We start from the raw sequence: 57,671 nt of genomic DNA on the forward strand, positions 1-57,671 counted from the left end.
GCAACGTGCGGCCCTGGGGCTTCTGGGGCCCGATCAACGCCCTGGTGGTAGCCGAAGACCTCGCGTTCCAGCCCAACCGCAATTTCCGGCTGAACATGTTCAACGTGGTGCTGGGCATTATCGCGCAGCTCTGCCTCACCATCCTGCCCATGTACCTGCTGCTTTCCCAGAAGGTGCCGATGCTCGTGGCGCTGGCCATCCTGGCCGTGGTAGTGGTGATTTTGAAAAAGACCTGGTGGAACCGCCTGTCGGACTACTAAGTGACGGGTTTCGACGGGTTAATTTTCTACCAGACAACGCTAAGAATTCATTACACCGGCGGGGCGGGCACCAGGTATCTTTGATTATGGCGTTTGCCCCGGCAGCACAAGGGTAAGGGGAAATTACTGCTGCCTGCCGCAAACGTTTTTCAGCCCGTTTTGCAGCTCCCCCCGCGCGGGGAGCTGCAAAATAGTATCAGCCGGTTGCTACTCTGCCCGCTTTTCTGAACTCCCATCCCATGCCTGCTTTTTCTACATTTTTTTCTACTGTCCGCCCAGCCCGGCAGTGGCTGGCGGCGCTGTTGCTGCTGGCCGCCGGGAGTGCCGCGGCCCAAACGCCGCTCAAGTCGCTCAACTACCTGTACAGCATATCCGGCAAGAAAACCATCGGCGGCATCCATAACAAGGAGCCGCTGAATGAGCCCACGTTCTACACCGACAAGTTGCAGTTTGCCACCGGCAAATATGCCGGCCTCTGGGGTGGGGACTTCCTGTTCCAGGAGTACAACAACCGGTGGCAGATGATTCTGGAAGCGGAAAAGCAGTGGCAGCAGGGGGCTTTGGTTACCTTGACCTGGCACGCCTGCAACCCCGCCCAGAACGTGTCGCCCTGCCAGTTTTCGGGCGGCGTGACCAGCACCATGTCCGATGCCGACTGGACGGCCCTGGTCACCGAAGGCACCGTGCTGAACACCCGCTGGAAAACCTGGCTTGATGAGCTGGTGCCCTACTTTCAGTACCTGAAAAGCAGAGGCGTGGAAGTGGCTTTCCGCCCCCTGCACGAAACCAACCAAAGCGCCTTCTGGTGGGGCGGCCGGCCCGGGGCCAACGGCTCCCGCAAGCTCTACCAGATAACCCACGACTACCTGCGCAACACGAAGGGCCTGTCGAACATCGTGTGGGTGTGGAACATCCAGGACTTCCCGACCCTGCCCGCCGACGTAACCGACTACAGCCCCGGCGCCGACTACTTCGACGTGGCTTCGCTGGACTTCTACAACGGGGACGGGCTGACCGCGGCCAAGTACGAGGCCATGCTGGCCGTGGCGGCCGGCAAGCCCATTGCCATCGGCGAGCTGGGCCAGCTGCCCACGGCCGCCCAGCTGCTGGCCCAGCCTAAGTGGACCTATTTCATGGGCTGGTCGGAGCTGGTGTTCTCCCAGAATTCCCCCGCCCAGCTCCAGGCCCTGTACTCCGCCGCTAACGTGCTGACGCGGGAAGAAATGCCCGGCTGGAATGCTGCTACCCCCAACGCGGGCAATCTGGCCTACCAGCGCCCGGTCACGGTGTCCTCCACCGAGGCCCCGAATGAGGCCCGCTTTGCCGTGGATGGCGACCCGACCACCCGCTGGAGCTCCTTCTACGCCGACCCGCAGGAGCTGGTCGTGGACCTCGGGGCCACTTACCTGCTCAGTTACCTCACCATCCTGTGGGAAACGGCCCTGGGCAAGGACTTCGAGCTGCTGGCTTCCACCGACCAAACCACCTGGACCTCGCTGCGCAAAGTAGCCGGCAATACCAGCCTGTTCAACGAGTACACGGACCTGAACGCCTCGGCCCGCTACCTGAAGCTGCGCGGCACGGCGCGGGGCACGGCCTACGGCTTCTCCATCCGGGAGCTGGCCGTGTACGGCAGCGTGGCCACCGCCGCGGCCGAAGCCACCGACCCCGCCCTGCGCGTGCAGGCCTACCCCAACCCGGCCACCGACCAGCTCACGGTAGCGCTGGGCGCCGCCTGGCCGGCCGCTACCCAGCTCACCCTGCTCACCAGCACGGGCCAGACAGTGGCCACCTTCGCCGGCTCCGGCAGCACCCGCCGGTTGCCGCTGGCCAGCCTGCGCGCCGGCCTGTATTTGCTGCGCGTGCAGAGCGCCCAGCGGGTGCATACTCTCAAGATTACCAAGCAATAAGACTCGCTTCACCCAGTCGTTTTCTGATGGAAAACTTATTTCAACAACGCCTCCACGCGCTGGAAAACCACCAGTCGTCGCTGCTTTCCCGCCCCAACAAGCCACAGCCCCTGGGCAACGGCATCTTTACCCGCTACCAGCACCCGGTGCTCACGGCCGCCCACGTACCGCTGAGCTGGCGCTACGACTTCAACCCCCGCACCAACCCCTACCTGATGGAGCGGCTGGGCGTTAATGCCGCCTTCAACGCCGGCGCCATCAAGCACGAAGGCAAATACTTGCTGGTGGCCCGGGTGGAAGGGCTGGACCGCAAATCCTTTTTTGCGGTGGCCGAAAGCCCCAACGGCCTTGACAACTTCGTGTTCCGGGAGCGGCCCATCACCATGCCCAAAACCGCGGAGCCCGACACCAACGTGTACGACATGCGCGTGGTGCAGCACGAGGACGGCTGGATCTACGGCCTGTTCTGCACCGAGCGCAAAGACCCCGCCGCCCGTCCCGGCGACGAATCGGCGGCCGTGGCCCAGTGCGGCATTGCCCGCACCCGCGACCTGGTTTCCTGGGAGCGGCTGCCGGACCTGCGCACGCCCTCGCCTCAGCAGCGCAATGTGGTGCTGCACCCCGAGTTTGTGCAAGGCAAGTACGCCCTCTACACCCGGCCCCAGGACAGCTTTATTGAGGCGGGCGCCGGCGGCGGCATCGGCTTCGGGCTGACCGATTCAATGGAAAACGCGGTGGTCGACCAGGAGTGGATTGTGGACGGCAAGCAGTACCACACAGTGTACGAGGCGAAAAACGGCCAGGGCCCCGCACCCATCAAGACAGCCCAGGGCTGGCTGCACCTGGCTCACGGCGTGCGCAACACGGCGGCCGGCCTGCGTTACGTGCTGTACGTGTTTTTGACCGACCTGCAGGAGCCGGCCAAGGTGCTGCACAAGCCGGGCGGCTACTTCATTGCCCCGGAAGGCGAGGAACGGGTAGGCGACGTGTCCAACGTGGTGTTCAGCAACGGCTGGATTCTGGACGAGGACGGCACCGTGTTCATTTACTACGCCTCCTCCGACACCCGCACCCACGTAGCCACCACCACCGTGGAGCAGCTCGTGGACTACGCCCTGCACACGCCCGCCGATGAGTTTAGCTCCGCCGCCTCGGTCCGCCAGATCAACAACCTCATCGACCAGAACCAGGCGTACCTGAACCGCGCTCCGCGTACAGCCACCCCGCATTATAACGGCGTAACGGTATGAGCCCGCACACCCTCCAGGTACGCTTGCAGCAGCTGGCTGCCTACCAGCAGGAAGCCGAAGCTGAGCTGGCGCGCCTCACGGATTTCTGGCTGACCAAGGCGGTAAACCCCGCCGGGAACTTCATTGGCCGCATGCACAGCAATGGTGAAGTAGATGCCACAGCTGGTCGGGGGGTATTCTGCAGGCCCGCATCCTGTGGTCGTTTTCGGCCGTGTACCGGCATACCGGGCAGGAACAGCACCGCGCCGCGGCCGCCCGGGCCCTAGATTACCTGTTGGCCCATTTCCTCGACCACGAGTACGGCGGCATCTACTGGTTGCTCGATGCCCAGGGCCAGCCCCTGGACACGCGCAAGCAGATCTACGCCCTGGCCTTTGCCATCTACGGGCTCAGCGAATACCACCGCGCCACGCAGTGCCCGCTGGCCCTGCAGGTAAGCCAGGAGCTGTTTCGCTGGATTGAGCAGCACAGCTTCGACCCCGGGCACGGCGGCTACTTCGAGGCCTTTGGCCGCCGGGGCGAGCCGCTGGCCGATATGCGCCTAAGTGAGAAGGACCTGCAAGCGCCCAAAACCATGAATACCCACCTACATGTGCTGGAAGCCTACGCCAACCTGTACCGCGTTTGGCCGGACGCCGGGCTGGGCGCGCAGCTGCGCGGCCTGCTTTCCACGTTTCTGCGCCACATCGTAGACATGGAAACCGGGCACCTGCGCCTGTTTTTCACCGCCGACTGGCACCCCGTAGCCGAGCTGGAATCCTACGGGCACGACATTGAGGCCGCCTGGCTGCTGCGCGAGGCCGCCGAGGTGCTGGGCGATGAGGACCTATTGACGCCGATAAACGCGGCGGGCCGGCTCCTGACCCAGGCCACGGCGGCGGCCCTGCTGCCCGACGGCAGCCTGCCCCACGAGCTGAACCGGCGCACCGGCCACCTAGATCTGCACCGCGAGTGGTGGGTGAGTGCCGAGGCGATGGTGGGATTTCTAAATGCCTATGAACTGAGCCAGGACGAGCTGATGCTGCGCCACTCGCGCCGGGCCTGGCTTTTTGCCCAGCAGCACCTGCTGGACTATGCCCAGGGGGAGTGGCACTGGGGCGTAGAGGCCGACTATCAGCCTATGACGCACCAGGACAAGGTCGGCTTCTGGAAGTGCCCTTACCACAATATGCGGGCCTGTCTGGAAGTCATTGAGCGCTGCAAAAAGGAAGCGGCCCGGCTGCACCTGCTAAAGGAATCAGTGCCCGCTTAGTGCAATCGTGTGCGGACTACCAGGAATCGATTGAGTGAATTTAAAATCGTCTTAGCTCGCTACTATAAGAGAAAAGTGGTTTATGAACGGCAATTATTTTATTGTGATAATTAATTGATAAAAAGTATTATTTACTTGGTTAACAGGCTGATAAATTTGAGTATTATTTATAACCAAGGATTAGATAAGCCAATAAATAAAGTATCAGCTTTTGCCGCAGTTAATACTATACCCTAGATGATGATATTTTTTCTGCCTGAAGTAAATCCCACTTCTTTTTAAAAACACCTGATCCTACGCATATGCGACAACACTACCCTTTCCCACACCGCAGCCCGCAACCGCGGCTGCAATGGATTTCTTGGCCAGCCGGCGCCGGGCTTGGGTGCCGCGCCTTGGCCGGCAAGCTGCTCTTGCTGCTGGTGCTGGCGTGTACCGCGACTGTTGGTACGGCCTACGCCCAGACTGGCTCGGTGAGCGGCCGCGTGCTGGACGAGAAGCAGGCGGGGATACCGGGTGCCACGGTCCTTGTGGAGGGCACCTCGCTCGGTAGCTCTACCAATGCCGATGGTACCTACACGGTGCAGAATGTGCCCGCCGGGAGCCACAACCTGGTGATTTCCTTTGTGGGGTTCAACACCCTGAAAATGGCCATAACGGTAGTAGCCGGCCAGAACCTGGCCGTGGCCGATGCGGCGCTGCTGGAAAACGCCAATCTGCTGAATGAGGCTGTGGTCATTGGCTACGGCACTGTAGCCAAGAGCGACGTAACCGGCTCGGTAGCTTCCCTGAAAGGCAGCGACCTGAACAAAACCCCGGCCTCGTCCGTGGACCAGCTGCTGCAGGGCAAGATTGCGGGCGTGCAGGTGGTGGTGCCGTCCGGGGAGCCCGGCGCAGGCGCTACGGTACGCATCCGCGGGGCCAGCTCCATCAACGGCTCCAATAGCCCGCTGCTGGTGGTGGACGGCTACCCATGGGGTGAGGCCGGCAACCTCAAGCAAATCAACCCCGATGACATCGAAAGCATTGAGGTGCTGAAAGATGCCTCGGCGGCGGCCATCTACGGCTCCCGCGGCGCCAACGGCGTGATTCTGGTGACCACCAGAAAAGGCAAGGCCGGCAAAACCCGCATCAACCTTAGCACCCTGAACACCATTTCCACCTTGCCCAGCAAGCTGGACGTGTGGTCGGACCCGGTGGACGTGGCCGTTATCGACAACGAAGCGCGGCAGAACGCGGGCCTCACGCCCCTGTTCACCGGCCAGGACTACCTGGGCACCTACTACCCCTCGGTGGCCGAGCTGCGCGGCGAGGACCCCAACAAGCCCAAGTGGCCGACCCGCACCTACTGGCCCGATGAGGTGTACCGCAACCCCTTCTCCCAGAGCTACACGCTCACGGGCAGCGGCGGCAACGAGCAAACCAAGTTCTCGGTGTCCGGCAACTACTACCGGGAAGAAGGCCTGGCCATCAAGAACTACTACGACCGGTACAACGGCCGCCTGAACCTGGAGCAGAAGCTGCTCGACAATGTGACGACCGGCGTGAACCTGATTCTGACCCACACCCAGCGCAACGGCGGGGGCTTGTCGGCTGACCGCTCCCCGGTATTCCCGATTTACAACGCCGACGGTACCTACTTTAAGATTGGCCCGCGGGATTTTGGCAACCCCATTGCCTACGCCAATGAGGTACTGAATAAAAGCAAAACCATTGATGTGCTCGGCACGCTGTTCGTGAGCTGGGATATTGCCAGCTGGCTGAATTTCCGCACCCAGGTAAGTGATAAATACGGCAACTCGGTGGGCGACGTGTACGAGCCCCGGGATATTACCGGCACCGGCTATTTATTTAATGGTTACGGCGTAATTGATAACTACAATGGCAATGAATTATTGAATGAGAATTATTTCACGTTCAATAAAAATATTGGCACCGTGCACAATTTAAATATTGTAGCCGGCTACACTACGCAAAACTTCACGGTGCGCACGTCCCGGCTTGAGGGCCGCGGGTTTATCAACGATGCCCTACGCAACGAGAGCCTGAACACGGCCAAAACCCAGTTTGCCACCAATGGCCAGACCAAATCCCTGCTGAACTCCTTTATCGGGCGGGTGAACTACTCCCTGCTCGACCGGTACCTGCTGACCTTCACCGGCCGGGCTGACGGCTCGTCCAAGTTCGGAGCCAACAACAAGTGGGCGTTTTTCCCGTCGGCGGCCCTGGGCTGGAAGCTGCACGAAGAAGGCTTCCTGCGCGACGTGTCCGCCGTGACGGAAGCCAAGCTGCGCCTGAGCTACGGCCTGACCGGCAACCAGGGCATCAGCCCCTACCAGACGCTGGACCGCCTGGGCTCGGGCCGCTACTTCACCGGCGGGGAGTTCCAGACCGGCTTCGGGCCCGGCACCTTCGGCTACGACGGCTACAACAAGATCTGGGAGGGCGTGCCCAACCCCGACCTGCGCTGGGAAACCACGTCTCAGCTGAACGCCGGCCTCGACCTGGCCTTGTTCAACCAGCGCCTGACGCTGAGCGCCGACTACTACTACAAGCGCACCAGCGACCTGCTGCGGCAAACTTACATCACCCCGTCCTCCGGCTACGACCGGCTGTGGATCAACGACGGGGAAATTGAAAACAAGGGGTTTGAGCTGGGCATGAGCACCAACATCCTGGAAGGGCCGGTGCAGTGGAGCGTGGGCGGCAACTTCACCCTCAACCGCAACAAGCTCCTGAGCATGGGCGAAGACAACTTTGTGTGGAACGGCAGCAGCATTGAGATGCTGCGCGCCCCGCTCAACGCCTTCATCGTGAACGAGCCCATCAACGTCTTCTACGGCTACAAAACCGACGGCATCATTCAGACGGTGGAGGAAGGCCAGGCCGCCGGCCTGACGGGCGACATGGCCAAGCCCGGCGAAATCAAGTACGTGGATTTGAACAGCGACGGCGTGGTGGACGACAAGGACCGCACCATCATCGGCGACCCCAACCCCAAGTTCCTCTACAGCCTCAACACCAGCGTGAGCAGCCACGGCTTCGACCTCTCGGCCCAGCTCTACGGCGTGCAGGGCAACGACGTGTTCGACTTCCGCAAGTTCTCACCCAGCGCCCAGCTCCAGCGCTGGACGCCCGACAACCCCACCAACGAGTACCCCAGCGTAAACGCCAACCGCGCCTACTACGGCTCCGACTGGTTTGTGACCAAAGGCTCGTTCCTGCGCGTGCAGAACGTGACGCTGGGCTACAACTTCAAGTCCAACTTCGTGAAGGGCATTGAAAGTCTGCGCATCTACTTCTCGGGCAACAACCTCTACAACTTCACCAAGTACCACACCGGCTTCGACCCGGAAGTGCCCGCCAACGGCCAGCAGTGGGGCTCTTACCCGCGCCCCCGCGCCTTCTCGCTGGGTGTAAACCTTGGTATCTAAGTTTCGCAACTGCCTTCCCCATGAAACTCCCCCAACAACTTTGCCTGGCCGGGGCGCTGGCTTTGCTCACGGCCTGCTCCCTGCAGGAAGAGCCCTACGGCTTCAACTCCACCGACAACTTCTACAAGACGGAGGCCGACGCCAACGCGGCGCTGATTTACGCCTACTCCATCCTGCCGGAAATTGAGTACTACTCCCGCAACTTCATCCTGGTCACGGAGCTGCCCACCGAAAACATCACCCTTAAGCCCGACGCCGGCGCCAGCAACTTCGAGTTCGACAAGCTGGCCGTGCGCGCCGACAACCCCGAGCTGACCACGGCCTGGCGCTACGCCTACATCGGGGCCAACCGCGCCAACGCCGTCATTGCCAACGTGCCCGGCATTGCGGCCATGAGCGAGGCCAACCGCAACCAGATCGTGGGCGAGGCTTACTTCCTGCGCGCCCTGCACTACTTCAACCTGGTGCGACTGTTCGGCGAGGTGCCCCTGAAAACGGAGCCCGTCACGTCCCTCGACCAGGCCAACTCCCCCAAAGCCAGCCTGCAGGACATCTACGCGCTGATTGAGGCCGACCTCAAGAAAGCCAGTGAGCTGATGGACGCCACCCGCCGCGACGGGCGGGCCAACAAAGTGGCTGCCTGGGGCTTGCTGGCCAAGGTGTACCTCACCCAGGCCTCGGGCAAAAGCACCAGCTCCCCCGGCTACGAGTTCGTGGGCAATGCCGACGCCCTGTACACCCAGGCCAAAACCTACGCCGGCAACGTGCTCAGCGGCGGGGCCGGCTACGGCCTCGACCCGGACCTGAAAGCCATTTTTGACGTGGACAAGAAGAACGGCCCCGAGCACATCTTCGCCGTGGCTACGGACCGCTCGGGCCTCTCGGAGGGCAACTTCTCCAAGCTGCCGCTGATGTTCATTCCCTACATCGACGGGGCCGTGTTCAAGCTCAACGACAGCACCAGCGTCCGCTCGGGCTACAACCATTTCGTGACGGAGCCGGCCATCTACAACAGCTTCGCCGACACCGACAAGCGCAAAACCGAGCTGATTCCCTCCAAAGTCTACATCGGCAAAAAGGAAACCACGCTCAGCATCACCGGCTACAGCCGCCCGTTCACCCGCAAATACCTTGACCCCAAGCAGGTGGGCGAGCAAACCAGCGCCAACACGCCGGTGCTGCGCTACTCCGACGTGGTGCTGCTCTTTGCCGAGGCCAGCGGCCCCACGGCCGAGGGCTACGCCGCCATCAACCAGATCCGCCAGCGGGCGGGCCTGCCCAACCTAACCGAGGGGCTGAGCCCGGCGGCCTTCCGCGCCGCCGTGCTGCAGGAGCGGGCCTGGGAGCTGGCCTTTGAGGGCAACCGCCTGTTCGACCTGCGCCGCACCCACCAGATGGAGCAGGTGCTGGTGCAGCAGTACGGCAAAACCATCCAGCCCGGCAACGCCTACTTCTACCCGATTCCGACCCGGGAAACGGACCTGAATCCCAACCTCTAATCACCCTCCACCATGCATATATCCGTAAATTTCCGGCTCTGGGCCGGTTTGCTGCCGGGCCTGCTGCTGCTGAACAGCTGCACCCAGGACCCCTTTGAAGGCGTGGAAAGCAACGAGCGCGCCATCACCAACTTCACCCTGGACAAAGGCCAGATCGGGGTGGCTGAAATTACCCGCACGCCCACCGAGGGCACCGTGACGGTGTACGTGGTGAAGGGCACCGACCTTTCCAGCGTGGTTCCCCGCATCGAAACCTCCTACAAAGCCAAAGTAGACCCTGCCTCCGGGGTGGCTACCAACTTTGCGGCCAGCAATGGCATCCGAACCTACTCCGTGACCTCCGAAACCGGCCAGGCCCGGGAGTGGAAGGTGCAGATCAAGGAGTACGAGTCGGACATGGACGGGACGTGGAAGGTGACTAACCTGCAGTTCCAGTACTTCATTGGCGAAGGGGAAAGCTGGGGCTGGAGCGGCACCAAGAAAGTGGCCGACAACATTGCCGATGCCAGCAAGGAAAACGACAACACCATCGAGTTCAAGGTAACCGGCGTGCAGCCCGACGGCAAGCTGGAAGGCACCTACGACCATAAGGCCGGCCCCGACAACGCGTACGCCGACTTCAACTTCAAGGGCACCGACTACAGCTACAAGTTCCGGCGCTTGCCCAAGGGCCAGGGCACCTGGGTGCGGGACTTCACCGACAACACCATCACCTTCAACCCCGGGCAGGCCGGCCAGACCAAAACGGCCACGCTGGAATTCAGTTTCGACAAGTCCGTGATGAAAATGCCCTTCAACGTGCAGCCCTACGACATCGACTGGAACGGCGAGGGCAACAAGATGGAGCTGGGCGGGGCCAAAACCACCTGGTACACCCTCCAGAAAATCTAGTTTTCGGTTGGGCGGGGCCGGGGGGCCGCGCCCAACTTTTTTTCGACTTTCCCCGCCGGGTTCTGCTATTCTCCGGTCCTTTCTCATCTTTCAGTTCATGCATTCTGTTGTTCGCACTACGCTTCTTTTTCTGCATCTGACCCTACTGGCCAGCTGCGCGGCCCAGGCCCCGCGGGTGCTGCCCTACTTGCAGCAGATTTCCGGCCAGCAGACGCTTTCGGGCCAGCACAACAAGGAGCCCACCGCCGAGCCCACCAAGTGGACCGACTACGTGCACCGCGTGACGGGCAAGTACCCCGCGCTCTGGAGCGGGGACTTCCTGTTTGCCCAGAGCGACATCGACCACCGCTGGGACATGATCAAGGAAGCCGAGCGCCAGTACCAGCAGGGGGCCGTGGTGAACCTGATGTGGCACGCCTGCCCGCCCACCACCGGGGAGCCCTGCGGCTGGGACCCCGGCCTGCTCAACCAGCTGCTTACCGATGCCCAGTGGACGGAGCTCATTACCGACGGCACGCCTCTGAACAAGGCCTGGAAGCTGCGCATGGACGACGTGGCCCGCTACCTGCAGTACCTCAAGGACAAGAAGGTGGAGGTGCTCTTCCGCCCCCTGCACGAAATGAACCAGGGCAAGTTCTGGTGGGGCGGCCGCCCCGGCCCCAACGGCACGGCCCGCCTCTACCAGATTACCCACGACTACCTGCGCAACACCAAGGGCCTGACCAACCTCATCTGGGTCTGGGATATGCAGGACATGAGCCGGGACTTCGCCGCCTATAACCCCGGCCCCCAGTACTGGGACGTGTTTGCCTTCGACGTGTACGACCAGGGCTTCGACAAATCCTGGTACGACTACATCCTGCCCATCGTGGGCGACAAGCCCATGGCTATTGGGGAGTGCGCCAAGCTGCCCACCCCGGAAGTGCTGGCCCAGCAGCCCCGCTGGACGTTCTTTATGGCCTGGGCCGAGCTGGTGCAGGAAAACAACGCTGAGGACACCATCAAGCGCCTCTACAGCGACCCGCGCGTGCTCACTCGCGACGAACTGCCGAAACGATAGGGCTTCTAGTTGCTTGTTTCTGGTTGCTAGTTGATCAACCAGAAACAAGCAACTAGAAACCAGAAACATATTTTCATGAAAAACTGCGGTTTATTGCTGCTGACGCTGCTTGCGCTGCTGTCGGCCCGGCCGGGCTATGCCCAGGGCGTACTCCAAGGCGCGCGGCTGCTGACGGCCCCCGTGCGCCAGTACGAAAAGGCGGAGTGGGACATTACGGTGGCCGAGCAGTTTCGCAATGCCTATGACCAGCGCGAGGTGACGCTGGATCTGGTGCTGACCTCGCCCACCGGCCGGCCCGTGGTGCTGCCCTGCTACTTTGAGCGCAACGAAGGCACGGGCTCCACCTGGAAAGCGCGGTTTGCTCCCCAGGAAACCGGATCCTACGCCGGGATTTTTCGCCTGACGCGCAAGGCCGGCACCGTGGAATTGACCGTTAGCCCCTTTTCGGTCGGGGCGGGCCGCAAGCCGGGCTTTCTGCACCCCCACAACCTGTACACGTTCCGCTTCGACGACGGGACGCTGTTTCGGGGCGTGGGCGAGAACGTGGCCTGGGAGTCACGCTCGTTTGAAGACCAGAAGTTCACCTACGACTACCTGCTGCCCACCCTGGCCCAAAACGGCGCCAACTTTTTCCGCACCTGGATGTGCTACTGGAACCTGCCGCTGGAGTGGCCGAACGTCAGCTCCACCAGGCGCTACGCCAACAGCCCGGCCTACTTCCACCCCGGCGCCATCAAGCGCATGGATGAGCTGGTGAGTCTGACCGACTCGCTGAACTTGTACTTCATGCTCACCCTCGACTGGCACGGGCACCTGATGGAGCAGGGCGGCTGGAAAAACAGCCCCTACAACCAGCTGAACGGGGGCCCGGCCCGCACACCCACCGAGTTTTTCACCCTGCCCGCCGCGCGGGAGAAGTACAAGAACAAGCTGCGCTACGTGGTGGCCCGCTGGGGCTACAGCGCCAATATTGCCGCCTGGGAGTTCTTCAACGAAGTCGACAACGCTGCCTTCACCCAGCAGGACAGCGTGCTGATTCCGCACGAGGCCATTACGCTCTGGCACGGAGAGATGAGCCGCTACCTCAAGGACATTGACCCCTACCAGCACCTGGTGACCACCAGCATCTCGCACCGCGACATCCTGGGCCTGAACGCGGTGGCTTACTTCGACTTCCACCAGAAGCACATCTACAAGCACACGGAGAAGATTCCGGCCATCTACCCCAACTATATTCAGACCTACGGCAAGCCCTACGTGGTGGGCGAGTTTGGCTACCGCTGGGAAGACGCCGACCCCGCCTACAAGGACGGTTTCAACTACGACTATCGGCGCGGCCTCTGGTACGGCCTGTTCAGTGCCACGCCCATTCTGCCCATGACCTGGTGGTGGGAGCTGTTCGACGACCAGCAGATGACGCCCTACTTCCGGGGCGTGCGCGCCATCAGTGACCGGATGCTGGCCGCCGGCCAGGGCGAGTTTGAGCCCTTTACCGTGGCCGCGGGCGGCCTGCAAAGCTTCGGCATGCGCTGCGGAGACCAGTATTTCGTGTATTTGCTCAATGCCAGCCTGGCTCCCATTACCGCGGCGCCCACCCTGCCCGAGCCGGCCGGCCGGGGGCTTACGGCCCAATCCTTCGAGCCCACCAGCCGGCAGTACCAGCCCGTAAGCGGGTTGCGGCGGCAGGCGGGCACGCTCACGCTTCCCACCCTCACGCTGGCCCCCCGGCAGGAGCGCGTGCTCATCCTCACGGCCAAGCCCAGCGGCAAGACCCAGCGCCACACAGCCCGACGTCATTCTGCGCCCGTGCCACCAGCCGCCCCCGGCCCGTCGGGGGCCACTCCCAGCGGCTCAGCCGCCGTACGCTGATGGTAGCGAGTGTATCCAGGCGCTGCAACGCCTGGGAGCGAAGTGTCGGGCTGCTGGCGGGCTGGTTGCTGCTGGTGCCCGCCTACGCCCAGCAAGGCAAGCTCAACCACGGCCTGACCGCCCCCCAGGACCCGGCCACGCTGCCCCGCTCCCGCACGGCCGTGGTGATGCCCGTGCGCAAAGCCAAAGTGCCCGCGCGGGCGCTGCTGACGCCGTTAGCGGAAGATGGGTTTCAACTAAACGAGGGCTGGGAACTGGCTTCGGCCAACGATGTCAGTACCCCGGCGGCGCAGGTGAGCCGGCCGGGCCTGAATACGGGCAGCTGGTACAACGCCACTGTGCCCGGCATCGTGCTGACCACGCTGGTAGAGCAGGGCGTATACCCCGACCCGTTTTTTGGCCTGAATAACCTGGCCATTCCCGACACGCTCAGCCGCCAGGCGTGGTGGTACCGCCTGCGCTTCCGGGCGCCAAAAGGTCCGCGCGGCCGCCGGGCCTGGCTCGTATTCGAGGGCATCAACTACGCGGCCGATATCTGGCTGAACGGCCACCGGCTGGGTTCCATGAAGGGTGCTTTCCGCCGTGGCCGCTTCGACGCAACCAAGCTGCTCCGCGCCCACGGGGAAAACGTGCTGGCGGTGCGCGTGCAGCCCCCGCCGCACCCCGGCCGCCCGCACGAGGAGTCGGCCCGGAGCGGGCAGGGGCCCAACGGCGGGGTGCTGGCCCAGGATGGGCCCACGTTCATTGCCTCGGAAGGCTGGGACTGGATGCCTGGCATCCGGGACCGGAATACCGGCCTCTGGCAGCCCGTGCGCCTGCGCTTCACTGGTTCCGTTACACTGCTCGATCCGCAGGTCATTACCGACCTGCCCCTGCCCGACACGACCCGCGCCGAGCTGACCGTGCGCGCCACCCTGCACAACGTCAGCCGCCGCGCGCAGCGCGTTACGGTAACGGGCCAGCTGGAAGGCCGCTCATTCAGCCAGCACGTGACCGTGCCGGCCAGGGGTAGCCAGCAGGTAATTTTCCGCGCTGCCGACTTTGAGGCGCTACGCCTGACGAAGCCTCGGCTGTGGTGGCCCAACGGCTATGGTCGGCCCGCGATGTACATGCTGCCGCTTACAGTCACGGAGGCCAACGGTACTACGTCTGACGCGCAAGCGGTGCGCTTTGGGGTGCGGGAGCTGAGCTACGAAATGACCGTTGACATGCCCACCGAAATCGGCCAGCGGGTGGAGTTCAACCCGTTGCGGGCACAGGCCGGGCAGGTGCTGTTCGACAACGCAAGCCGCCGGCAAGTGGAGCCCGAAGTGTTCGTGGCCCGCCTGCGCCCGGGAGCCGACCAAACGGCTTTGCTGCCGGTGGCCCAACCAGCCGCCGCGCCCTACCTGGTGCTGAAGGTAAACGGGCAGCGCATTTTCTGCCGGGGCGGCAACTGGGGGATGGATGATGCGCTCAAGCGGGTGTCGCGCGACCGGCTGGAGCCGTACTTTCAGCTGCACCAGCAAGCCGGGCTGAACATGATCCGTAACTGGACCGGGGAAAGTACCGAGGAGGACTTCTACGCCCTGGCCGACGAGTACGGGCAGCTTATCTGGAACGACTTCTGGCTTTCCACCGAAGGCTATAACCTGGAGCCCACGGATAACGCCCTGTTCCTGGCCAACGCCCGCGACGTGGTGCGGCGCTTCCGCAACCACCCCAGCATTGCCCTCTGGTGCCCCCGCAACGAAGGCTACGCCCCCGCGGCCCTGGAAGACAGCCTGGCTCTGCTCGTGGCCAACGACGACGGCACCCGCTACTACCAGCCCAACTCCCGCAACCTCAACCTGCGCCCCAGCGGCCCCTGGCACTACTTCCACGACCCGGCCGACTACTTCCGCCACAACGCCCGGGGCTTCACCACCGAAATCGGCACCTTTTCCGTGCCTGGGGCAGCGGCCATCCGCCGGTTTCTGCCGCCCGAGGATGAGTGGCCCATCACCGATGCCTGGTACTACCACGACCTGCACGCCGAGCACCAGCAGCCCGCGTATCTAGCCGACGTAGCCCGGCGTTACGGCGCGCCCGCCAGCCTCGACGATTTTGCCCGGAAAGTGCAGCTGCTGAACTACGACAGTCACCGCGCCATCTTCGAGGCCTGGAACAGCCGCCTGTGGCGCAACACCAGCGGCGTGCTGCTGTGGATGAGCCACCCGGCCTGGCCCAGCATGATCTGGCAGCTGTATTCCAGCGACTACTCCACCCACGGGGCGTACTACGGGGCGCAGAAAGCCTGTGAGCCGGTGCATATCCAGCAAAACCTCGATGATGGGCAAGTAGTCATCGTCAACACGACGCTCAAGCCGCTGCAGCACGCCCGGGTGCAGTACGCCCGCTATGATGCCCAAGGCCGCCAACTGAGCACCGAAACCCGCGCAGTAGCGCTTGCCCCGGCCAACCAGCTGACGCCAGTTTTTACGCCCGCACCGCCCGCTACCTTGCCGCCGGTGTATTTGACGCGCCTGCGGCTGCTTAACGAGCAGGGGCAGGTGGTGTCGGAAAACGAGTACTGGCAGCACGTGGCCGGCGCCGACTTTCAGGTGTTTAACACCCTGCCCGCCGCGCGGCTGCAAACCCGCCTGCTGCCCGCTCCGGCCAATACGCACCCGCTGACCTACGAAGTCAGCAACCCCGGCACTGTACCCGCCGTGGCCGTAGCGCTTAGCCTGCAGACGACCCAAGGCCGACCCGTGCTGCCCGCCACTTACTCGGCCGGCTACTTTACCTTGCTGCCGGGGGAGCGGAAAACCGTGATCCTGCAAGTCAAGGATTTGCCGCCTTTACTTGGTCTGCAGCTACGCGCCGAAGCCTACAACCACTGATATGCTTTCTTCCCTGTTTCACCTTCCTTACCTACTAAGCCGCTTACTTATGGTACCCCTGCTTGGGCTTGCCGTAGCCGCACTGGCCGGCCCGGCGAAGCCCGCTGCCCCGGCGGCTAAAACCACGCAGGCGCTGACCTCGGGCTGGCGCTTTCGGCAGGTAGGCAAAGAGGCCTGGACCCCGGCCACCGTGCCGGGCTGCGTACACACCGATCTGCTGGCAGCCGGGCAGATTCCGGACCCGCTCTACCGCGACAACGAGCTGCAGCTGCAGTGGATTGGCAAGGTGGACTGGGAATACGAAACCACGTTTACCGTTACCCCCGAAACCCTGCAGCAAACCAACCTGGAGCTGGTTTTCCAGGGGCTGGACACATACGCCGACGTCACGCTCAACGAAGTAGCCGTTCTGCACACCGACAACATGTTCCGGGAGTGGCGGGCCAGCGTGAAGCCGCAGCTGCGCGTGGGCCCAAACCGCTTGCACGTCCGGTTCCGCTCCCCCCTCAACGAAGTAGCCGGCCTGCCGGCTAAGGCAGGCTTTTCGCTGTATGCCGGCAACGACGAGCAGTCTATGACGGTGGTGGGGGAAAAAGGCCCGCCGCTGAGCCCTTACACCCGCAAAGCCCCCTACCAATACGGCTGGGACTGGGGCCCGCGCCTGGTCACGTCCGGCATCTGGCAGCCCGTGCAGCTCGAAGCCTGGACGGAGGCCCGCCTCAAGAACCTGCACCTGGTGCAGCGCACCCTTACGCCCAAGCTGGCGGAGCTGACCACGGAAGTGGAATACGAAGCAGTGGCCGCTACCACCGCCACGCTGCAGCTTGAAGCCCGGGGCGCTGACGGCCAGCTCGCCCATCCCGCCATCACCCAAACCGTTTCGCTGACCCCCGGCCGCCACGTGCTGACGGTGCCGCTGCAAGTGGAAAAGCCGCAGCGCTGGTTTCCGGCCGGCTACGGGGCCCAGCCCTTGTACACGGTCACGGCGCAGCTGATCCTCAACGGACAGACCTTGGATAAGACCTCGCAGCGCATCGGGTTGCGCACCCTGGAAGTGCGCCGGCAGGCGGACCAATACGGCAAGTCGTTTGAGTTCGTGGTCAATGGCCTCCCCATCTTTGCCAAGGGTGCCAACTGGATTCCGGCTGATATTTTCCCGAACCGCGTGACGCCCGGCAAGTACCGCCAACTGCTGCAGGCCGCCAAGGACGCCAATATGAACATGGTGCGCGTGTGGGGCGGGGGCATCTACGAAAACGACGTTTTCTACGACCTCTGCGACGAGCTGGGCCTGCTGGTCTGGCAGGACTTCATGTTCGCCTGCACCTTTTACCCCGGCGACGACGCTTTCTTCAGCAACGTGCGCCAGGAAGCCACCGACCAGGTGCGCCGCCTGCGCCACCACCCGAGCCTGGCTATCTGGGTGGGCAACAACGAAAACGAGGTAGCCTGGCAGGACTGGAATATGCCCGCCATCATCGGGGCAGCGCACCAAAAGCAGGTCTGGGGCGACTACCTGCGTCTGTTCAACGACCTGCTGCCCACCGTGCTGCGCGAGCAGGACCCCAGCCGCCTGTACTGGCCCTCCAGTCCCTCGGCCAACTACGAAGATCTGGCCAGCCGCCAGCGCAACGGCGACATGCACTACTGGGCCGTTTGGGCCGGCACCGAGCCGCTTTCGGCCTACGAGCAGCAGGTGCCGCGCTTCATGAGCGAGTATGGCTTCCAGTCGTTTCCGGAGCTGAAATCCGTGCAGCAGTACGCCCAGCCCGCCGACTTCGACCTTGCCTCGCCTGTGATGCGCCAGCATCAGCGCAGCCAGGCCGGCAACCCGCGCCTGCTCGAATACCTGCGCCGCGACTTCCGGGAGCCCAGGGATTTTCCCGCGTTTCTGTACGTAAGCCAGGTGCTGCAGGCCCACGCCATCAAGCTGGCCGCCGAGCACCTGCGCCGCAACCGCCCCCGCGTCATGGGCTCACTGTACTGGCAGCTCAACGACTGCTGGGGCGGCGCCTCCTGGTCGTCCATCGACTACTACGGGCGCTGGAAAGCCCTGCAGTACTACGCCCGCCGCTTCTACGCCCCGGTGCTGGTCAGCCCCCACGAAGAAGGCGACACGGTGCGCTTCTACGTGGTATCCGACCGCACGGCCGCCGTGCCGGCCCGCCTGCAGGTGCGCCTGCTGGATTTCAACGGCAAGGTGCTGTACAAGCAAGCTCGGGCCCTGCAGATCGAGCCGTTGGCCAGCAGATCGTACCTCGATATCCCCCGCACCAAGCTCCTGCAGGGCCACGACCCTAAGCAAGTGGTGCTGAGCTGTGAGGTGCAGGGGGCGGATGGCACGATGCTCACTGCCAACACCCATTATTTCGCCCCGCCCAAGGATATGAACCTGCCGGCGGCCCGCATTGCCACCACCTGGAAGCAGCTTAGCGACAGCACCTTTCAGCTTACCCTGAAAAGTAAACAGCTGGTCCGCGACGTGAACCTGACGCTGGCGCAGGGTGACGGATTTTTTGAGGACAACTACTTCGACCTGCTGCCCGGCCAGGCCCGTCGGGTAATCTTACGCCCCGCCGCCAGCACCTCTGCGGCTGAGCTGCGGCAGCGCCTGCGCGTGCAGTCGTTGGCTGATGCATTCTAGCCTCCGGCCGCATTGTCTTCTCTTTGCCTTATGCACACGTTTTCTTTTGACAACCAAGGCTGTATGTCAAAACCTTGTTTCCTGCCAGTTGGATTTTTGTGCTCATCTAAGGTGTGGGGGTTGAGTGGCTTGTTGCTACTTGGCAGCCTGTGGCCCGGGAGATCCAACGCCCAGACATCCACGACGAACGACCTGCGTCAGCACCGGGTGCGGATAGCTTCCGGTCTGCTCGAAGGCGAAGCCGGGACGGCGGGCATCCACGTTTTTAAGGGCGTACCGTTTGCCGCCCCGCCCGTGGGCGAGTTGCGCTGGCGGGCACCACAGCCCGCCGCCAGCTGGACAGGGGTGCGACCAGCCCGTATATTTGGCTTCAAGCCCATGCAGCTGACCGTGTACGGCGACATGAATTCCCGCGCCGCCGGTATGGCTGAAGACTGCCTCTACCTGAACGTCTGGACGCCGGCGCGCAGCAGTAGGGAGCGGCTGCCGGTGCTGGTGTACTTCTACGGGGGGTGGGTACGTGGCCGGTGACGGCTCCGAGCCGCGCTACGACGGGGAGAGCATGGCCCGCCGCGGCATTGTCATGGTCACCGTCAACTACCGCCTCGGCGTGTTCGGCTTCCTGGCCCACCCCGAGCTGACACAGGAGCCCGGTGCGCAGGGCTCCGGCAACTATGGGCTGCTCGACCAGCAGGCGGCCCTGCGCTGGGTGCAGCAGAATATTGCCGCGTTTGGTGGCGACCCCGCCCGCGTGACCATCGGCGGGGAGTCGGCGGGGTCCGTGTCGGTTAGCGCTCAAATGGTGGCGCCTGGCTCGCGGGGCCTGTTTGTGCGGGCCATCGGGGAAAGCGGCTCCATGCTCAGCCAGGGCCGCAGCCCGGAGCCGCAGCCTGATGCCGAGCGCAAGGGAGCAGCCTTTGGCAGCAGCCTGGGCGCCGCCTCGCTGACGGCGCTGCGGGCCTTGCCCGCCCTGGAGTTACTGCAAGCGGCCGGACAGCCCGGTGCCCCGCGCTTCGGGCCGGTGCTCGACGGCAGTTTTCTCCCCCAAAGCCCGGCTGCCGTTTTCGCCGCCGGAAGTCAGGCCCGGGTGCCGCTGCTGGTGGGCTGGAACTCCCAGGAAGTCACCTACCATTCCCTGCTGGGTACCGATCCGCCCACGGTAGCCAGCTTTCAGCGGGCCGTGCAGCGCCTGTATGGCCCGCAGGCCGCCGAAATATTCCGCCTATACCCCGCCACCACCGATGCCGAAGCCGAGCAGGCGGCTACCGACCTGGCCTGTGACCGGTTCACCGTGTACAGCACCTGGAAGTGGGCCGACTTACACGGGCAGACCAGTAGCCAGCCGGTGTACCGCTACATCTTCGCCCGGCCCCGGCCGGCATTGGTGGCCGAGCTGAGCGACGTGACGCCTGGCCTAGCGGGTGGGCTGCTAAAAAATACGGTAGCCCCAAAGCCGGCCCTTTCACCCGCGCGTGGGGCCGTGCACGCGGCCGAAATTGAGTACGCCCTGGGCAATCTGGCGACAAATAAGGCATTTGCCTGGGAAAAAGCCGATTACCAGGTCTCAGAGCAGTTTCAGGCCTATTTAGTCAATTTCATCAAAACCGGTAACCCCAACGGCCCTCGCCTCCCGGCCTGGCCCGCCGCCAATTCTCCCAGGCAAGGTGGGCAGGTGCTGCGCCTGGACGTGCGTCCCCGCGCTGAGCCCGAGCCTCATCGGGAGCGGTACCTGTTCCTGGATCAGGTAAATCGATAAGCAAGCAACCTCGAGACATTCAACTACATGCAAGACCCATTAACCTCCAAAGAACAGCTTTTCTCTCAAGTTGAGCAGCAACTTAGCCAACAAGGGTTCATTATTGAGCGACAGGACTACACGCGGCCCTGGGGTGGCTTCTTTGTCATCGACGAAAGTCAGGCTCAGCAGTTCGCCGATACTTACTTTGATGGCCTGGCCGCGGACTCGCTGCGTATTGCCGGGAAGCTAAGCCCCAAAATTCTCGTCGTGGCACCGCACCAGCGCCTTTCGTGGCAGTATCACCACCGGCGGGCCGAAATCTGGCGCGTGGTGCAAGGGCCGGTAGGTGTGGTAACCAGCCCTACCGATGAGGAAGGCCCGCTGAACAGCTACTCAGTTGGGGAGCAGATTATTCTGAGCCAGGGCGAGCGGCACCGCCTCGTGGGACTCGCTACCTGGGGCATCCTGGCCGAAATTTGGCAGCACACCCACGCGCAGCACCCTTCCGACGAGGATGACATCGTGCGGGTACAGGATGACTTCGGGCGGTAAGCCGGCTTTGTCAGTAAAGCCATCAGGCAGCACTCAGTAGGATCATAAGACCAGTATTGTAGAACGCGACACATAACTTAGTACCGATAATCATTAATTGTCGGTACTAAGTTATTTTTGTTATTTTAGCACTAAAATCTTCTCATTACTCCTTATTTATATAGGTGCATGGAAAATTCGTCTTCACTGCCCGTCGTCGTGCCTACCCGCCACCACTCGTTGGTTGAGCTACCCCCTTCGGTCGCTCGCTACGTCGAGGCTGGCTTGCATGGGGCCGAGAATACCAAACGTGGCTATGCGGCCGACCTGCGCAGCTTCCAGGATTACTGCGAGCATCACCAGGTACCTCACTTACCGGCCGAAGTGACGACGGTGGCGGGCTACGTGTCGCAGATGGCAGACCGCGGCCTGAAGCTGGCGACCATCCGGCGGCACGTGGCGGCTATTGCCAAGCTGCACCAGTTGGCGGGTCAGCCTTCGCCCACCGGCCATGAGGCGTTGCAGGTGGTGCTCGATGGTATTGCCCGCGTCGTGGGCAAGCGGCAGCGGCAGGCGCCGGCCTTCACCGTGGCGGAGCTGAAGCAGGCTATCCGGGCAATGAATGTGACCACGCCGACCGGGCTGCGGGACCGCGCATTGCTGCTATTGGGCTTTGCGGGGGCTTTTCGCCGCTCGGAGCTGGTAGCGCTTAATGTTGAGGACGTGGAGTTGACCCGGCAGGCGTTGGTGATTCACCTGCGCCAGAGCAAGACCAACCAGTATGGCTTGGAGGAAGATAAAGCAGTATTTTACTCTCCTAGTGCGGATTTCTGCCCTGTACGGGCAGTGCAGGAATGGATTGAATACCTTGGTTGGAGTACCGGACCTTTGTTTACGCGCATGAGTCGGGGAAACAAAGACCGCCCCGCTCAACCCAGCAACCATCGGTTAACGGACCAAAGCGTAAATGATCTGGTCCAACGCCATCTTGGAGTAACGTATACTGCTCACTCTCTTCGCGCATCTTTTGTAACGATTGCCGTTGAGGCAGGCCAGTCAAACAAGGCCATCAAGAATCAGACAAAGCAAAAAACGGATGCAATGATTGAGCGGTATGCCCGCCTCGATGACGTGAAACGGTTTAATGCAGCACAACACCTGGGGTTATAGTTTACTGCTGCATTAATCTAAAAGCCTATTGGGTATTTGCCATACTTCATCTGACCTCCGCTTATCGAAGCATGACGGAAACGATATTTTTGTAATACCCCAAACGGGCTCTTAGAAGCTGTTTAAGTTAGCTTGGTGAGTCGTCGGATGTTGGCTAGGTAGAGCCAGGCGTTGGCATGCTGCGTTTTCCGTTCGTAGTCTTTGGCCAAGCGGCGGTTGTTGCCGGCCCAGGCAATGCTGCGCTCCACCACCCAGCGCTTGGTGTGGATAAAAAAACGGCCTTTGTCGGCCACTACGCCCTTGGGTACCTGCGCCAGTACACCCCGGCCCGCCAGGTGCTGGCGAAAGCAGCGGCCAAAGCCGCCGTCCACGAACACGATCTGCAGCCGGTCAAGTAGTTCGTTGTCCAGCGCCAGTGCGTCCCAGAAGCGGGCCGTGCTGGCGCCGTCGTGGCAGTGGGCGGCGACCACGCAGCAGGCGAGCAGGTTGCCCAGCGTATCCACCAGGAAAAAGCGCTTGCGGCCCTTGATGCATTTGCCCGCGTCGTAGCCCACGCAACGCGTACTGGTGGCCGTGTTTTTCACGCTTTGGCTGTCGAGGATGGCCTCGGTGGGCTGGGCATTTTTTTTGCCCGCTCCCGGGCCTCAATCGTCAAACAAGCACTGACCCGTTGCCAGCTGCCATCCGCTGTCCACTTGGTGAAATAGTAGTACACCGTCGGCCAGGGTGGAAAGTCCGCCGGCACGTCGCGCCACACGCAGCCGTTCTTGAGCACGTAGAAAATGCCGTTTACTACCGCTCGCAACGGCCACTTGCTCGTGCGCTGCACCACCAGCAACGGCGCCAGCTTTGCCCACTGACGCTCCGTTAGATCCGAACTGTAACGCTTTTGCTGCATCCCCAAAGCTACTCGCTAACTTAAACAGCTTCTTAGACGCCTTGCATAAGGAGACGCGCCGTTGTCAGCTGGCCTGCGGTGGTTTCCCGCTGCAGTTACCCGATTCTATTTCCTGGTGCTTAAAGGTTTGCAAAGCAGTTGAGCGTATGTACCCACCGGAAGCTGCTCCTGGATGAACTGCTCAGGGAAGAAAGCTGAACCGGCTGAGTGGCACTTTTAACACCGCAACCGTACGTGCAGAACTTGGGAACTGCCAGCATTTATCCTGACCCTGTTTATTGCCGCAACCACTGAAAAAGAACGGAACCACGCTGCCCGGGCAAACAGCTCTGCGGCTCACAAGAGAGACGAAGAAGATGAATCGTTTTCCGTGTTACCCTGGCGGGAATGAATCTGATTCCCCTAGCTTTACTGTGCCGAATAGCAACTCGGTTAATTTTATTGGCTTACTTGCTGTTATGTCTACTTTGCCGCTAAACTTGGTCATCAGGGAAGAGCCCTGTTTCGTTCTATTGTACCCTCTATCATCGAAGTAGCATAGCTGCTGGAAGCTTTAAACGAAAGCATTACCAGCACACTGGCGGCCGCGCTGGCTTACTCCAGCCAAACCAGCCTCCGGGCCTAGTTGCAGTTGACGACGCGCCTGCCTTCTCGGCGTTAAATGTCTAAGCTCAACCCTGAAACACTGGCACCGGGATAAATCAATACCCCGGCACAGGCCCCGCATTTCACCAGCGAATATTTCTACCGTTTCTTTCGCTTTCCTTCAGCCCATTCCTCCTATGTCTTCGCTTGATGCCTCGTTGTGGGATGATTTCCGTACGGGCAATGAACAAGCGTTTGAGCGCATTTTCCTGGGCTACTACGAGGACCTGTATGGCTACGGCATGCGGCTTAGCCGAGACGAGGAGCTGGTAAAAGATGCCATCCAAAACCTTTTTCAGCGCCTCTGGCAGCGCCGGGCGCAGCTGGGCACCGTTGCTGTGCTCAAGCCGTACTTATTTAAGGCCCTGCGCCACCAGATAGCCGACGAGCTGGCCGCCGAGCAGCGCCGCAGCAAGCTATCCGACGACTATGAAGCCGAGTTTCAGGTGCAGTACTCACCCGAAGACTTCCTGATTGCGCAGCAGCTCTCGGCCGAGCGGCAGGCGGAATTGCTACTGGCAATCAATCAACTCAACAACCGCCAGCGCGAAGCCTTGCACCTCAAGTTTTTTGATGGCTTTGCCTACGACCGGATTGCCGACATTATGGCCCTGCATCCGCAGTCGGTGCGCAACTTGGTTCACCAAGCCATTACGCGGCTGCGGCAAGCCCTTCCCCCCTTGTGCCTGGCGGGACTTTCCGGGCAGTGGCTGTTCGTGAATAAGTTGGAAATTATAAATTTATTGTTTTGCTAGTCAGTTAGTTGTAATAATTATTGGAAAAATTCCAGCGTGGCATGAGTACAAAAAGCCCCGGGGCCAGTGGTTGAGGTAAAGCAGTCAACTTTCTCCCCTCGGCTATGGATTTTACACGCTACTCAGTCGAAGATTTCGTACTCGATGAGTCGTTCCAGGAATTCGTTGCCGATGCCGACTCCGAGGCGGGTATCTTCTGGCAGGCCTGGCTTACAGAGCACCCGCAGCAGCAGGCTGCTGCCGGCGAGGCATATGCCCTGGTGCAGGCCCTGAGCCCGGCAAAACCCTACCCGGTGCCGGCTGGCTTAAAGCAACAGGAGCTGCTGCGTCTGCGCCTGCGGTTGCAGCAAGCGCCGGTGGTTCGGCCCCGGCTGCGCGTTCAGCGGCGGGCTCGTTTGCTCTGGCTCAGCACCCTCACCCTGGCCCTGCTGACAGTTGTTGGCTGGTGGCAATGGTCACGGCCTGGCACAAGCGCCGATTCCCTGGCGCGTTTCACAACGGCCAACGGCCAGCGCCGCACCATAATCCTGCCCGATAGCTCGGTGGTGACGCTGAACGCCAACTCTACCCTGACAACTGCGGGCCAGTGGGCGGCTAACTCTCCGCGCGAAGTGTGGCTCACCGGTGAAGCCTATTTCCAGGTAAGCCACCGGGCAACCCGCCTAGTCAGCGACATCCGGTCGGCTCCGGCCAACGTCAAGTTTGTCGTGCATGCCGGGGAGCTGGCTATTTCGGTGGTGGGCACTCAGTTTGATGTAAACAGCCGGCCCGGGGCCACTAAGGTGGTGCTTCGGTCGGGTAAGGTAATTGTGGACCGCCAAGCCGGTCTGACTCGCGAAAACCTGGCCATGCAGCCCGGCGACCTGGTAGAAACCTCCGATGCCCGGCCGGCCCTGACGCGGCGCCGGGTAAAGCCCGACCACTATTCGGCCTGGACCCAGGACTGGCTGCGGTTCAGGGCCACTCCGGTACGCGAAATCGTGCAGCTGCTGCGCAGTTCCTACAACCTGCGGGTAGAGGTCAGCGACCCGTCCATTCTCAGTCAGGAAATCACGGGCGACGTGCCGGCAAACTCGCTCGAAGTGCTGTTGCCGGCGCTGGCGAAAGCGCTTGATGTTCAGGTTACCAGAACCGGAAACACGGTGCGCTTTCATCCATCAAATCACTGATTTCTCAACCGTTTGTTGCCCATTTTCACCTTTTCCCACCCCCTCTTCATTTATGGCAAACTTTACTCGTTATGTATGCCAGGCGCTGCTGTTGGGCATTGTAACCAGCAGTGCTAGTCGGGCTCAGGGAGCCCTGGCCATGGCCTCGGCCCGCTCGGCTGGCTCTACGCAGGCCAGCAGCCATGCCAGCCTGGAAACACTGGAAGAATTTCTACAGGAGCTGAAAGCCACTTACAAGGTCACTTTCTTATACCGCAGTCAACTCACTGTTGGAAAGTCGCTGCCCCGGTACGATTTGACCGCGGCTTCGCTGCCCCAGGCGCTGGGCCACGCCACCAAGCATAGTGGACTGCGCTTTGAGCCGCTTGAGGGCGCTGTCTACGTTATCGTTCCGGATGGTGCCGCAAGTCAGGCCGCAGAACAGGCGCCTACTACTGCCTCCATGCCGCAATCGATTCCGGGTACAGCTCTTCCGCAGGATACCCGTGCTACCAGGTTTGCCGCAGTGGCGGACGTAACCGTATCGGGCCGCGTTACCAACAGCGCGGGCGAAGGGCTGCCGGGGGTGACTATCGTTGTGAAGGGTACCACCCAGGGACAGGCGACGAATGTCGACGGCAGCTTCTCGCTGACCGTGCCCGAGGGCAGCGTGCTGGTTTTCAGCTCCGTGGGCATGGTCAACCGTGAGGTAACCGTCACCGGTCCGGTTTCGGACATGACTATTCGCCTGGAAACCGACAGCAAAGCGCTGGGTGAGGTGGTAGTGGTGGCCTACGGCACGCAGCAGAAGGCCAACGTGACGGGCGCTATCAACACGGTGTCGGCGGCAACGCTGGAAAACCGGCCAGTGACGACGGTGGCGCAGGCCCTGCAAGGCTCGGCACCTAACCTGACTATTCAGCAAAGCAGCGCCGAACCGGGCGCCGGGCTGAATATCAACATCCGGGGGTAGGCACCTTGGGGAATGCCTCACCGCTGATTATCGTCGACGGTATTGCCGGCTCGCTCAACGCGCTCAATCCCAACGACATTGAGAGCGTGACGGTGCTGAAAGACGCCGCCTCGGCCGCCATCTACGGCTCCCGCGGCGCCAACGGCGTATTACTGGTTACGACCAAGCAGGGCGCGCTGAACCAGAAGCCCGTGGTTAACTATAATACGCTGGTGGGCATGCAGGCCCCAAACTTTCAGCGCAAGCCGGTGAGCGGCCTGGAGTTCATGCAGCTCAAGAACGAGGCCCTGGTTAACTCCGGGCAGTCGCCTCAGTTCTCGCCCCAAACCATGCGCGACTTCGCCGCCCGCGGCGACTACGAGTGGCACCTGAACCGGGTAATCCGCGAGCAGGCCCTGCAGCAAAACCACAACCTGAGTTTGAGCGGCAGCGGGGGACAAACGCGCTACCTGCTTTCGCTGGGCTATGTGGACCAGAACAGCCTGTTCTACGGCGACAACTACGGCTTTAAGCGCCTGAACACCCGCCTCAACCTCACGACCCAGGTAACGGAGCGGCTCAAGGTGGGCGGCATCTTTACCTACGCCCACGTGGGTACCCGCGAGCATGCTTTTGACTCACAGTGGATTATCAGCGACGCGGCCCGCATCCCGCGCATCTACCCCGTGCAGGACGAGCAGGGCAACTACGTAACGCCGGCCACCTCTACCAGCAACTCGGTGAACCGCCTCGTGAATGGCGGGCTGCGCACGAATTCCAACGACAACGGCTACGCCAACCTGAACGCTGAATTTGAGATAATAAAAGGCCTGAAGCTGCGCGGCTTAGTCGGTGGCGACCTGTGGAACTACCAGATGGACGAGTTTCGGCGCAGCCTAGAGTACGTGACGCTTGACGGCTCGCCCACGGCTGGCGGCGACGGCAACAACGCGGTGCGCAACAACCACGAGCGTACGCTGCTTACCAACTACCAGGCAACGCTTAACTACGACCTGAACCTAAGCGAAAAGCACTCGGTACAGGCCCTGGCAGGCTATTCGACTGAGAATTTCAACGTAGCCCGCTCAGGTATCAGCGTGCTGAATGTGCCGGGCAACAACTTTGGGGTAGTCAGCAATGGCACGGCCTTCGCCGGCAACGGCGTGTACGGCAACAATGAGGAGTGGGCCCTGAACTCGGTGTTCGGCCGCCTCAACTACGCTTTCGCCGATAAGTACCTGCTGGAAGGAAGCTTCCGCTACGACGGCTCGTCGCGCTTTGCCAGCGAAAGCCGCTGGGGCTTCTTCCCGTCGGTTTCGGTGGGCTGGCGCCCGCTGGAGGAGAACTTCCTCGACTTTCTGCAGACCTCGGTTTCGGACCTGAAGGTGCGCGCCTCCCTGGGCCAGCTGGGCAACCAGAACATCGGCCTTTACCGCTATTTGAGCACCATCAGCCTGGCGCCGGGCATTTACTCCTTCGGCGGACAGGCGGTACCGGGCAACTTCTTCAACACTGCCAACCGCGACATCACCTGGGAAACGTCCACGATGGGCAACATCGGCCTCGACGCCGGCTTCCTGCAGAACGCGCTGACGGTTAGCGTGGACATGTTCGACAAGCGCACCAGCGACATTCTCATCGACCTGCCCGTGGCCGGCGTGTTCGGCGCGGGTGCTCCCACCCAGAACGCGGCTAGCGTGCGCAACCAGGGCTGGGAAGTCGCCCTGACGTACCGGCAGCGTACGGACCGCGGCTACAACCACAGCCTTACCCTGAATGCCGCTGACAGCCGCAACACCGTCACCAATACCCGGGGCGTAGAAACGATTCGTGGCGGCGATGCCACCAACATCATCCGCGAGGGCTTCCCGATCAATTCCTACTTTGGCTACCGCTCGGCGGGCCTCTACCAGACCCCAGAAGATGCCGCCTCGGGCCCTCAACCCGACTTCGTAGCCCCCGGCTCGGTGCGGCCCGGCGACATCCGCTACGTGGACCGCAACGGCGACGGCCGCATCAACCAGGACGACCGGTTTATTCTTGGCAACCCGTTCCCGCGCTACACCTTTGGGGCCACGTACTCAGCCGACTACAAGGGCTTTGACCTGCTGGTATTCGTGCAGGGCGTGGGCAAGCGCAGCCTCTACATCCGCGGCGAGGGCGTGGAAGCCTTCCACAACAACTGGGAAAACGTGTACACCCAGCACCTGGACCGCTGGACGCCTACCAACGCCGACGCCTCCTACCCCCGCCTGACCATTGGCACGGCTTCGACCAACAACATCCAGGGCTCCGACTACTGGCTGCGCAACGCGGCGTATGCCCGTCTCAAGAACGTGCAGCTGGGCTACTCCCTGCCTGCGACGTTAACCCAAAAAGTCGGCATTCAGCGGCTGCGGCTCTTTGCCTCGGGCCAGGATCTGTACACCATCAGCAAGCTGAAGAAAATCGGGTATGACCCCGAAGTCTCGGAGTTCAGCGAGAGCATCGGCTTCGGTGGTGGCGGCGGCAGCAGCAGCGGCCGTGTGTATCCGGCCGTGCGGGTGGTTTCCCTGGGCCTCGACGTTTCCTTCTAATTCCCTTTCCCACCTCTTCCCGATATGAACCGTAATTTTCGCTACTCGCTGCTGCTGGGATTGGGGCTGAGCATGGGCCTGTCGTCCTGCCAGGACCTGGACATAGCCCCGACCGACCGGCCCACCGACGCCACGTTCTGGACGCAGCCGGCCGACGCGGCCAACGTGCTGGCCACCGCTTACGAGAACCTTTACAACAGTGAGTACTTCTTCTTCAACGAGGTGCTGTCTGATAATGCCTTCAACGTCAGCGACGTGAATGGCTCCAACTCGCGCAACATTGCCCAGGGCGCTTACGGCACCAACCAGCAGCGCATCACCAACGAGTGGGGCTACCACTACACCGGCATTCGCAAGTCCAACGTGCTGCTGGCCCACATCGATGAAATTCCCAGCATCGACGCCGGGCTCAAGGCCCGCTACATCGGTGAGGCCCGCGCCCTGCGCGCCTTCCACTACTTTCAGCTCCTGACCTGGTACGGGGACGTGCCGCTGGTAACCACGGAAATCGGCGTGACCGAGGCCCAGCAAGTCACCCGCACCCCGCGCGCGCAGGTGCTGGACTTCGTGCTGAAAGAGCTGGATGAAGCCGCCGCGGCGCTGCCCGTGAATACAGCCTATGCCGTCGCCGACCGGGGCCGCTTCACCAAGGGAGCCGCCCTGGCCCTGAAGGCCCGGGTGCTGCTCTACGAGAGCCGCTGGGCCGAGGTAACCACCCTAACCGAGCAGCTTATGAGCGGCGCGGTGGGCACCTACAGCCTGTTTCCGAGCTACACGGGGGTATTTGCGCCCAGCAACGAGGGCAACAACGAAGTGATGCTGGACCTGCAGTACCTGGTTCCGACCCGAACGCACTCCGAGCAACGCTTGTTTATTCCGCGCACTGAGGGCAAGCTCATTACCGCCATTGCCCCCACACAGGAGCTGGTGAACGACTACATCATGGCCAATGGCCAAGCCATATCCGAGGTCGGCTCCGGCTACAGCGAGGAAACGCCCTACGCAGGGCGTGACCCCCGCTTCGGGGCTACCATCGTGCATGACGGCTACGTGTGGCGGCGGCCCGATGGGTCAACCATTACCATCCGCACCGTGCCCGGCACCGGCGACAACTCCGTGGACCGCTCCGACGCCAGCCCGACCGGCTACTACTCGGCCAAGTACTTTGACCCCACCGCTGATGCCAACCTGAACTCCGGCCTGAACCTGATTCTGATTCGCTACGCCGACGTGCTGCTCATGCACGCCGAGGCCAAGAACGAGCAGAACCAGCTGACGGCCGCCGACTGGGACCGTACCATTGGGGTACTACGACGTCGGGCCGGCTTTACGGCCGCCGGCGCCCTGAACTTCCCGGCCGGCAGCCAGGAGAGCCTGCGTTCCATTGTACGCCGCGAGCGGCGCACTGAGCTGGCGATGGAAGGCCTGCGCATCTTCGACATCCGCCGGTGGCGCACGGCCGAAACCGTTCTCACCGGCTATGTACACGGCATCAAGGCCGGTAGCTCTGGGGTAGACAACGGCTACCTGCGCGTCGATCAACGCACCTTCGACCCGTCCCGACACTACCTCTGGCCGGTGCCCCAGCGGGAGCGTGATATCAACCCCAACTTAAGTCAAAACCCGGGCTGGTAGTCCGCCCCGCTTCTTTTCTTCTTCTTTTTTATCTGATTTCTTAAAAATGAAAAGGCTCACCCACCCTTTGCTGTTCCTGCTGCTGCTGGCCAGCGGTCTGCTCTCCGGCTGTAAGGACGACGATAAGGCCCTCGATGGCACTATCACGCCGGTATCGAACTTTATTGCGCCCGGCGACAATACCTTCGTGCGCCTCGACCCTGCATCCAACGCCGCCATCACGTTCGAGTGGAGCCAGGCCCGCGCCGCCGACGGCACGCTGGTGCTCTACGAAGTAATGTTCGATGAGGAAGGCGGCGACTTTTCCAGCCCGGTCTACACCAGCACATCGGGCACCAACGGCCAGGACACCAAGCTAGTGCTGACCCACGGCGACCTGAACCGCATTGCCAACCTGGCCGGCATCAAGGCGCAGGACAAAGGCAAGCTGAAATGGACCGTGAATGCCTCCAAAGGCGTGAACGTGTTGCCCGCTACGGCCTCACGCGTAATCGAGCTGGAGCGCCCAGCCGGTTTCGCCACTATTCCCGCTAACCTGTACCTGACCGGCTCGGGAACCGAGGCGGGCACTGACCTGAGCAAGGCCATGCCCTTCAAGCGTATCTCGGCGGGCGTATTTGAGCTCTATACCCGCCTGAGCCCCGGCGAAGTGAAGCTGGTTGACCAGACCACAGGTACGCCTACGGCCTACTACATGGAAGGCAACAAGCTGCGCGAGGGCGACCAGGCGACCAGCCCGGCCGCTACGCCTGCGGTGTACCGCGTTCAGCTCGACTTCAACAACTCCGCCGCGACCCTAACCGAGATTGTGTCGGTTGGCCTGTGGGTGTCTGCTGAAAACAAGGTAAAGGCTGATCTTCCCTACGTGGGCAATGGCGTTTGGAAAGCGGAGAATACGCCCATTGAGTTCTTCCAGGAAAGCTGGGGCCGCGATGAGCGCTACAAGTTTTTGCTGACCGAGAAAGACGCCGCCGGCGTGACCAGCAAACGTTACCTGGGCAGCACCAACTCCGACAATCAGCGCGCCACGGCCAGCAGCCCGGCCTCCTACTTTCACCTCGTGCCCGGCCCGGACAGCCAGTATGACTATGCCTTTAAGTTTCAGTCGGAGGCCGATGGCAAAAACGCGGATATCACCGTCATGCTTCAGCCCGACGGCCCCTACACGCACCAGGTAACTATCCGCTAAGGGGTGAGGTGAAACGCCCGTTCGGCTACCAGTGCTCATGCTGAGCGGGCGTTTCGCACTTCAACACCCAGGCTGATACCTGACTACCACTTACAATTCTGCCGCTCTCGGCAATATTTCGCTTTCCTGATGGTTTCACTTACCGCTTCCCGTATTGCCGGTGCGCTTCTGAGCCTAGTGCTGCTGTGCTCCTGCAAGGAGCCCATCGACGACGTAATCACCAAGCCCCCGACTCCGCCGGTAACGGCGGCTCCGGCCAACTGGGCCGCCCGGGCCGACTCGGCGCAGAATGCCCTGCGGCAGGGCTTTTTCACGGCGGGCCAGTACTACGCCAAAAACAACGCCGGCGACGCGGGCTTCAACTACTGGTGGCAGGCCCACGGTCTGGACGTGCTGATGGACGGCTACAAGCGCACCAGCAGCTCCGACTACCTGACCCAGGCGCAGCAGCTGCAAGCAGGTGCCAAAGCCAAAAACGGCAACACCTACCTCAACGAGTTCTACGACGACATGGAGTGGCAGGCGCTGGCCTGCCTGCGCGCCTTCCAGCTTACCGGCGACCCGGCCTATAAAGCCACTGCCAAGTTGCTCTGGGAAGACATCAAAACCGGCTGGAACGAGCAGCAGGGCGGCGGCATAGCCTGGAAGAAAACCCAGCGCGACTACAAGAACACGCCCGCCAACGCACCCGCCGCCATTCTGGCCGCCCGCCTCTACCTGCTCGACAAAAACCCGGATGACTTAGCCTGGGCCGAGAAGATCTACCAGTGGCAGAAGGCCAAGCTGGTGGACCCAGCCACCGGCCTGGTATGGGACGGCATCAACCGCACCGGCGACGGGCAGATCGATAAAAACTGGCGCTTTACTTACTGCCAGGGCGTGTACATCGGAGCGGGACAGGCCCTTTATCAGGCCACGAAAAAACCAGAATACCTGGCCGATGCTACGCGCACAGCCAACTTCGTGCTCGGCGATGCGGACATGGCGCCCGGGGGCATCCTGAAAAACGAGAATGCCGGCGACGGGGGCTTGTTCAAAGGCATTCTGGTGCGCTACCTGGCCCAGCTGGCCGTGGAGCCCGACGTGAGTGCCACCAACCGCACGAGCTACATCAACTTTCTGAAGTTCAACGGCGAGTCGTCCTGGAAACGTGGGGCCCGCCGCCCGCCGGGCCTGTTCAACACCAACTGGACCACTCTGCCCCAGGGCGCAGTGGAGTCCTCCACGCAGATGAGCGGCGTGATGCTGATGGAAGTAATGGCTGATTTACAGGCTCGCAAGCTCCTGTAGGCAGCTTGAAGAGCATTGCCCTGTAGGCCAAGACCTATAGGTGGGAGCGGACGCGGTGGGACTTGTCCGTTTATGGTGCTCCGGTTGGGGAACCGGAGCACCATTTCCTAAATGGCCTGCACCTGTCCCCGTTGGTTGGTCCGGCTGCCGGGCCGCCACGCTGAAGTTCAACTGAACCACTCGCGCACTCTCTGCGCAAACCCGCGCTTGCGCTTTACTCCTTTTAGATTCATCACATGAACCGTCGCACGTTTATCCAGAACACGGCCCTACTGGGCGCGACTGTCTGCACGAGTGGCGCCTGGGCCTTTGCCCCGCCGTCCTTCAAAACGGTGCGCCCGGCGCGCGCGGCGCGCCGCTTCAGCTCAGCCTCGGTTGAAAAAGCCATTGCCGAGTTCCGGAAAAAAGTAAAAGACCCGGAGCTGGGCTGGCTGTTCGAGAACTGCTTTCCCAATACGCTCGACACCACCGTTACCTACTCCGAGGCGGGCGGGCAGCCCGATACCTACGTCATTACCGGCGACATCGACGCCATGTGGCTGCGCGACTCCTCGGCCCAGGTGTGGCCCTATCTGCCCTTCTGCAAGCAGGACGCGCCGCTGCGCAAGCTCGTGGCCGGCGTTATCCGGCGGCAGGCGCGCTGCATCAACAAGGACCCCTACGCCAACGCTTTTTACGGCGACGATGCCAAGACCGGGGAGTGGAAAGACGACCTGACCGACATGAAGCCCGGCCTGCACGAGCGCAAGTGGGAAATTGACTCGCTCTGCTACCCCATCCGGCTGGCTTACGGCTACTGGAAAACCACCGGCGACGCCTCCCCCTTCGACGCTACCTGGGCGCAGGCCCTGCAAGCCACGCTGCGCACGTTTCGGGAGCAGCAGCGCAAAACCAGCCCCGGTCCCTACCATTTCCAGCGCACCACGGCCTTTGCCACCGACGGCGTGCCGCTGAACGGCTACGGCTACCCTGTGAAGCCCGTGGGCCTGATCTGCTCCAGCTTCCGGCCCAGCGACGACGCCACGGTGTTTTCGTTTCTGATTCCGAGCAACTTCTTTGCTGTGACCAGCCTGCGGCAGGCCGCCGAAATGCTGGAGGCCCTGCAGCCCCAGCAGCGCGAAACCGCCACCGACATGCGAGCCATGGCCACCGAGGTGGAAGGTGCGCTGAAAGAGCACGCCACCGTAGAGCACCCCACTTACGGTCGCATCTACGCCTACGAAGTCAACGGCATGGGCTCAGTGAACCTGATGGACGACGCCAACGTGCCCAGCCTGCTGGCCCTGCCCTACCTGGGCGGCGTAGCCCTCACGGACCCGGTGTATCAGAACACACGCAAGTTTCTGCTCTCGGCTGACAACCCGTTTTTCTTCAAGGGTACGGCCGCCGAGGGAATTGGCGGCCCCCACGCCGGACTGGACATGATCTGGCCGCTGGGCATCACCATTCGGGGCCTCACCAGCCAGAGCCCCGAGGAAATCCGGGCCTGCGTGCAGACGCTACGCCGCAGCCACGCCGGCACGGGCTACATGCACGAGGCCTTCCATAAGGACGACTTCGGCAAATTCAGCCGCCCCTGGTTTGCCTGGGCCAACACGCTGTTCGGAGAATTTCTGTGGAAGACCTACCAGGAGTCGCCGAAGCTACTGTCCTGATTTCCTGATTTATCGCCTATTGATTGGAGCTGCAAGCCTGGCTCCCTGCCTGCGTATTGCCTTTTCCGACGGGGCTGACCTAGTCCGTAGCCGCTCGAGAAAAGGAGGTTGAGAAGGAAAAATTCACCCGTCAAAAACCCATACCATGAACCAGAAAGACGCTGCTTGCCGCTTCCGTGAACCTATCAAGGCTTCTGCCGGGCTGAAAAGGAAAACCACCCGGCTCCTGCTGCCGGCCCTGCTGCTGACCTTGCTCAGCGGCTGCCAGAAGGAGGTAGTGCCCACAAACTCCGGGGCGGCGGTGCCCGCCACGCAGGCCAGCGCCCTGGCCGTGGCCACAAAAAGCGAAGCCCTGCTGGCCTTGAGCAGCTACCACAACAAGTACTACAACCAGTACGGCACGTACGGCCCCTCCTTCAAGGCCAACTATTGGTTTGATATGGCCAAAACCAAGCGAATGGATTTCTGGACGCAGGCGGAGGCCATTGAAACTGTCATCGATGCCTACAACGTGAACCCGACCGTTGAGTACAAAAACAAAGTCCAGTACCTGTACCACGGCATGCGCGACGCCTACGGCCTGACGTGGAGCAACAACGAGTTCAACGATGACATCATCTGGGGCTCCATTATGTGCCTGCGGGCCTACGAAATCTGGAATGATGGAGGAATGCTGACCATGGCCCGGCAAAACTTCGACCTGGTATGGGCCCGGGGCTGGGACACGAACCTGGGCGGCGGCCTGTGGTGGAAAACGGACAAGCTCTCCAAGAACACCTGCGTGAATGCCCCGGCCGTGATTTGCGCCATGAAGCTGTACAAAGCCACCGGCGACGTGAGCTACCGCAACAAAGCCAAGATGATTATGGACTGGATGGTGCCCCGGTTTTACGTGGCCTCGACCGGGGAAGTGAAAGGCGCTATGAACACGTCGGGCCAAATCTACGAGGGGGCGCTGCTGTACACGCAGGGCACCTTCATTGGGGCGGCCAACGAGCTGCGGCCCTACTACAGCACCCCCGACTACCGGGCCATGGGCCTGAAAGCCATGGATTATGCCCGCACGAGCCTGTCGAAGACGCCGGGCGGCATCCTGCAGGACGAAGACGGCACGCTGGACACCCAGGGTGGGAAATCCATCTTCGCCCGGTGGGCCTGCATATTTGTAAAAGACACGGGCACGGCGGCCAACTACGGCCCCTGGCTGGACGCCAATGCCGCCCAGGCCTGGTCCATCCGCAACTCCAACGGCATCATGTGGAATCTGTGGAGCATCCGCACGTCCGACACGGAAAACCTGAACTCCTGGCGCACGAACGGCGGCGTGTCGATGATGCTCAACCTGTACCGCTTCCGGTAGGGTTTTTAATGGCCAAAGGTTAGTCAATACGCCCGCACCCCAGCAATTTCAACGCCCTGGACTGATATTTCCGGTCTTCCTTTCTCTCCCGATACTTTCTTCGTATGCCCGCTACCGCCCCTCCTGTCACTGCTGCCCGGCCCGCCTTTACCGAGCGGCGCTTCGTGCTCACGTTCGTTTTTGTGGCCTCACTGTTCCTGCTTTGGGGAGTGGCCATCACGATGGGCGACGTGCTCAACCGCCACTTCCAGAGCGTGCTGAACGTGAGCAAGGCCGACTCCGGGCTGGTGCAGTTTTCCATCTTCGGGGCCTACGCCCTGATGGGCATTCCGGCCGGGCTGTTCATGCAGCGGTTTGGGTACAAGAACGGGGTGCTGCTGGGGCTGGGCCTGTACGCGGCCGGGGCGTTTCTGTTTATTCCGGCGGCTAATGCGGGTTCCTTCCTGTTTTTTCGGGGCGCATTGTTTGTGCTGGCCTGCGGGCTGGCCACGCTCGAAACCGTGGCGCACCCGTTCATAGCCGCGCTGGGCGACCAGCGCAGCAGCGACCAGCGCATCAACTTTGCCCAGTCGTTCAATGGCCTGGGCGCCGTTATCGGGCCGGTTATCGGTGGCTACTTTATTTTGCGGGCGGGCCAGGGTGGTGCGTCCGAGGGCTTGCAGGCCGTCAAAACCCTTTATCTCATCATCGGGGCCGTTATTCTGGCGGTGGCCGTTGGCTTTGCGCTGGTGCGGGTGCCGCCCCTGCCCACCGACCCCCACGCCGCCGAGCTGGCGCCCGGGGAGGAGCCGGTGCTGGCCGCCGACACCCCCTCCCTCTTCAGCCGGCGCCACTCCCGCTGGGCCGTGGCCGCGCAGTTTTTCAACGCTGCGGCTCAGGGCGGCACCTGGGCGTTCTTCATCAACTACGGAGTGGAGAAAATGAGCCTCAGCGCCGAGCGGGCCGCGTACTTTTTCGCCTTCAGCATGGTGCTGATGATGGTGGGCCGCTTTATCGGCACGGCGCTGATGCGCGTGATTGCGCCGGCCCGGCTGCTGGCCATTGCGGCGGGGGCTAATATCGTGCTCTGCCTGATTATTGCCCAGGGCTGGGGTGCGGTATCGTTCGGGGCGCTGCTGCTGCTCAATTTCTTTTTCAGCATCATGTTCCCAACCGTCTTCAGCCTGGGCCTGAAAGACCTGGGGCCGCGTACGCAGCAAGGGTCCTCGTTCATCATCACGGGCGTGGTGGGTGCGGCGGTTTTTCCCTACCTCATGGGCCAGGTTGCCAACCATGATATTGCGGCGGCCTACTACCTGCCCATCATCTGCTACGTCGTGATTCTGCTCTTCGGTGCCAAGTACCACCAGGTGCAGCCCCGCTAACCACGCCGCCGCAGCAGTACTCCCGCAGCCTTTCCCTGGCTGGTTGCCTCCGCTTTCTCTGGTCGCCACATCATGAAACTTCTACGAATCTTCTTGCCGCTCAGCCTGGGCTGCCTGAGCTTGGGGGCTAATTACGCCGAAGCTCAGAAGCTCCGCCCCCCGGCTTATCCGCTCATCACCCACGACCCTTACTTCAGCCTCTGGTTGTTTCAGGACACGCTCAGCGCGGGCCCTACCCGGCACTGGACCGGGGAAGCGCAGCCCCTGGAAGGTGTGGTGCGCGTCGATGGCCGCTCGTACCAGCTGATGGGACAGACTGCCGCGCCGCTGCGGGCCATTATCCCTATTGCGGCCGAAACCCCTTATTCGGCCCGCTACACCTTCGAGGCCCCGGCCGCGGGCTGGGAGCAGCCGGCTTTCACTACCGGCGCCAGCTGGAAGATCGGCCCGGCCCCGTTCACCAACAACACCAGCCAGGCCGGCACGCAATGGACCAGCCGCGACGTGTGGGTGCGCCGCAGCCTGAAGCTGAGTGGGGCCCGGCCTACCGGCAAGCTCGTGCTGCTGCTTTTGCACGACGACGACGCGGAAGTGTACCTCAACGGCGTGCTGCTGCTGAAGCAGGGCGGCGCCAACGGCAGCTACGAACGGTTTGCCCTGCCCGATGCGGCCCGCGCGGCCTTGCGCCAGGGCGACAACCTGCTGGCCATGCACTGCGCCAACCCCCAGGGCGGCGCCCATCTCGACGCCGGTATCTACGCGGCGGGACCGGAGCCGACTCTGCTGCCCGCTGCCCGTCAAACCAGCGTTACGCTCACGGCCACCCAGACTTCGTATTCCTTTGAGGCTGGCCCGGTGCGGCTGACGGCCCAGTTTCTCTCGCCCCTGCTGCTGGATAAGCTGGAAACCCTGGCCCGGCCCGTCAGCTACCTCACTTTCCGGGCCCAAAGCGCCGACGGCAAGCCCCATAAGGTGCAGGTGCTGCTGGCGGCTAGTGCTTCGCTGGCTACCAACACGCCCTACCAGCGCGTGGCTACCCAGGTAGGTAAGGCCGCGACGCTGAACTGGCAGACCGTGGGCACCACCACGCAGGCCGTGCTGGGCCAGTCCGGCGACAACCATCGTATCGACTGGGGGCAGGTCTACCTGGCGGCACCCGGCGGCGCAGCGAAAGTCGGAACCGGTACGCCGCAAGCGCTGAAGGCGGCATTTACCAAAACCGGGGCCTTGCCCTCAGCTAGCCCAACTCAATCCTCATCAGGCACTCAGGCGCAGAACACCGCGCTGGCTGCGGTGTTGGATATGGGTCAGGTAAACCAGCCTGCCGAGCGCCACCTGCTGCTGGGTTACGACACGCCCTACGCCGTGCAGTACTTCGGCCAGAACCTGCGCCCGTGGTGGCGGCGCGACCCGGCCATGACCATGGCCAAGGCCCTGCAAGCTGCTGAAGCCGATTATGCCAGCATACGCCAGCAGTGCGCCGCCTTCGATAAGAAACTCTACGCCGATGCCCAGGTGGCCGGCGGCCGGGAGTACGCCGACCTCTGCCAGCTGGCTTACCGGCAAGCCGTGGCGGCTCACGCCATAGCGGCGGGGCCCAAGGGCGAGCTGCTCCTGCTCTCGAAGGAAAACTTCTCGGGCGGCTTCATCGGCACCGTGGACGTGACGTACCCCTCGGCCCCGCTGTTCCTGCTGTACAACAATGAGCTGGCCAAGGGCCTGCTGCGCTTTATCTTCGACTACAGCGAGTCGGGGCGGTGGCAGAAGGATTTTCCGGCCCACGACCTGGGTGTTTACCCCCTGGCCAACGGCCAGAAGTACGGCGAGGACATGCCGGTGGAAGAAGCGGGCAACATGCTCATTCTCACGGCAGCCGTAGTGAAGCGGGACGGCAAGCCTGATTTTGCCCGCGCCCACTGGGCCACGCTCACCAAGTGGGTGGAGTTCCTGAAACGTGACGGCTTTGACCCGACCAACCAACTGTGCACCGACGACTTTGCCGGCCACCTGGCCCGCAACGCCAACCTCTCGGCCAAAGCCATTATGGGCATTGCCTGCTATGGCCAACTGGCGCGGCAGGTGGGCGACGAAAAAACGGCCACCGAGTACACCGCCCTGGCCCGCGACTACGCCCGCCGCTGGATGCAGATAGCCGAGGACGGCAATCATTACGCCCTGACCTTTGATAAGCCCGCCGGCTCCTGGAGCCAGAAGTATAACCTGGTGTGGGACAAGCTGCTGGAGCTGAACATATTCCCCCAGGAGGTAGCACAAAAGGAGCTGGCCTTCTACCTCACCCAGCAGCAGCGCTACGGCCTGCCCCTGGACAGCCGAAAGACCTACACCAAGTCGGACTGGATACTATGGACGGCTACTCTGGCGGAGCGCGACGCAGATTTCCAGGCCCTGGTGCACCCAATCTGGCTGTACGCCAACGAAACTCCGAGCCGCGTCCCGCTCGGCGACTGGCACGAAACCACTGATGCCCGGCAGGTTGGCTTCCAGGCCCGCTCGGTCGTAGGCGGCTATTTCATCAAGCTGCTGCAAAAGCAATTCGCCAGCAAGCCTTAAATGGCGTCTACTACCCGAGGCGAACAGGGCAATTCAGCCTGGTTCTGGCAACTTTACCGCGGGATTTTCACCTGACACTTCCTTCAATTCAACCCAGTAGTCTTTTTCACCTTTGTATGCCCTCAACTGATTCCCAAAAGCAGGCCTTATTCGAGCAAGTAGCCGCGCAGCTGCAGCAACAGGGCTTCCGCATTGCCCAGCAGGACCAGACGCGGCCCTGGGGTGGCTTTTTCGTGCTCGATGAAAGCCAGGCCCAGCAATTTGCTGATCAGTACTTCAATGGCTTGTCCATTGACGAGCTACGTATTTCGGGCAAGCTGAGCCCGAAAGTGCTGTTGGTAGCGCCGAATGCCCGCTTGTCGTGGCAGTACCACCACCGCCGGGCCGAAATCTGGCAGGTGGTGCAGGGCCCGGTAGGCGTGGCCACGAGCGACACCGATGAGCAGGGTGAAGTGAAATGCTACCCTACGGGCGAGCGGGTGGTGCTGCGGCAGGGCGAGCGTCACCGTCTGGTAGGACTTAGCGGGTGGGGCATCGTAGCCGAAATCTGGCAGCACACCGACCCAGTCTACCCATCCGATGAAGACGACATTGTGCGCGTTGAAGACGATTTCGGTCGGTAGCAACGGGCAGAAGTACCCAAGCAGACAGGGAGTATGAGCATTCATACTCCCTGTCCGTGTTTTTATACCAACCTAGTTCTTGTGATGTGGCCCTAAACAGGGAAATAGGATTTGCCGCCACTGCCCATAAATGACAGCTGTGCCTTGATCCTTTGAAGCCTTGTCAAGAGGCATTAGTGAGTCAATTTTCAATTTTTATGATCGTTTATATACAAAACAATCATTTATAGTATTTATATTGCATCATAAAGACAAACACTGGGCTAGTGCAGTGCGTTGCTCCTCTGGGGCATTAAGTACGAAGTCGTTCATTATTGGGAGAACCTATTAGCTGCAAGGGTGAACCGCTTGACAGCAACAGACTTCCCTTTTTCTCGCTTAAGCACGGCCTTTCGGCACCCCTCATATGCGCGCCTCCAACTATGATAAGTATCCCTTTGTGCCGGTAGCCGCAGGGGCCGATGCTTGCCAGACGGGGTGGTCGGCCATCACCAGTGCGTTGCGGGCCGCACTACAAGCCCTGCCAGTAGCCACCGACCAACCGCACGTGCTAGCCGTGGAATGCTACCCAGGCACCGACCTCAAGCAGCTGCTGCACGAGCTGACGCAGGCCCTGCAGCCGGCCCAATGCCTGGTAGCTGACGACCTGTATTACTCCCCAGCCGAAATCGACCGGATGGTAGCCGCCCCGCTCACCGACGACCCCGTCTTTGGCCGACTTAACGGGCTCACGGTAGCCGATTTCTTCAACCCCCAACGTCTCCAAGCCGCGCAGGAAGCATTGGCCACGGCCGCTGACCAGCTGGTGGTTGTTGTGGGTACCGGGGCCACGCTCGTCTGCCCCGCTCCCACCCTGGTGGTTTACGCCGACCTGGCCCGCTGGGAAATCCAGCGGCGGCAGCGGCGCGGAGAAATTGCCAACCTGGGCAGCAGCAACTTCAGCGAAAAAGCTAGCCTCAAGTACAAGCGCGCATTTTTCGTGGACTGGCGGGCGGCCGACCGGCTCAAAAAGCAGGTGCTGCCCCGCGCCGACTTCCTGCTCGATACCAACGACCCGGCCGTGCCCAAGCTCATCAGCGGAGCCGATTTACGGGCCGGGCTGGCGGCGGCCGTGCGGCGGCCGTTTCGGGTGGTACCGTTCTTCGACCCTGGCCCTTGGGGCGGGCAGTGGATGCGCGAGGTGTGCGACCTGCCCGACGGCCCGTCCAACTACGCCTGGTGCTTTGACTGCGTGCCGGAGGAAAACAGCCTGCTGCTCGGCTTCGGTGAGGCGCGGGTTGAAATTCCGAGCATCAACCTTGTGTTTGCCCATCCGCGCGAGTTGCTGGGCGAGGCCGTGCACGGGCGCTTCGGCACGGAGTTTCCCATCCGCTTCGACTTTCTTGATACCATGGGCGGCGGCAACCTCTCGCTGCAGGTCCACCCGCTCACCGAGTACGCACAGGACAAGTTTGGCCTCGCCTACACCCAGGACGAGAGCTACTACATGCTGGCTGCCGAGCCGGAAGCGGTGGTTTACCTGGGGCTAAAGGAAAACGTTGATTTCCCAGCCTTGCTGGCGGACTTGCAGCGTGCCCAGGACGACCCGAAGGCTCCTTTTCCGGCCAGCCAGTACGTCAACGCGTTTCCGGCCCGAGCCCACGACCACTTCCTGATTCCGGCGGGCACGGTGCACTGCTCCGGGGCGGGCGGCATGGTGCTGGAAATTTCAGCCACCCCCTACATCTTCACTTTCAAGCTCTGGGACTGGGAGCGGCTGGGCCTCGACGGCCTGCCCCGCCCCATCCACCTGGCGCACGGCGCGGCTAACATTCAGCCGGACCGCACCACGAGCTGGGTAACGCAGCATCTCGTCAACCAAGTAACCCCCTTGGCCAGTGGCCCCGACTGGCGTGAGGAACGCACCGGCCTGCACGAGCGAGAGTTCATTGAAACGCGCCGCCACTGGTTTACGGGGACCGTGCCGCATGATACCCACGGCGGCGTGAACGTGCTCAACCTGGTGCAGGGCATTGAAGCCATTGTCGAAAGCCCCGGTGGGGAATTCGAGCCCTTCGTGGTGCACTACGCCGAGACGTTTATTGTGCCGGCGGCCGTGGGCGCTTATACCATCCGGCCCCACGGCCCGGCAGTGGGCACTGAGTGCGCTACCCTGAAAGCCTACGTGCGCACCCGGCCCTAGCCTCCTTCGCCAGTAGAATTTCCCCTAATCAAAACGCGTGATGACTGACTTAGTAACGCCCGAAAACCCCGCCGCGGCTCGCGCCCAGATTATCGTCGAAAAGCTGCTGCACACGGGTACCGTGGCCGTGGATGAGCTGGCCGCCCTGTTCGGCGTATCGGTGGCGACGGTGCGCCGCGACTTAGTGGAGCTGGAGCAGCGCGGACGGCTGCGGCGCACCCACGGCGGTGCCGTGCCCGTCGAGCCGCTGCTGTACGAGCCGTTTCGCTACGATTCGAGCTTTCATGAGCAGATAGACCGCAACCTGGCCGAGAAGCGTCGCATCGGCCTTGCCGCCGCTGCCCTCATCCAGCCCGGCGAAACCATTTCCCTGACTGCTGGTACCACCACTACCCAGGTGACGCGCAGCCTGCGGCCAGGCGCCAATGTGACCGTCGTCACCAACACCGTGAACGTGGCCATGGAGCTCAGCCACCGCAGCGACGTGCGGGTGTTTGTGACAGGGGGCTTCCTGACGGGCGGCTGGTTTTCGCTCGTAGGACCCGCCACGGCGCAGGCGCTAAGCCAGTTTTATGTCGATAAGGTATTTATCGGCGTCAACGGCATTGATGCCGAACGGGGCCTGACCTCGCTGCACCCCGAGGAAGCCGCCGTGATTCAGGTGATGCTGCGCCAGGCCAAGCGCCGCATCGTGGTGGCCGACCACACCAAGCTCGGCGTGGTGGCTACCTCCCTTATCTGCCCCACCGTCGAAGTCCACCAGCTCATCACTGACACCGGCGCCACCGAAGCGCAGCTGGCTCCTTTCCGGCAGCTCGGCATTGAGGTGCTGCTGGCCTAAAAGCAGGATTCATACCGCCGCCATCCGGTGGTCTACTCGGTGGAATGGCAGGTTGAGGCAAAAAGGCAGTACCGTCCTCAGGAGAGCCGCCCGGGCTTTGATGCTACTGCCAGCCGCATTTCACTTCTAATTCCTTCACTCGTCATGCCTTCTTTCCGCGCCCCCGGCCCGCTGTTTCGTGAACCTGCTGGCTCGCCTACCGCTACTGCTCTCACCCCAGGCGGCAGCCCGCGCTACGTGTACCTGATTGCGACGGTGGCGGCCTTGGGAGGCCTGCTGTTTGGCTTCGACACGGCCATCATCAACGGGGCTCTGATTTTTCTGAAGAAGGACTTCAACCTCAGTGACGCCGAAACGGAATGGGCGGCCAGCAGCATCCTGTTTGGGGCGGTGATTGGGGCCGCGTTGGCGGGTTGGCTCACGGACCGTTACGGCCGGCGCCGGCTGCTGTTTGCGGCGGCGGCGCTGTTTACCCTCTCGGCGCTGGCGGCCGCAGTGCCGCGCACGCTCACCGAGTTTGTGCTGGCCCGGCTGGCGGGTGGTTTGGCCATCGGCTTGGCCTCGCTGCTGGTGCCGCTCTACATTGCCGAAATTGCCCCGGCCCGCATCCGGGGCCGGCTCGTTACACTCAATCAGCTCGCCATTGTGACGGGCATTCTGCTGGCGTACGTGGCCAGCTACTACCTGGCGGACCTGGGGCTGGACTCGTGGCGCTGGATGTTTGCCTCGGCCGCGCTGCCCTCGCTGCTATTTATGCTGACCTTGCTGCTGGTGCCCGAGAGCCCGCGCTGGCTCCTGGGCCGGGGCCGCGAGGCCGAAGCCCTCAACACCCTCACCCGGCTCAACGGTCCGGTGGCCGCGGCGGCCGAAGCCGAGGAGATTCAGGCCGCGCTGGCCGCCGAGCGCGGCGAGGAAGCCAGCCTTAGCCAGCCGCGCCTGCGCCGGCCGCTGCGCATTGCCGTGGTGCTGGCCGTGCTGCAGCAAATCACCGGCATCAACACCATCCTCTATTACGGCTCCATCATCTTCACCGAGCACAGCGGGCAGAGTGCCTCGTCCGCCATCGGCGCCAACGCCCTGATTGGGGGCATCAACTTCGCCGGTACGGTGGTGGCGCTGTTCGTCATCGACCGGATAGGGCGCAAGCCGCTGCTGCTGCTGGCTTCGGGCGGTATGGCCTTGTCGTTGGGGGCCTTAGTAGTCGCCTTGCAGCTGCACGCCTCAGGGCCCTGGCTGCTGGGCTTGATTATGCTGTACGTGGCCTGCTTTGCTGTGGGGCTGGGGCCGGGCGTGTGGGTGGTCATCACCGAAATCTTCCCCAACGCCGTGCGCGGCCGGGCTGCCTCGCTGGCCACGGTGGCCCTGTGGGTGGCGTGCACGCTCATCTCGTTTACGTTTCTGTCCCTGGTGAAAGCCGCGGGCCTGAGCGGGGCGTTCGGGCTCTACGCAGTGCTATCGGCCCTCACGTTTGCGTTTGTGTGGCGGGCCGTGCCCGAAACCAAGGAGCGCACCCTGGAGGAGATTGAGCGCGCCTGGCAGTAGAAGTCCAGTCCGGGCAGTTTCTGGCTTCCGGCCGCTGCACTTGAACCTTCCGCTGGCTTAATGCCTGTTTACCCCTCCTACTCCCGTTGCTTTATAACCCGACCTATGCCCGAACTAAATGCTTTCGTGTGGGATGAGTTTCGGGCGGGAAGCCAACGGTCCTTCGAGCACATTTTTTTGGCGTACTACGACTCGCTCTACGGCTACGGGATGCAGCTGGCCCATGACCAGGAAGTAGTCAAAGACTGTTTGCAGTCACTGTTCCACCGCCTGTGGCAGCGCCGGACCAGGCTGGGAGCCGTCGAGGAAATACGGCCCTACCTGTTCAAGGCGCTGCGCAACGAGGTGACCGCAGCGCTGACAGCCCGGCGCCGCCAAGGCGAGCTACCCAAGGCCTCTCCCCAGGAGGTTGCCGTGCCGTTTACGGTGGAGGACTTCCTGAATGCCCGGCCGCTTACGGCCGAACAGCACGCCCAGCTGCTGGCGGCCCTGACCCAGCTTAGCAACCACCAGCGGGAGGCCGTCCACCTACGGTTTTTTGAGGGCATTGCCTTCGAGTGCATTACCACGATTATGGAGCTACAACCCCAGTCCGTGCGCAACCTGATCCAGCAGAGCATTAGGCGTCTGCGCCTGGCCTGGCCTCTATTGGCAAAGCTGTTGCTGAGAATGGAGGCAGTGGTCATGACGACCAAACAGGGTAAACTAATGAATCTGTTAATCAGTGGCTTGTAAAATAAAGAAGCTGAAAACCCTTCTTAAGCGAGTATAATTTTCACAATAAGGCCTGGTAAAGATGATACCCGCGCTTTTCCTGGCGGCTATGGCTTTGCATTTGTCGTCAGTCTAAAGGTTTGTTTCCGCTGAGGCCTTTCAGCACCGCTTCACGCCAGGGCCTGCAGCAATGCCCCCTGGAGTACTGTGCGCCAGGCCAACTGCTCCTTACCACAAATTCCCGTTCTATGCTCTCCTTCCTGATTTCCCGGACGGCAGTCTGCGCTCTACTTGGCGGCTTGCTGCTGCCGGCCTGCAACGAGCCCGTCGACGACGCCATTGCCCCGCCCAAGCCAGCCCCGCCCGCTGCTGCAGTGGCTAACTGGGCGGCCCGCGCCGACTCGGCCCAGGCCGCCCTGCAGCAGTACTACTGGGCACCCACCGGCCAGTACTACTGGCAGAACAACCTCGGCAAGCCCGACTACAACTACTGGTGGCAGGCCCACGGGCTCGACATCCTGCTCGACGCCTATGAGCGGACCCAGAAAACGGAATTTCTAACCCGCATCAAGAACCTGCAACAGGGGGCCAAGGCCAAGAACGGCAACACCTGGCTCAACAACTGGTATGATGACATGGCCTGGCACGCCGTGGCCAACCTGCGCGCCTTCCAGCTAACCCAGGACCCGGCCTTCAAGGAAATTGCCCTGTTGCTCTGGGCCGACCTCAAAACCGGCTGGAACGAGCAGCAGGGCGGCGGCATTGCCTGGAAAAAGACCAGCTGGGCTACAAGACCACCCCTTCCACGGCCCCCGCAATTATTCTGGCAGCCCGGCTCTATCAGCTCGATAAGAACCCCGACGACCTGGCCTGGGCCAAGAAAATGTACGAGTGGCAAAAAAGACGCTGGTAGACGCCAACGGCATGGTCTGGGACGGCATCAACGACGAGGGCACCAGCAACAAGAAGTACCACTTCAGCTACTCCCAGGGCGTTTTCATCGGGGCCGGGCTGGAGCTCTACCACGCCACCCAGCAGACCGGCTACCTCGACGATGCCAACCGCACGGCCAGCTACGTGCTCAACGACAGCCAAATGTCACCGGGTGGGGTCGTCGGGAACGAGGGCGGCGGCGACGGGGGCCTGTTCAAGGGCATACTGGTGCGCTACCTGAGTTTGCTGGCTATGGAGCCCGCCGTAAGCGCCGCCACCCGCGCCAGCTACGTCAACTTCCTCAAGTTCAACGGTGAAAGCCTGTACCAGCGCGGGACCAACCGTTCCCAGTACCTCTTCAATACCAGCTGGACCAGCCCGCCCGGCGCTACCGTGGACGGCTCAACCCAGATGAGCGGCGTGATGATGTTTGAGGTCATGGCCGACCTGCAAGCCCGCAAGCTGCTTTAAGCTACCAGCCTCAGTAATCTGTAGACGATGAAAAACACCTTCACCGCCAGCCTTTTGTTGCTGGCAGCCCTACTAGACGGCGGCCTTGCACAAGCCCAGAGTGCCTCCAAAGCCGCGCCAAAAGCCAAAGCGGCACCGGCTACCAGCGCGGTAGCTTCGGACGTGCTTCGCTACGTCAACCCCAACATCGGCACGGCTCATAGCCGCTGGTTTTTCTATACCCCGGCCGCCGTGCCCTATGGTATGGCCAAGCTGGCGCCTTCCACCAACGGGCACTACGGCAACGCCTCGGGCTGGGAAGCCGTGGGCTACGATACTCGCCAGAACTCCATCGAGGGCTTCGTGCATTTCCACGAGTGGCAGGTAGGCGGCGTGAGCTTTATGCCGACCACGGGCGAGCTGCGCGTGAAGCCCGGCGACCTGGATGGGCCGGCCACGGGCTACCGCTCCCGCTTCGACCGGAAAAATCAAGTGGCCGAGCCGGGCTACTACAAGGTGCTGCTCGACGACTACAACATCACGGCTGAGCTCACGGCTACCAAGCGCGTTGGGTTTCACCGCTACACCTTCCCGCAGAGCGAGCAGGCGCACATACTGCTCGACATCGGCAACAAGCAGGGCGAAAGCAGCGAGGTCACCGATGCCAGCATCCGGATGCTCGACGCTACCCACTTCGAGGGCTTCGTGAGTACCTACCCCAAGTACGTACAGAACTACGACCCGGCGGGCAAGGTGAACATGTACTTCTTCGGCGAAATCAGCCGGGCCCCGGCTAGTGTGGGTGCCTTCACAGCAGCCGGGGTGCAGCCCAATACCCAGACGGCCCAGGGCAAAGGCGCCGGGCTGGTGCTGAACTACCAGACGGCCAAAAATGAGAAGGTAGAACTAAAAGTAGGCCTCTCCTATACCTCGACAGCCAACGCCAAGGCCAACCTGCAGGCCGAGGCCGCCACGCTTTCCTTCGACCAGGCCCGCGCCCAGGCCCAGGCCACCTGGCGGCGGGAGCTGGGCAAGCTGGCGGTGGAAGGCCCCGACGAGGCCAGCAAGACCAAGTTCTACACCGGCCTCTTTCACGCCTTGCTCGGGCGGGGCATTGCCAGCGACGTAAACGGCGCCTACCCCCGCCACGCGGGCCAGGTGGGCCAGTTGCCCAAGCCAGCGGCCGGGCAGCCTAAGGCCGAGTTCATCAACACCGACGCCATTTGGGGCGGCTACTGGAACCTGACCCAGCTCTGGGCCCTGAGTTACCCGGAGTGGTACGGCAGCTTTGTGAACACCCAGCTGCAGGTGTACAAGGACCGGGGCTGGTTTGGCGACGGCCTGGCCAACAGCCAGTACGTGTCGGGTGTGGGCACCAACATGGTTGGCCTGGCTGTAGCCGCCGCTTACCAGGTGGGCATCCGCAACTACGACGTTAACCTGGCCTACCAGGCCGTGCGGGCCAACGAGCTGAACTGGCGCAACCGTGCGTTTGGCTCCGGCAAGATGGACAACAAGGCGTTTGTGGAGCGGGGCTACGTGCCCTTCCGCGACGAGTACAAAGAGTACAAGGGCGAGTGGTTCAAAACCGATTCGACGGGCGCGTATTTCGCCAACTCGCACACGCTCGAATACAGCTACAGCGCCTTCGCCGCAGCCCAGATGGCCAAGGCCCTGAACAAGCCGGCCGACTACGCCCAGCTGCTCAAGCTGTCCAACGGCTGGAAGCAGATTTATAACCCGCAAACCAAGCTCATGCAGCCCAAGCTGGCCGACGGCTCGTTTGCCCCAAAGTTTGACCCGTCGGAGCCCTGGCGCGGCTTTCAGGAGGGCAACGCCTTGCAGTACACGTTTTTCGTGCCCCAGAACCCGGCCGGGCTGATTGACGCCATTGGCAAGACGCGGTTCAACAGCCGGCTCGACAGCATCTTTACTGTTTCCGAGAAAAACGGCTTTGGCGGGGGCAAGGAAATCGACGCTTTCGCCGGCATCAAGTCGATTTACAACCACGGCAACCAGCCCAACCTGCACATCAGTTGGTTGTTCAACTTCTCGGGCCAGCCCTGGCTGACGCAGAAGTGGACCCGGCGCATCTGCGACGAATTCTACGGCACCGAGCCCATTCACGGCTATGGCTACGGGCAGGACGAAGACCAGGGCCAGCTCGGTTCCTGGTACGTCATTACGGCCCTGGGCTTGTTCGACGTGAAGGGCTTCACCGATGCCCGACCCATCGTGCAGCTGAGCAGCCCGGTTTTCCGCCGCGCCACCATTGCCCTGGCTGGCCAGAAAAAGTTGGTGATTGAGGCGCCCGCGGCCTCCAAAACCAACTGCTACATCCAGTCGGCCCAGTTCAACGGCAAGCCGCTGGCCAACTGCTGGCTCTACCGCGACGAGCTGATGCAGGGCGGCAAGCTGGTCTTCGTGATGGGCAGCCAGCCCAACAAAGCCTGGGGCACCAAGGTACCGCCGCCCTCGGCCCAGTAGGCTTAGTGTCGTTCTATTCCTCCTCGCTATGAACCCGCTTTTGAACCGCATTCGGCTGGTCACTCTCAGCTTACTCCTGCTCTTGCCCGGCCTGGTGCCCAAGGCAGCCGGACAGCACCGGGCGGCCGAGTACCAGCGGCGCGCGGAAAGCATGTACGCCTTGGTCTGGCAGCGCTACCAGGTGCCGGCTCATAAGGGGCTGTTCACGGAAAACTACCCCTCGAACCGGGCCGATACGCTCACCTACATGCAGGGCGGTGGGGTTCAGGAAAAGGCGGTGAGCTTTCTGTGGCCCTTCTCGGGCATGTTTTCGGCCACGAATGCCTTGCTCAAAATCCCGGCAGGTCGAAAGAAATACCTGCCTTACCTGAGCACGCTGGTGACCGGCGTGGAGAAGTACCGCGATACGCTACGCACGCCGCCCGGCTACCAGGCCTACCCCGTGCAGTTTGAAAAATCGGACCGCTACTATGATGACAATGGGTTGGTTGCCATCGACTACATGGAGGCCTACTTCAACACCAAGAACCCGGTGTACCTGCGCCGAGCTCAGGGCGTGTTCACGTTCATCGTCAGTGGCTGGAACGAGGATGCAGGCGGGGGCGTGACCTGGCTGGAAGGCCACAACGACCAGAAGCCCGCCTGCACCAACGGCATGGCCACGCTCGCGGCCCTGAAAATCTACCAGGGCAGCAAGAACCGTTACTACCTGGACTGGGGCCGCAAGCTCTACGGCTGGATGTACCAGAACCTGCGCGACTCGACCGGGGTGTACAGCAACGACAAAAAGCTCGATGGCAAGGTCAACCGCACGTTCTGGACCTACAACTCCGGCTCTATGCTTGAGGCCGGCGTGCTGCTCTACCAACTCACCGGCGAAAAGCACTACTTGACCGAAGCCCAGCAGCTGGCCAAGGACGCGTACCGCCACTTCAGCCTGGTGCCCCACCCCGCGCCGCACACCCTCAAGATTGACTTGCCCTGGTTCGTAACCGTGCTGTTCCGCGGCTACGAGGCCCTGTACCGCCAAGATGGCAACTACCAGTATGTCGGGGCCATTGAGCAGGATTTGAACTACGCCTGGGAGCATGCCCGTGACGCCAACGGTTTATTCACCTCCAGCTGGACGGCCAACCCCGACGAGCTGAAGAAGCCCAAGCGCCTGCTCGATGAGGGGTGCATTGCCGAGCTCTACGCCCGGCTGAGTGCCCTGCAAAAGATCAGGAAAGGAAAACCAAGAAGCTGATTTTAAACTTTTGGGCTGCTTATCCAGCGAGCAAGGTGTGGCACCAAGGCCTTTTTTGCACGGTCGGGTCCAGTCAGGTGAATTATCAACCGCTTCGCGCGGATTCCTTATCCTTTCCGGTAAAATTTTAGCTCCACAGCAACTATATGACCGTCTACCGTAGAAGCAAGGCAAATTCCTTTCCTTTTTACGCTAGCCTATGGCCACTGAATTCTCGCTCCTGGAGCGCAATATCCTCAAGGCAAAAGGCTTGTCGGAAGAGCAGCTGGCGGCCCTGGGCAGTATGGGCGTAATGAGCCGGGCTGACTTTGAAGCAATTGGCACCATCGTCACCTTGCTGGAGCTGTTCCCCGACCTGGACCCGGAAGTAGCTGCCCGCGTGCTGGAATGGGCCCTGCCCCCTGCTGCCCGCGAGGTAGCCACTGGGCCGGCCGCTTCGCTGGCCAACCCAACTATTGTAGTGGATGCCTCCGACGCGGTGTTTTGCGCCAACTGTAATCACAAGCAGCCCAAGGACTATACGCCCGGAGACCTGTGCGTGAACTGCGGCCGCCAGGCCGAGCCCATTGAGCAGTGCTTCTGGTGCGGCTCGAGCGGGCCGGGCAAGCGCTGCCGCAGCTGCGGGGCCGTGTTCGTGCGCACCGCTGACTTGCCCCTGGCCCTGCTGCTGCGCCGCGACGGGCTACCAAAAGACGACATCCCGCGCCGACTGGCCGAGGCAACCAGCGAAGAAAAAGAAGAGCTATGGGGCCGCGTACGCCGGGCCCGGATATAGGTGTAGCATCAGTTCAGCCCGATGCGAGCTACTTGTGAAACCTGCGGCCAGGTGCAGCCGCCCGATTGGAAACCCGGCGATTTGTGCGGGCACTGCGGGGCCGTGGTCCGGCACGAAAGCCGCTGCCACTGGTGCGTGAAGCTCACGCCGGCCGGCAACTACTGCCGCCACTGCGGGGCCGGGCTTGTGCCCGACGAGCACTACGGCGCCGCCCGCTGGCTTAAGCACCTGGGCAGCGACCAGTTCGTGATTCCTGAGCGGCTGGCTTCCATGGACCCCGAACAGGTTACGCACTTCACGCGCCTCTACCAGCGCCACGCCAACGTTGTGGAGCGCCACCTGGATGATATGGCGTACGCCGAAGGCTTTGCCCGGCAGCGCGGCTGGGTGCGGACCTGGGAAGAAGTGCTGCTGCCCCGCCTGCCGCTGCCCGATGAGCAGCTGCAAGCCCTCACATTGCCCCCAATTGGTGGCACCACCGAGGAAGAAAGACTGCTCGAAATCCGCACCCGGTCTCCGCTGCCGGTCAGCCAGGCCCTGGCCGCCCTGGCGCGCATCCGCTGCTGGCAGGCCAGCGACGCAGACTACGTAGCCATGGGGTTGGGCGAGGATATGGAAATTGCCATCCGTCAATTGCGCGGTGACGACCCCGCCCTGCGGCTTGAAGCCGCGCTTACGCTAAGCCATTGGCGCTTTGCAGAAGCAGGTGGGGTATTCGGGCAGCGCGAAGTTGAGACGACGCTGCGAGAGGCTGCTCTGGGCCCCTATGGCGTAGAGGCCGCCACGCATCTGGCCCTGCTTAAAGCCCGCGGCAGCGGAACAAGCCAGCCCGTTCCCCTGGCGGCCCTGGCTTCCGAAGAAACCGACTTGGCATTTGCGGCCGCCCTGGCTTCCTTCGCGCCCGAGCCCCTGCTGGCGGCCCTGCGCGTACCCCGTCGTCGGTTTGCGGCCGCTCTCACGCTCAGCAAGCTGGGAGTTGATTTTGAGCTGGCCGCCCTACTACCCGAGTTTACAGCCGACGAAGCCGAGCAGATCCTGCGCGTGCTAACCCATCAGCAGCGCCCGCGCCCCGATTTGCGCGCCTACTTCAAGGCCGCTATGGCGGGCCGCTATCAGGTGTACGCCCATACCGTAAAGCCTATGCGGGAGCTGCTGCTGCTCGACTTGCGCCCCGATGAGGCAGTAGAGCTGTTACGCGAGCAGCCCGAGCCGGCATTTGCGGCCAAGCTGCTGCAAGCCTCGGCGCTCCTGCCAATGGAGCAGGGAGCCGTATGCAGCGAGCTGGTGGCCCTCAACCTGTTCGACCCCTCCCAGCTACCGGTGCTGACTATGCTCATTCAGTCGGATACTTTGCCGCTGAGCTTTATCCCCGATACGTTTGCCACGGCACCGGAAGGGTGCTGGCGCGGACTGCAAACCTTGGCTCATCACCAGCTTGATGCCCACGCGGGTCTGGCCATTCAGCCCCTGCACGCCTTTTTGCGCCGCCTGCGCTGGGATAGTGCGGCTTCGCTACGGGCGCGCAACTGGGCGCACAGCCTGCTTACGTACTGGTACGCCGGCCACAGCGCCAGCCAACGACCAGAGCTGACTTTCACCCAGGTTGCGGCCACCGCCTATTTCCCCTCCTTTCAGGAATTCGCCACCGACTTTCTCTACGGACTGGAAAACTCCGCCGTACTGGAGGCCCTGGAAGCCGGCCAGCGGTTTTACTATCCTTTGCTGGAGGTGCGCAATATCGAAGACGCGACCCTGGTGAATAGCGCCCTGATGACCCTGCACCCCAGCTTGCTCGACCGTCTGCGCACAGCGCTGGTGGCCTTCATCAACGAGCAAGGCGACTGGCATCCCCGGCAGGGGGCCTTTCATATCCTTAATCTGATGCGCCAACACGCGCCGTGGCAGGCGCAAAATCAGGCGCTGCTCGAAGCTATGCGCGGCGGATACTACGACTACGAAGTGCAGCAGTTGCTGGCAGCCTCTGACTAAAGGCGGGCTTTTTTAGCTCGCGCAGCTCATCAAATAGTAATCACACAAAAGCAATAAGCCGGCTTATTTCCTTCTTTGCCTATGCCTACGCTCCCGGAAACCTTTGAGCATATTCTGCTTCGCCAAACCAAGCGGGAGCTGCTCGCTTTTCTATTGAGCTTGGATAAAAAGGACGTTGTGCCCATACGGCAGAAGCTGCTCGTCCTGAAGCAGGAGCTGGAAGAGCACAAGCTGCGCGAAGTAGCGCCGGGAAAGTTCGAGCATACAGCACTCATCACTCCGCAACAGGGCGAAATGCTGTTTTGGGCGGGCCTGGCCATGCACTCGCGCAAAGAAGCGCTAGGGCGCGGGTTTAACCTGTGGTACCTGCGGCAGTTTGAACTGCCAGCCGACTGGACGCCTGCGGCCGAGCGCCCGCCTTTCCTGGCCATTCTCGACCGGTTTCGGCCCGATTGGCTAAGCGAATGGCTATTGCGCCGTACGCGGGCCAATGTGTGGGCTGCCCCGCAGTACAGCCTGATTCGGGAGCTGGAGCGCCGGCAGCTGCTGCCCTACGATGGGTGGCTGACCGCGCAGTCGGTGGCCAACCTGCTGGCAGTCTACAACTGGCGGCGCAACGACGTACCGGGAAACGACATCGAAAACTACGAACAGCTCATACTGGATGATATCCGCGCCGATGAGGTCCTGCTGACGCGCGATATTCCCCTGCTGTTTGACTTCGACACGATGGTTGATACGGCCAGCACTTTCTCAGGAAAGGAGCGCACGCACGTCACCTGGCTTACCGTGCTGCCGCAACTGATAGCCTCGGGTCACCTCAACCGCCACGATGTCTTCTCCCGCTGCCTGCTGGCGCTGCGCCGCAGCTTCCGCCGGCCGCTGCTCACCTGGTTTAAAACGTTATACAGCAGCCTGAGCCCCACCCCGTCCGAGCGCCTGGCTCAGCAGGCCGAGCTGGTGGAGTTGCTGACCCACCCGTCGGCCCTGGTTGTCAACTTTGCTCTCGACCAGCTCAAGGATATCTGGGTAGAGGCTGCTTTCGATACCGAACTATTGTTGCGCTCCGCCGATAGCCTGCTTTCCCGCCCCGACTTGAAAACAGGCATCAAAGCCCTGCTAGCCGGCTTTGGCAAGACGCTGAAAGGCAAGCCGCAGCACGCCCGGGCCGTGGCTCACTTCTACGCCGGGGCGCTGGCCCACTCCGATGCGGCGGTGCAGGAGCGCGCCGCCAAGAACCTGGCTGAGCTGCTTGGCTCCGGGAAACCTGTGCTGACGCCGGCGGAAACGGCTGAAGCTACCCTCACGCTGACCCGCTATGCTGATTTGCTGTCGACCACTGCCCGCACCACGCTGGCTCCCTGGCTGACGGAGCTGCCGCCCGCGGCGCCCGTTCCCGAGGCCGTCAGCTACGCGCCTATTGCGTTCTTTGTGCCTGACCTCTTCCCTGCCACGGCCCTGGAGCCCGTAACCGACTGGCACGAGCTGCTGTTCCTGACCGGGCAAGTGCTCCAGCACGACGATCCGCTGGTCCTGGAACGCTGGCTGGATGGCCTTTTGCGGCAGCAGGCCACCTTCCCAGCCGATTACCCGGCCCTGCTCCAGCCCTACGTGCAGCAGATTATTCCTTTTGAGCTGGAACCCGGCCAGTCACTGGCTGACCAGTGGGAACTGCCGCACGTTGCGGGTGGGCTGGTAGTGGGGCACGCCGGGCTGGCGCGGGCCCTGGTGCTAAGCTGGGCTACGGACTTTGCTATCGGCTTCGTATCCCGGGTGACGCCGGGGCAGTACGCTGTTTCCGACCCCTTGGTAGAGGTTGAGCAGCAGCGCCTGCAATTCGTGGAAAGCCTGCTGCGCAGCCGGCGCGCCCTGTCCCTGCTGAGCACCCCGACCCATGCCCCATACTGGGTAGCCCCCACTGCGCTGATGCAGAAGCTGCTTGCCTATGAGGCCGCGCACCAAGAGCCGAACCCCACGGATGTAGCCCTGGCGCTGGCCCGGGTGGCTTACCATGCTCCGGCCGAGGCGGCAGCCGCCCGCCAGCTGCTGCCCCAACTCAACCACGCCGGCCTGCGCAGCCTGCTGGCCTGGCTGCTGAGCCCCACCGAGGAGCCCTTGCCCGAGGCGGCCACGACTGTTGCTGAAACCACCGGGTCCGATTCGCTGGAAGCCGCGCTGCCCTGGCTGTGGGCGGTAGGCGCCCGTACCCGGCAGCCTACAGCTGAATTTCCGGCCCTGGCTCGTCTTACGCCGCCCGAGTGCCCCAACGTGGCGCGCCCCTGGCCAATGGTTTGGGAACTGGTCCCCAAGTCCTATTCCTCGGTGCAGCAGTGGAAGCCAGACAAGCCTACCGTCACCGAAAAATGGGTTGAGCTGTCGGTGCATCAGCAGCGGACGGCTTATCCGCCGCCCAATCCTGCGTTGCTGTATTCCCTGTATCCGGCTTTCCAGCCCGCCAAGGAAAATAAATGGCAGACCATCCTGAATTTCGGGGCTAACTATTCGTTTCTGGCCGCGCTGCTGCCGCAATATCCTGCCCCTCTGTATTGGCGTACGCTGCACCTGGCGGCCACACGCGACACGGTAGACTCAACTACCCGCGAGGTACTGAGCCAGGCCATGCGCACCCTGCTGGTGCCCGGGCCGGCTTTCGATGAAGCCGCCACCCTGCTACTGGCAATCGGGCTCACCCACACGGCATCCGTGGTGCGGGCGCTGGCCCTGGAAGCACTGCTCCTGGCCTGCGACACCGGTCGGCTGGTCCCCGCTGACCTTGGTCAGACGCTGGGTAAGCTGCTGAGTGCCGGCTTTGTGCCCTTGCCACGCCTCAGCGACCAGCTCGCCCAGGCCCGCGCCATTGCCCCTGCCACTGACGATGCCCTGCGGCAGCTGCTGGAGGCTTTGTTGCCGGCCCTGCCCACCGAGCCCCTGCGCCAGACCAGCAAATTGCTGGCAACCTACACCGACCTGCTGACCCGCTATCCACAGCCGGTTCCCGCCGCCGTGCAGGACCGGCTCCGGGAGTGGGCAAGTACGCCCAGCCTCAAAAAAGAAGTGAAGGAACTGCTTTGAAGCCGCCCCGATTCCGCCAAAAGGTATTGCTGGTATCCTGCCGCAGGGCGCATTCGGCGCTTTTCATTCGATGATCTACTGCCTAATGAAGCGAAGATCATGGCTTAGCAAGGGGCTGTACTGATGATGGATAACGCCCATTGTGCCGAGCCACTGCCTAAGTAAAGAGCTCCTTATGGAAACACCCTTCAGCATTGGTCAACCTACGCAGGTGGCAGCACACCTCGTTGAGGCGCTACCCACTGCGCCGGGCTACTCCACGATGCGGCTTATTATTCCTTGTAGTACCCTTTGATTGGGTAGCTGCGGGTAGTGGTAGTCCAGCGGCCGTTGGTTTTGCGGCGGGTCTTCACCGTCACCTTTTCCCCGCCCCCGGTGGCATCCTCTTCTATGGTCAGCACTTCGCT

At 62.2% G+C, this 57,671-nt stretch carries 39 protein-coding genes and 2 pseudogenes (1 of these 41 running past the window's edge); 37 read left to right on the forward strand and 4 right to left on the reverse strand.

All coding sequences use genetic code 11. From position 1 onward, the window contains the following. From LRS06_RS24680 to LRS06_RS24690, 3 genes and pseudogenes are all read left to right on the forward strand, one after another. A pseudogene (locus tag LRS06_RS24680) lies at positions 1 to 260 on the forward strand (sodium:solute symporter); the annotation flags it as partial. A 239-nt stretch (positions 261 to 499) separates the two neighbouring features. Next, positions 500 to 2,170, forward strand: coding sequence for a glycosyl hydrolase (locus LRS06_RS24685; RefSeq protein ID WP_257873889.1), 1,671 nt, complete (start codon positions 500 to 502; stop codon positions 2,168 to 2,170). A 26-nt stretch (positions 2,171 to 2,196) separates the two neighbouring features. Next, positions 2,197 to 3,420 (forward strand): glycosidase, encoded by a 1,224-nt coding sequence (locus LRS06_RS24690; RefSeq protein WP_257873890.1) that lies wholly within the window; start codon positions 2,197 to 2,199, stop codon positions 3,418 to 3,420. Here the strand turns inward: LRS06_RS24690 and LRS06_RS24695 are convergent. Further along, positions 3,399 to 3,557 carry a hypothetical protein gene (locus LRS06_RS24695; RefSeq protein ID WP_257873891.1) on the reverse strand — a complete coding sequence of 53 codons (159 nt, stop codon included), beginning with the start codon at positions 3,555 to 3,557 and terminating at the stop codon, positions 3,399 to 3,401. The two genes, LRS06_RS24690 and LRS06_RS24695, sit on opposite strands and share 22 nt — an antisense overlap. 74 nt (positions 3,558 to 3,631) lie before the next feature. Here LRS06_RS24695 and LRS06_RS24700 point away from each other — a divergent pair, with 74 nt between their 5' ends. From LRS06_RS24700 to LRS06_RS24755, 12 genes are all read left to right on the forward strand, one after another. Continuing rightward, a complete protein-coding gene (locus LRS06_RS24700) occupies positions 3,632 to 4,672 on the forward strand; it encodes an AGE family epimerase/isomerase (RefSeq protein WP_257873892.1) in 1,041 nt (346 codons plus the stop codon). 302 nt (positions 4,673 to 4,974) lie between these two features. Next, positions 4,975 to 8,106 carry a TonB-dependent receptor gene (locus tag LRS06_RS24705; RefSeq protein ID WP_257873893.1) on the forward strand — a complete coding sequence of 1,044 codons (3,132 nt, stop codon included), beginning with the start codon at positions 4,975 to 4,977 and terminating at the stop codon, positions 8,104 to 8,106. A gap of 20 nt (positions 8,107 to 8,126) precedes the next feature. Then, a complete protein-coding gene (locus LRS06_RS24710) occupies positions 8,127 to 9,605 on the forward strand; it encodes a RagB/SusD family nutrient uptake outer membrane protein (RefSeq protein WP_257873894.1) in 1,479 nt (492 codons plus the stop codon). Between the two features lie 12 nt (positions 9,606 to 9,617). Then, positions 9,618 to 10,496: a hypothetical protein gene (locus tag LRS06_RS24715; RefSeq protein ID WP_257873895.1), complete on the forward strand. Its 879-nt coding sequence runs from the start codon at positions 9,618 to 9,620 to the stop codon at positions 10,494 to 10,496. Positions 10,497 to 10,593: 97 nt separating this feature from the next. Next, positions 10,594 to 11,556, forward strand: coding sequence for a glycoside hydrolase family 26 protein (locus tag LRS06_RS24720; protein WP_257873896.1), 963 nt, complete (start codon positions 10,594 to 10,596; stop codon positions 11,554 to 11,556). Between the two features lie 75 nt (positions 11,557 to 11,631). Next, a complete protein-coding gene (locus LRS06_RS24725; protein WP_257873897.1) occupies positions 11,632 to 13,425 on the forward strand; it encodes a DUF5060 domain-containing protein in 1,794 nt (597 codons plus the stop codon). Beyond that, entirely contained in the window at positions 13,425 to 16,289 is a 2,865-nt protein-coding gene (locus tag LRS06_RS24730) for a sugar-binding domain-containing protein (protein WP_257873898.1), read from the forward strand. Before LRS06_RS24725 ends, LRS06_RS24730 begins: the two co-directional genes overlap by 1 nt. A 49-nt stretch (positions 16,290 to 16,338) precedes the next feature. Beyond that, positions 16,339 to 18,933 (forward strand): glycoside hydrolase family 2 protein, encoded by a 2,595-nt coding sequence (locus tag LRS06_RS24735; protein ID WP_257873899.1) that lies wholly within the window; start codon positions 16,339 to 16,341, stop codon positions 18,931 to 18,933. A gap of 96 nt (positions 18,934 to 19,029) precedes the next feature. After that, a complete protein-coding gene (locus LRS06_RS24740; RefSeq protein WP_257873900.1) occupies positions 19,030 to 19,464 on the forward strand; it encodes a carboxylesterase family protein in 435 nt (144 codons plus the stop codon). Then, positions 19,454 to 20,689 carry a carboxylesterase/lipase family protein gene (locus tag LRS06_RS24745; protein WP_257873901.1) on the forward strand — a complete coding sequence of 412 codons (1,236 nt, stop codon included), beginning with the start codon at positions 19,454 to 19,456 and terminating at the stop codon, positions 20,687 to 20,689. Before LRS06_RS24740 ends, LRS06_RS24745 begins: the two co-directional genes overlap by 11 nt. A gap of 27 nt (positions 20,690 to 20,716) precedes the next feature. Continuing rightward, positions 20,717 to 21,223 carry a phosphoheptose isomerase gene (locus LRS06_RS24750; protein ID WP_257873902.1) on the forward strand — a complete coding sequence of 169 codons (507 nt, stop codon included), beginning with the start codon at positions 20,717 to 20,719 and terminating at the stop codon, positions 21,221 to 21,223. A gap of 168 nt (positions 21,224 to 21,391) precedes the next feature. Continuing rightward, positions 21,392 to 22,372: a tyrosine-type recombinase/integrase gene (locus LRS06_RS24755; protein ID WP_257873903.1), complete on the forward strand. Its 981-nt coding sequence runs from the start codon at positions 21,392 to 21,394 to the stop codon at positions 22,370 to 22,372. 122 nt (positions 22,373 to 22,494) lie between these two features. Here LRS06_RS24755 and LRS06_RS24760 read toward each other — a convergent pair whose 3' ends face one another. Then, positions 22,495 to 22,956, reverse strand: a complete 462-nt coding sequence (locus LRS06_RS24760; protein WP_257869901.1) for a transposase — start codon at positions 22,954 to 22,956, stop codon at positions 22,495 to 22,497. After that, positions 22,953 to 23,270, reverse strand: coding sequence for a transposase (locus LRS06_RS24765; RefSeq protein ID WP_257869900.1), 318 nt, complete (start codon positions 23,268 to 23,270; stop codon positions 22,953 to 22,955). The genes LRS06_RS24760 and LRS06_RS24765 overlap by 4 nt, the downstream gene beginning before the upstream one ends. A 782-nt stretch (positions 23,271 to 24,052) precedes the next feature. Between LRS06_RS24765 and LRS06_RS24770 the strand changes: the two genes are divergently transcribed. The 22 genes and pseudogenes from LRS06_RS24770 (at position 24,053) to LRS06_RS24870 (ending at position 57,264) form a co-directional block, all read left to right on the forward strand. Beyond that, positions 24,053 to 24,670: an RNA polymerase sigma factor gene (locus LRS06_RS24770; protein ID WP_257873904.1), complete on the forward strand. Its 618-nt coding sequence runs from the start codon at positions 24,053 to 24,055 to the stop codon at positions 24,668 to 24,670. Between the two features lie 104 nt (positions 24,671 to 24,774). Beyond that, positions 24,775 to 25,839, forward strand: a complete 1,065-nt coding sequence (locus LRS06_RS24775; RefSeq protein WP_257873905.1) for a FecR family protein — start codon at positions 24,775 to 24,777, stop codon at positions 25,837 to 25,839. 442 nt (positions 25,840 to 26,281) lie between these two features. After that, positions 26,282 to 29,343 (forward strand): annotated as a pseudogene (locus tag LRS06_RS24780) (carboxypeptidase-like regulatory domain-containing protein); the annotation flags it as partial. Between the two features lie 27 nt (positions 29,344 to 29,370). Continuing rightward, on the forward strand, positions 29,371 to 30,981 hold the full coding sequence (locus LRS06_RS24785; RefSeq protein ID WP_257873906.1) for a RagB/SusD family nutrient uptake outer membrane protein: 1,611 nt from the start codon (positions 29,371 to 29,373) through the stop codon (positions 30,979 to 30,981). 46 nt (positions 30,982 to 31,027) lie between these two features. Beyond that, a complete protein-coding gene (locus LRS06_RS24790) occupies positions 31,028 to 32,170 on the forward strand; it encodes a SusE domain-containing protein (protein ID WP_257873907.1) in 1,143 nt (380 codons plus the stop codon). Positions 32,171 to 32,299: 129 nt separating this feature from the next. Then, a complete protein-coding gene (locus LRS06_RS24795; RefSeq protein ID WP_257873908.1) occupies positions 32,300 to 33,460 on the forward strand; it encodes a glycoside hydrolase family 76 protein in 1,161 nt (386 codons plus the stop codon). 236 nt (positions 33,461 to 33,696) lie between these two features. Beyond that, positions 33,697 to 35,115 (forward strand): glycoside hydrolase family 125 protein, encoded by a 1,419-nt coding sequence (locus LRS06_RS24800; protein WP_257873909.1) that lies wholly within the window; start codon positions 33,697 to 33,699, stop codon positions 35,113 to 35,115. A gap of 145 nt (positions 35,116 to 35,260) precedes the next feature. Beyond that, positions 35,261 to 36,475: a glycoside hydrolase family 76 protein gene (locus LRS06_RS24805; protein ID WP_257873910.1), complete on the forward strand. Its 1,215-nt coding sequence runs from the start codon at positions 35,261 to 35,263 to the stop codon at positions 36,473 to 36,475. 104 nt (positions 36,476 to 36,579) lie between these two features. Continuing rightward, complete coding sequence (gene fucP, locus LRS06_RS24810) at positions 36,580 to 37,839, forward strand: L-fucose:H+ symporter permease (RefSeq protein WP_257873911.1); 1,260 nt, start codon at positions 36,580 to 36,582, stop codon at positions 37,837 to 37,839. A 72-nt stretch (positions 37,840 to 37,911) separates the two neighbouring features. Further along, positions 37,912 to 40,410: a glutaminase family protein gene (locus LRS06_RS24815; protein ID WP_257873912.1), complete on the forward strand. Its 2,499-nt coding sequence runs from the start codon at positions 37,912 to 37,914 to the stop codon at positions 40,408 to 40,410. 116 nt (positions 40,411 to 40,526) lie between these two features. Then, entirely contained in the window at positions 40,527 to 41,033 is a 507-nt protein-coding gene (locus tag LRS06_RS24820; protein WP_257873913.1) for a phosphoheptose isomerase, read from the forward strand. A gap of 406 nt (positions 41,034 to 41,439) precedes the next feature. Then, entirely contained in the window at positions 41,440 to 43,215 is a 1,776-nt protein-coding gene (locus LRS06_RS24825; RefSeq protein WP_257873914.1) for a class I mannose-6-phosphate isomerase, read from the forward strand. A 40-nt stretch (positions 43,216 to 43,255) separates the two neighbouring features. Beyond that, positions 43,256 to 44,056 (forward strand): DeoR/GlpR family DNA-binding transcription regulator, encoded by an 801-nt coding sequence (locus LRS06_RS24830; RefSeq protein ID WP_257873915.1) that lies wholly within the window; start codon positions 43,256 to 43,258, stop codon positions 44,054 to 44,056. Positions 44,057 to 44,200: 144 nt separating this feature from the next. Beyond that, positions 44,201 to 45,598, forward strand: coding sequence for a sugar porter family MFS transporter (locus tag LRS06_RS24835; protein WP_257873916.1), 1,398 nt, complete (start codon positions 44,201 to 44,203; stop codon positions 45,596 to 45,598). Between the two features lie 105 nt (positions 45,599 to 45,703). Next, on the forward strand, positions 45,704 to 46,333 hold the full coding sequence (locus LRS06_RS24840) for an RNA polymerase sigma factor (protein WP_257873917.1): 630 nt from the start codon (positions 45,704 to 45,706) through the stop codon (positions 46,331 to 46,333). Between the two features lie 802 nt (positions 46,334 to 47,135). Beyond that, positions 47,136 to 47,225: a hypothetical protein gene (locus LRS06_RS25710; protein ID WP_374679474.1), complete on the forward strand. Its 90-nt coding sequence runs from the start codon at positions 47,136 to 47,138 to the stop codon at positions 47,223 to 47,225. After that, entirely contained in the window at positions 47,204 to 47,716 is a 513-nt protein-coding gene (locus LRS06_RS24845; RefSeq protein ID WP_257873918.1) for a glycoside hydrolase family 76 protein, read from the forward strand. Before LRS06_RS25710 ends, LRS06_RS24845 begins: the two co-directional genes overlap by 22 nt. A 27-nt stretch (positions 47,717 to 47,743) precedes the next feature. Beyond that, a complete protein-coding gene (locus tag LRS06_RS24850; RefSeq protein WP_257873919.1) occupies positions 47,744 to 50,182 on the forward strand; it encodes a GH92 family glycosyl hydrolase in 2,439 nt (812 codons plus the stop codon). A 28-nt stretch (positions 50,183 to 50,210) separates the two neighbouring features. After that, positions 50,211 to 51,428: a glycoside hydrolase family 76 protein gene (locus tag LRS06_RS24855; protein WP_257873920.1), complete on the forward strand. Its 1,218-nt coding sequence runs from the start codon at positions 50,211 to 50,213 to the stop codon at positions 51,426 to 51,428. A 199-nt stretch (positions 51,429 to 51,627) separates the two neighbouring features. Next, complete coding sequence (locus LRS06_RS24860; protein ID WP_257873921.1) at positions 51,628 to 52,203, forward strand: zinc ribbon domain-containing protein; 576 nt, start codon at positions 51,628 to 51,630, stop codon at positions 52,201 to 52,203. A 51-nt stretch (positions 52,204 to 52,254) separates the two neighbouring features. Further along, complete coding sequence (locus tag LRS06_RS24865) at positions 52,255 to 54,192, forward strand: hypothetical protein (protein WP_257873922.1); 1,938 nt, start codon at positions 52,255 to 52,257, stop codon at positions 54,190 to 54,192. An 81-nt stretch (positions 54,193 to 54,273) separates the two neighbouring features. Beyond that, entirely contained in the window at positions 54,274 to 57,264 is a 2,991-nt protein-coding gene (locus LRS06_RS24870) for a DUF6493 family protein (protein WP_257873923.1), read from the forward strand. A 272-nt stretch (positions 57,265 to 57,536) separates the two neighbouring features. On the opposite strand, the gene LRS06_RS24875 is transcribed toward LRS06_RS24870, so the two are convergent. Then, positions 57,537 to 57,671: the 3' portion of a hypothetical protein gene (locus tag LRS06_RS24875; protein WP_257873924.1), read on the reverse strand. Its footprint extends 555 nt past the window's final position; the window shows 135 of its 690 coding nt (coding positions 556–690); the start codon falls outside the window, past its right edge; its stop codon occupies positions 57,537 to 57,539.

It is taken from the genome of Hymenobacter sp. J193 (assembly GCF_024700075.1).
Lineage (GTDB): Bacteria > Bacteroidota > Bacteroidia > Cytophagales > Hymenobacteraceae > Hymenobacter.

Bases quoted from the DNA above. Each gene is read 5' to 3' on its own strand.
- LRS06_RS24775 (WP_257873905.1), top strand. From the start codon at position 24,775: ATGGATTTTACACGCTACTCAGTCGAAGATTTCGTACTCGATGAGTCG.
- LRS06_RS24795 (WP_257873908.1), top strand. From the start codon at position 32,300: ATGGTTTCACTTACCGCTTCCCGTATTGCCGGTGCGCTTCTGAGCCTA.
- LRS06_RS24755 (WP_257873903.1), top strand. From the start codon at position 21,392: ATGGAAAATTCGTCTTCACTGCCCGTCGTCGTGCCTACCCGCCACCAC.
- LRS06_RS24825 (WP_257873914.1), top strand. From the start codon at position 41,440: ATGCGCGCCTCCAACTATGATAAGTATCCCTTTGTGCCGGTAGCCGCA.
- LRS06_RS24790 (WP_257873907.1), top strand. From the start codon at position 31,028: ATGAAAAGGCTCACCCACCCTTTGCTGTTCCTGCTGCTGCTGGCCAGC.
- fucP (WP_257873911.1), top strand. From the start codon at position 36,580: ATGCCCGCTACCGCCCCTCCTGTCACTGCTGCCCGGCCCGCCTTTACC.
- LRS06_RS24805 (WP_257873910.1), top strand. From the start codon at position 35,261: ATGAACCAGAAAGACGCTGCTTGCCGCTTCCGTGAACCTATCAAGGCT.
- LRS06_RS24835 (WP_257873916.1), top strand. From the start codon at position 44,201: ATGCCTTCTTTCCGCGCCCCCGGCCCGCTGTTTCGTGAACCTGCTGGC.
- LRS06_RS24820 (WP_257873913.1), top strand. From the start codon at position 40,527: ATGCCCTCAACTGATTCCCAAAAGCAGGCCTTATTCGAGCAAGTAGCC.
- LRS06_RS24735 (WP_257873899.1), top strand. From the start codon at position 16,339: ATGGTACCCCTGCTTGGGCTTGCCGTAGCCGCACTGGCCGGCCCGGCG.
- LRS06_RS24830 (WP_257873915.1), top strand. From the start codon at position 43,256: ATGACTGACTTAGTAACGCCCGAAAACCCCGCCGCGGCTCGCGCCCAG.
- LRS06_RS24840 (WP_257873917.1), top strand. From the start codon at position 45,704: ATGCCCGAACTAAATGCTTTCGTGTGGGATGAGTTTCGGGCGGGAAGC.
- LRS06_RS24770 (WP_257873904.1), top strand. From the start codon at position 24,053: ATGTCTTCGCTTGATGCCTCGTTGTGGGATGATTTCCGTACGGGCAAT.
- LRS06_RS24750 (WP_257873902.1), top strand. From the start codon at position 20,717: ATGCAAGACCCATTAACCTCCAAAGAACAGCTTTTCTCTCAAGTTGAG.
- LRS06_RS24850 (WP_257873919.1), top strand. From the start codon at position 47,744: ATGAAAAACACCTTCACCGCCAGCCTTTTGTTGCTGGCAGCCCTACTA.
- LRS06_RS24860 (WP_257873921.1), top strand. From the start codon at position 51,628: ATGGCCACTGAATTCTCGCTCCTGGAGCGCAATATCCTCAAGGCAAAA.
- LRS06_RS24855 (WP_257873920.1), top strand. From the start codon at position 50,211: ATGAACCCGCTTTTGAACCGCATTCGGCTGGTCACTCTCAGCTTACTC.
- LRS06_RS24730 (WP_257873898.1), top strand. From the start codon at position 13,425: ATGGTAGCGAGTGTATCCAGGCGCTGCAACGCCTGGGAGCGAAGTGTC.
- LRS06_RS24685 (WP_257873889.1), top strand. From the start codon at position 500: ATGCCTGCTTTTTCTACATTTTTTTCTACTGTCCGCCCAGCCCGGCAG.
- LRS06_RS24765 (WP_257869900.1), bottom strand. From the start codon at position 23,270: ATGCAGCAAAAGCGTTACAGTTCGGATCTAACGGAGCGTCAGTGGGCA.
- LRS06_RS24815 (WP_257873912.1), top strand. From the start codon at position 37,912: ATGAAACTTCTACGAATCTTCTTGCCGCTCAGCCTGGGCTGCCTGAGC.
- LRS06_RS24785 (WP_257873906.1), top strand. From the start codon at position 29,371: ATGAACCGTAATTTTCGCTACTCGCTGCTGCTGGGATTGGGGCTGAGC.
- LRS06_RS24690 (WP_257873890.1), top strand. From the start codon at position 2,197: ATGGAAAACTTATTTCAACAACGCCTCCACGCGCTGGAAAACCACCAG.
- LRS06_RS24720 (WP_257873896.1), top strand. From the start codon at position 10,594: ATGCATTCTGTTGTTCGCACTACGCTTCTTTTTCTGCATCTGACCCTA.
- LRS06_RS24710 (WP_257873894.1), top strand. From the start codon at position 8,127: ATGAAACTCCCCCAACAACTTTGCCTGGCCGGGGCGCTGGCTTTGCTC.
- LRS06_RS24800 (WP_257873909.1), top strand. From the start codon at position 33,697: ATGAACCGTCGCACGTTTATCCAGAACACGGCCCTACTGGGCGCGACT.
- LRS06_RS24705 (WP_257873893.1), top strand. From the start codon at position 4,975: ATGCGACAACACTACCCTTTCCCACACCGCAGCCCGCAACCGCGGCTG.
- LRS06_RS24715 (WP_257873895.1), top strand. From the start codon at position 9,618: ATGCATATATCCGTAAATTTCCGGCTCTGGGCCGGTTTGCTGCCGGGC.
- LRS06_RS24870 (WP_257873923.1), top strand. From the start codon at position 54,274: ATGCCTACGCTCCCGGAAACCTTTGAGCATATTCTGCTTCGCCAAACC.
- LRS06_RS24725 (WP_257873897.1), top strand. From the start codon at position 11,632: ATGAAAAACTGCGGTTTATTGCTGCTGACGCTGCTTGCGCTGCTGTCG.